General features: G+C 67.9%; 37 protein-coding genes and 2 pseudogenes (2 of these 39 running past the window's edge). 18 read left to right on the plus strand and 21 right to left on the minus strand.

Annotation, left to right across the window (positions count from 1 at the left end):
* The 7 genes in view from BM060_RS08830 to BM060_RS08860 are tightly spaced (at most 21 nt apart) and all read right to left on the minus strand, a layout consistent with a single transcriptional unit that may run on beyond the window.
* On the minus strand, positions 1–269 hold the start of the coding sequence (locus BM060_RS08830; protein WP_074979275.1) for an SDR family NAD(P)-dependent oxidoreductase. 472 nt of this gene lie to the left of the window's left edge; 269 of the gene's 741 nt are visible here — the first part of the coding sequence; it begins with the start codon at positions 267–269; its stop codon lies beyond the left edge, outside the window.
* A gap of 10 nt (positions 270–279) precedes the next feature.
* The gene (locus BM060_RS08835) at positions 280–777 is read right to left on the minus strand and encodes an aromatic-ring-hydroxylating dioxygenase subunit beta (protein WP_043272669.1); all 498 of its coding nucleotides are present in this window, start codon (positions 775–777) and stop codon (positions 280–282) included.
* Positions 774–2057 (minus strand): aromatic ring-hydroxylating oxygenase subunit alpha, encoded by a 1284-nt coding sequence (locus BM060_RS08840; protein ID WP_074979277.1) that lies wholly within the window; start codon positions 2055–2057, stop codon positions 774–776. The genes BM060_RS08835 and BM060_RS08840 overlap by 4 nt, the downstream gene beginning before the upstream one ends.
* Positions 2058–2067: 10 nt before the next feature.
* Positions 2068–3213 carry an amidase gene (locus BM060_RS08845; protein WP_074979279.1) on the minus strand — a complete coding sequence of 382 codons (1146 nt, stop codon included), beginning with the start codon at positions 3211–3213 and terminating at the stop codon, positions 2068–2070.
* Positions 3210–3716 carry a nuclear transport factor 2 family protein gene (locus BM060_RS08850; protein WP_074979281.1) on the minus strand — a complete coding sequence of 169 codons (507 nt, stop codon included), beginning with the start codon at positions 3714–3716 and terminating at the stop codon, positions 3210–3212. The genes BM060_RS08845 and BM060_RS08850 overlap by 4 nt, the downstream gene beginning before the upstream one ends.
* Before the next feature lie 3 nt (positions 3717–3719).
* Entirely contained in the window at positions 3720–4091 is a 372-nt protein-coding gene (locus BM060_RS08855) for a hypothetical protein (protein ID WP_043314878.1), read from the minus strand.
* A gap of 21 nt (positions 4092–4112) precedes the next feature.
* Positions 4113–5264 carry an acyl-CoA dehydrogenase family protein gene (locus BM060_RS08860; protein ID WP_074979284.1) on the minus strand — a complete coding sequence of 384 codons (1152 nt, stop codon included), beginning with the start codon at positions 5262–5264 and terminating at the stop codon, positions 4113–4115.
* A gap of 231 nt (positions 5265–5495) precedes the next feature.
* On the opposite strand from BM060_RS08860, the gene BM060_RS08865 reads away from it, so the two are divergent.
* The 8 genes from BM060_RS08865 (at position 5496) to BM060_RS08900 (ending at position 13968) form a co-directional block, all read left to right on the plus strand.
* Positions 5496–6986, plus strand: a complete 1491-nt coding sequence (locus BM060_RS08865) for a sensor histidine kinase (RefSeq protein ID WP_074979286.1) — start codon at positions 5496–5498, stop codon at positions 6984–6986.
* 187 nt (positions 6987–7173) lie between these two features.
* The gene (locus tag BM060_RS08870) at positions 7174–8322 is read left to right on the plus strand and encodes an amine dehydrogenase large subunit (RefSeq protein WP_074979288.1); all 1149 of its coding nucleotides are present in this window, start codon (positions 7174–7176) and stop codon (positions 8320–8322) included.
* 13 nt (positions 8323–8335) lie between these two features.
* Positions 8336–8875 (plus strand): MauE/DoxX family redox-associated membrane protein, encoded by a 540-nt coding sequence (locus tag BM060_RS08875; protein ID WP_074979290.1) that lies wholly within the window; start codon positions 8336–8338, stop codon positions 8873–8875.
* Between the two features lie 3 nt (positions 8876–8878).
* Positions 8879–9517, plus strand: a complete 639-nt coding sequence (gene mauD, locus BM060_RS08880; protein ID WP_074979292.1) for a methylamine dehydrogenase accessory protein MauD — start codon at positions 8879–8881, stop codon at positions 9515–9517.
* 20 nt (positions 9518–9537) lie between these two features.
* Positions 9538–10059, plus strand: a complete 522-nt coding sequence (locus tag BM060_RS08885) for a methylamine dehydrogenase light chain (protein ID WP_009622218.1) — start codon at positions 9538–9540, stop codon at positions 10057–10059.
* 5 nt (positions 10060–10064) lie between these two features.
* On the plus strand, positions 10065–10589 hold the full coding sequence (locus BM060_RS08890; RefSeq protein ID WP_074979294.1) for a cytochrome c family protein: 525 nt from the start codon (positions 10065–10067) through the stop codon (positions 10587–10589).
* A gap of 471 nt (positions 10590–11060) precedes the next feature.
* The gene (locus BM060_RS08895; protein WP_074979296.1) at positions 11061–12008 is read left to right on the plus strand and encodes a phospholipase D family protein; all 948 of its coding nucleotides are present in this window, start codon (positions 11061–11063) and stop codon (positions 12006–12008) included.
* A 430-nt stretch (positions 12009–12438) separates the two neighbouring features.
* Positions 12439–13968 carry a nucleobase:cation symporter-2 family protein gene (locus BM060_RS08900; protein ID WP_074979298.1) on the plus strand — a complete coding sequence of 510 codons (1530 nt, stop codon included), beginning with the start codon at positions 12439–12441 and terminating at the stop codon, positions 13966–13968.
* A 402-nt stretch (positions 13969–14370) separates the two neighbouring features.
* On the opposite strand, the gene ptrR is transcribed toward BM060_RS08900, so the two are convergent.
* Positions 14371–15243 carry a putrescine utilization regulator PtrR gene (gene ptrR, locus BM060_RS08905; protein WP_074979300.1) on the minus strand — a complete coding sequence of 291 codons (873 nt, stop codon included), beginning with the start codon at positions 15241–15243 and terminating at the stop codon, positions 14371–14373.
* 158 nt (positions 15244–15401) lie between these two features.
* Between ptrR and BM060_RS08910 the strand changes: the two genes are divergently transcribed.
* Both BM060_RS08910 and BM060_RS08915 read left to right on the plus strand, forming a co-directional pair.
* Positions 15402–16787 (plus strand): NAD-dependent succinate-semialdehyde dehydrogenase, encoded by a 1386-nt coding sequence (locus BM060_RS08910; RefSeq protein ID WP_074979303.1) that lies wholly within the window; start codon positions 15402–15404, stop codon positions 16785–16787.
* Positions 16788–16883: 96 nt separating this feature from the next.
* A complete protein-coding gene (locus BM060_RS08915; protein ID WP_074979305.1) occupies positions 16884–17588 on the plus strand; it encodes a glutathione binding-like protein in 705 nt (234 codons plus the stop codon).
* Positions 17589–17968: 380 nt separating this feature from the next.
* On the opposite strand, the gene BM060_RS33675 is transcribed toward BM060_RS08915, so the two are convergent.
* The 4 genes and pseudogenes from BM060_RS33675 to BM060_RS08930 all read right to left on the minus strand — a co-directional run bounded on the left by BM060_RS33675 (position 17969) and on the right by BM060_RS08930 (position 22884).
* On the minus strand, positions 17969–18724 hold the full coding sequence (locus BM060_RS33675) for a methyl-accepting chemotaxis protein (protein WP_439895976.1): 756 nt from the start codon (positions 18722–18724) through the stop codon (positions 17969–17971).
* A 102-nt stretch (positions 18725–18826) separates the two neighbouring features.
* A pseudogene (locus BM060_RS33680) lies at positions 18827–20107 on the minus strand (methyl-accepting chemotaxis protein); the annotation flags it as partial.
* Positions 20108–20142: 35 nt separating this feature from the next.
* On the minus strand, positions 20143–21198 hold the full coding sequence (locus BM060_RS08925) for an AraC family transcriptional regulator (protein WP_074979309.1): 1056 nt from the start codon (positions 21196–21198) through the stop codon (positions 20143–20145).
* 15 nt (positions 21199–21213) lie between these two features.
* Complete coding sequence (locus tag BM060_RS08930) at positions 21214–22884, minus strand: AMP-binding protein (RefSeq protein ID WP_074979311.1); 1671 nt, start codon at positions 22882–22884, stop codon at positions 21214–21216.
* 441 nt (positions 22885–23325) lie between these two features.
* Between BM060_RS08930 and pbpG the strand changes: the two genes are divergently transcribed.
* The 6 genes and pseudogenes from pbpG to BM060_RS08960 all read left to right on the plus strand — a co-directional run bounded on the left by pbpG (position 23326) and on the right by BM060_RS08960 (position 32083).
* Complete coding sequence (pbpG, locus tag BM060_RS08935) at positions 23326–24240, plus strand: D-alanyl-D-alanine endopeptidase (RefSeq protein ID WP_074979313.1); 915 nt, start codon at positions 23326–23328, stop codon at positions 24238–24240.
* A gap of 497 nt (positions 24241–24737) precedes the next feature.
* Positions 24738–26193 (plus strand): annotated as a pseudogene (locus BM060_RS08940) (sigma-54 interaction domain-containing protein); the annotation flags it as partial.
* Positions 26194–26459: 266 nt separating this feature from the next.
* The gene (locus BM060_RS08945; RefSeq protein WP_074979317.1) at positions 26460–27725 is read left to right on the plus strand and encodes an OprD family porin; all 1266 of its coding nucleotides are present in this window, start codon (positions 26460–26462) and stop codon (positions 27723–27725) included.
* A gap of 73 nt (positions 27726–27798) precedes the next feature.
* On the plus strand, positions 27799–29190 hold the full coding sequence (locus BM060_RS08950) for a GntP family permease (RefSeq protein WP_074979319.1): 1392 nt from the start codon (positions 27799–27801) through the stop codon (positions 29188–29190).
* Between the two features lie 55 nt (positions 29191–29245).
* Positions 29246–30016: a 3-hydroxybutyrate dehydrogenase gene (locus tag BM060_RS08955; protein ID WP_074979321.1), complete on the plus strand. Its 771-nt coding sequence runs from the start codon at positions 29246–29248 to the stop codon at positions 30014–30016.
* Between the two features lie 114 nt (positions 30017–30130).
* Positions 30131–32083 carry an acetoacetate--CoA ligase gene (locus BM060_RS08960; RefSeq protein WP_074979324.1) on the plus strand — a complete coding sequence of 651 codons (1953 nt, stop codon included), beginning with the start codon at positions 30131–30133 and terminating at the stop codon, positions 32081–32083.
* 276 nt (positions 32084–32359) lie between these two features.
* Here BM060_RS08960 and pcaD read toward each other — a convergent pair whose 3' ends face one another.
* The 6 genes from pcaD to BM060_RS08990 form a co-directional block, all read right to left on the minus strand.
* Positions 32360–33148, minus strand: a complete 789-nt coding sequence (gene pcaD / locus BM060_RS08965) for a 3-oxoadipate enol-lactonase (protein WP_074979326.1) — start codon at positions 33146–33148, stop codon at positions 32360–32362.
* Positions 33149–33305: 157 nt separating this feature from the next.
* The gene (pcaF, locus tag BM060_RS08970; RefSeq protein ID WP_074979328.1) at positions 33306–34511 is read right to left on the minus strand and encodes a 3-oxoadipyl-CoA thiolase; all 1206 of its coding nucleotides are present in this window, start codon (positions 34509–34511) and stop codon (positions 33306–33308) included.
* Entirely contained in the window at positions 34508–35290 is a 783-nt protein-coding gene (locus tag BM060_RS08975) for a CoA-transferase subunit beta (RefSeq protein WP_074979330.1), read from the minus strand. Before BM060_RS08975 ends, pcaF begins: the two co-directional genes overlap by 4 nt.
* Positions 35290–36138 (minus strand): CoA transferase subunit A, encoded by an 849-nt coding sequence (locus BM060_RS08980; protein WP_074979332.1) that lies wholly within the window; start codon positions 36136–36138, stop codon positions 35290–35292. Before BM060_RS08980 ends, BM060_RS08975 begins: the two co-directional genes overlap by 1 nt.
* A gap of 362 nt (positions 36139–36500) precedes the next feature.
* Positions 36501–36914, minus strand: a complete 414-nt coding sequence (locus BM060_RS08985) for a VOC family protein (RefSeq protein ID WP_074979334.1) — start codon at positions 36912–36914, stop codon at positions 36501–36503.
* A gap of 18 nt (positions 36915–36932) precedes the next feature.
* Positions 36933–37358 (minus strand): YciI family protein, encoded by a 426-nt coding sequence (locus tag BM060_RS08990; protein ID WP_074979336.1) that lies wholly within the window; start codon positions 37356–37358, stop codon positions 36933–36935.
* Positions 37359–37620: 262 nt separating this feature from the next.
* Here BM060_RS08990 and BM060_RS08995 point away from each other — a divergent pair, with 262 nt between their 5' ends.
* Complete coding sequence (locus tag BM060_RS08995) at positions 37621–38088, plus strand: YbaK/EbsC family protein (RefSeq protein ID WP_009622248.1); 468 nt, start codon at positions 37621–37623, stop codon at positions 38086–38088.
* Between the two features lie 523 nt (positions 38089–38611).
* Here the strand turns inward: BM060_RS08995 and BM060_RS09000 are convergent.
* From BM060_RS09000 to BM060_RS09010, 3 genes are read right to left on the minus strand one after another with little or no spacing between them, the layout of a single operon-like run.
* Positions 38612–39982 carry an HlyD family type I secretion periplasmic adaptor subunit gene (locus BM060_RS09000; protein WP_074979338.1) on the minus strand — a complete coding sequence of 457 codons (1371 nt, stop codon included), beginning with the start codon at positions 39980–39982 and terminating at the stop codon, positions 38612–38614.
* Positions 39972–42128, minus strand: coding sequence for a type I secretion system permease/ATPase (locus BM060_RS09005; RefSeq protein WP_074979340.1), 2157 nt, complete (start codon positions 42126–42128; stop codon positions 39972–39974). The genes BM060_RS09000 and BM060_RS09005 overlap by 11 nt, the downstream gene beginning before the upstream one ends.
* A gap of 35 nt (positions 42129–42163) precedes the next feature.
* A complete protein-coding gene (locus BM060_RS09010; RefSeq protein ID WP_043272926.1) occupies positions 42164–43513 on the minus strand; it encodes a TolC family outer membrane protein in 1350 nt (449 codons plus the stop codon).
* A gap of 349 nt (positions 43514–43862) precedes the next feature.
* Between BM060_RS09010 and BM060_RS32320 the strand changes: the two genes are divergently transcribed.
* On the plus strand, positions 43863–57671 hold the 5' portion of the coding sequence (locus BM060_RS32320; protein WP_135499931.1) for a retention module-containing protein. 192 nt of this gene lie beyond the right edge of the window; the window shows 13809 of its 14001 coding nt (coding positions 1–13809); its start codon is at positions 43863–43865; its stop codon lies off the right edge, out of view.

A 57671-nucleotide genomic window follows, 5' to 3' on the forward strand; every position in this document is an offset into this window, starting at 1 on the left:
GACACCCCGGCGTTGTTCACCAGGATGTCGCAGCCGCCCCACTTGGCCTGCAACAAGTCGCGGGCGCGTTCGAAGTCGGCCTTCTCGCGCACGTCCAGTTCCACCGCCAGCACGCTGGCGCCGCTGGGGTCGAGTTCATCGGCCAGGCGCTGGGCGTCGCCCAGGCGCACGTCGGCCAGGGCCACGCGGTAGCCGGCGCCGTGCAGGCGCCGGGCGATGCATTCGCCGAGGCCGCGCGAGGCCCCGGTGACGAGTGCGGTACGGGTCATGGCTGCATCCTCAGAGCAGGAAGCCGATGGCGCCCAGGGCGTCCTGGGCGTTGATCAGGCGCACCACCTTGCGCTCCAGGCGCGGGCCTTCGGCGGCGAAGCGGATGCGGTGCTCCAGGTCGGCGACGAAGGGCGTGTGCACGCCGCGCTTATAGGCGTAGAGGATCTGCGCCGAATGCACTTCGACGAGATCGCCGGCGGCCTCCACCAGGCGGAAGCGCGACACCGTGCGCACGGTCTTCGCCGAATCCACCGCCGAGGGCGAGAAACCGGCGCTCAGGCGCTCAATGCGCAGGGCGCGCATGCGCGCGTCGTCGAAGGCGTAGTTGAGGCTGGCAGCGAAGTCGTCGCCCTCGGCGTCGATGGGTACCACGTAGATGCCCTCCTCGCTCCACAATCCGCTCCACTGCGCGTAGTCCTTGCGGTCGAGCAGCTCGGCCTCGCGCCAGATGAATTCGATGGCCTTGGCCAGCGGGCCGGAGAAGCCGTTCAGGGTGTCGTTGCTCATTGGCTCATCATCCTCTTCCACATTTGGTAGGCCTCGCGCATGCCGCCTTCGTCGGTGGCGTGGGAAACCTTGTCGCCGTTCTCGGCCACGACTTCGCGGTTCAGCCCGCGGTTGACCAGGATCGGCGCGTCGGGGCCGGCGTAGGAGCCGCGCTGTACGCGGTCCCAGGCCTCGGCGTCGTCCGGGCTGCCGAAGCCGAACGGGCCCTGGAAGTGCTCGTGGATGCGCAGCCGCTCGCGGTTGGCGATCTCCGGGCCGCCGTCCATGCCTAAGGCGACGTGGCGGATTTCCGTCTCGGTGACCGACACCGGGCGCAGCACGCGGAAGAACGACATGGACATGGCCACGTTGGGGAACAGGTTGAGGTTGAAGCCGGCGCCGTGCAGCGAGCGGACGATGCGCCGTACCTGTGCAGGCTCCATGGTTTTCGACAGTTCCTCGGTGACGTGGGCGAAGCGTTCCTGCAGCTGCTCGGTGCCGTCGTCGTGGTCGAGGTCGACGTGCTCGGGGACCATCACCATCACGCTGTGGCCGTTGCCCAGGGCGTGGGTCACCGCCTGCGGGTCGGTCATGAACGAGAGCATCTCGCTGGTCTCGTCGTCCACCGAGGACATCCACGACTTGTGCACGATGGGGAAGTGGTAGCCGTCGGTGGTGTTCTCCAGCTGGATCTTCCAGTTGCCCTTGAAGGTGAACTTGTGTTCGCCCTGGACCTTGATCGGGAAGCCGGCGCCCTGCTTCATGAACAGGTCCATCCAGTGCTTCGCCCCGCCGAGGAAGTCCTCCAGCGGCTCGATGTCGGCGTCGTAGCTGGCGAAGATCATGCCGGCGTAGCTTTCCACCCGCAGGCTGGTCAGCGGCAGCTCGGCCTTGTCGAGGATGTCCTCGTAGCCGTCCGGGTACGGCAGCGCGCGCAGCTTGCCGTCCAGCCCGTAGGACCAGCTGTGGTACGGGCAGGTGAAGCCGGTGGCGTTGCCCTTGTGCTTTTCGCAGACGGTGGCGCCGCGGTGGCGGCAGCGGTTTTCCAGGACGTTGACCTGGCCCTTCTTGTCGCGCACCACGATGACCGGGCGGCGGCCGATCATCGTGGTCTTGAAGTCGCCGGGGTTGCGCACTTCGCTGTCGTGGGCGACCCACACCCAGGTGCGGTAGAAGATTTTCTCCAGCTCGGCCTCGAACAGCGCCGGGTCGTGGTACAGCGATACGTCGACGCGGTCGGATTGGACCAGTTGCTCGGGGCTGCCCGTCTTGGCGATCAGCCGGTATTCAGGGGCGCTCATGGGTGTCTCCTCATGCCATTTTCTTGTTCGTCGGCCGCTCGGCGGCCAATGCCTGTTCCAGCTGCGCGCCGAAGGCGCAGACGCGTTCGTCGTCGCCCTTGCGGCCGACGATCTGCAGGCCGACCTTGAGGCCGCCGTGCTCCAGCTCCACCGGCACGCTCAGCGCCGGGTGGCCGCTGAGGTTGAAGGGGCGGACCAGGGAGGTCAGCGCCGCCACGCTCTTGCCGCTGCGCGCATCGCTGAGCAGCGGCGGCAGGCTGGCCAGGGTCGGCAGCAGCAGGATTTCGTAATCGTCCAGGGCGGAGTCGATGGCGCGGGTGAAGCTCGCGCGCACGCCTTCGGCCTCGGCCAGCTGCGCGGCGCTGGTGCGCCCGGCGGCGAGCAGGCGCTGCTCGACGTCGGCGCCCAGCAGGCCCTTGCCGGTGAATTGCCCCAGCGCCGCCCAGTTCTCGTGGTTGATGACGACGAGGCCGGCCTCGAAGGCCGCCTCGAACTCGCCCAGGTAGAGGCTCGCCCGGCGCCAGCCGGCGCGGTCGGCGGCGGCGCCCAGGCAGGCCTGGATGTGCGGGTCGGCGGGCACTTCGAGGAAGGCCACGCGGGCGTTGGCGCCGGGCAGGTTCACGGCGCCGAAGCCGGGGCAGAGCACCTGCATGGCGGCGACGAGGTCGGCCATGTTCGCGGCGAACGGGCCGACGCAATCCAGGCTGCTATGTTCCGGATGTACGCCCACGCGGCTGACGCGGCCGAAGCTCGGCTTGAGCCCGGCCACGCCGCAGCAGGCCGCCGGCACCCGCACCGAGCCGCCGGTGTCGGTGCCCAGGGCGATATCGGCCAGGCCCGCGCCGACCGCCGCGGCCGAGCCGCTGGACGAGCCGCCGGGCACGCGCTCCGGCGCCTGCGGATTGCGCGGCGTGCCGCTCCAGTCGTTGATGCCGGTGACGCCGAAGGCCAGCTCGTGCAGGTTGGTCTTGCCGACGATGCGCCAGCCGGCGTCCAGCACCCGCTGCACCACTTCGGCGTGGTGTTGCGCGGGTGCGCTGTCGGCCAATGCGCGGCTGCCGCAACGCGTCGGATGGCCGGCGATGTCGATGGTATCCTTGACGGCGACGCGCTTGCCGGCGCCGCCCAGCTCGAATTCGCTGACGAAGATGCTCATGCCTCGCCCTCCGCGAGTGCGCCCAGCGGCATGGCCAGCAGCCGCCGGGTACGGAAATGGGTGATCTGCCAGGCCTCGCCGACGCGGCGGAAGTCCAGGTTCAGGCGGGTGCCGAACAGTTCGCTGCGGCCGTCGACATAGGTCGACAGCTGCTGCATCAGCCACTGGCCGCGTGCAGTGTCGCCGCCCTCCCCGACCTCGATCGACTCGCTGCCGAGGAAGTGCAGGTTGAGCGCGAAGTGCTCGGCCGGCGGCAGGTAGCCGGCGACGAACGCCGCCACCGCCACGCGCCCTTCATGGCGGCCGAAGCTCTGCTCGGCGCGGGCGCCCAGGCCTTCCCAGACGGCGTCTTCGGCGAACAGCCCGGCCAGCTCGGTTTGTAATGCGAGGCCGTCGCGCGGAACGTCGCAGAGGTCCATGTAGCGGGCCATCAGGCGACGCACCGCGGCCTCGCCTTCAAGGCGCGCCAGGCGTGCTTGCAACTGCTCCAGGGCCTGGCCCATGGCTCAGCTCCGCGCCGCTTCGGGGATGCTCAGCGGGCGGCCGACGCGGGCCTCGATCCGGGCGTACTTCCACAGGCTGTACGGGCCGACCTGCACGGTGCGGAACAGGTTGCAGGCGTCGACCACGGTCTGGTGGCAGTCGACGTCGGCCATGATGTAGACGGTCCAGGGCGCAGTGTTGGAGGCGCCGACCATCAGGCGGTCGTCGTCGAGCACGCCGAGCACGTTCATGCCGGGCAGCGCGCCCAGTTCGCCCAGCATCTGGCTGAAGCCCTTCCAGACACTGATGCCTTCGCCGGTGGGCAGGTCGAAGAAGTTCTGCGTGATGCCGATGCAGAACAGCACGCGCATGGGTTCGGCGGTGGGTCGGGTCATGGTTTGTTGTCCTTGTGTCGATCAGAGGTAGCCGGGGAACGGCGGCACATCGAGCAGCACGGAACCTGCGCCGTCGTACATGCCGTCGCTGAGGAAAGCGTGCTGGGTCACCACCATGGCGTCGCGCAGGTAGCGCTGCAGCGGGTGGCGCAGGTAGATGGCGGTGGTGCCGGCCAGGGCGTAGGCGCGCTGCACCACCTCGGCGCCGGCGCGGGACACGTGCACGGCGGACAGGCGCAGCAGGCTGACCTGCTCGGGCGTCACGGCGTTGCCGGCGAGGATCGATTCCCAGACCTGCCCGGTGGCGTCGTAGAAGAAGCCGCGCGCGGCGTGCAGCTGCGCCTCGGCCTTGCCCAGCTCGATGCGCACGTAGGCGCGGTCGGCCAGTCTGGGCGCGCCGGTCACGCCGCTGCCGGAGGCCATGCGGGCGATCTCGTCGAGGGCGGCGCGGGCCAGGCCGAGGTTGACCACCGCCAGCACCTGGGCGGCGTAGGCGATGGTCGGGTAGCGGTACAGCGGCTCGTCGATGCTGCTCTGGCCGCCGCGGATGAAGGTCCAGGCGTCGGGCACGAAGACCTTGTCCAGGCGCAGGTCGTGGCTGCCGGTGCCCTTCAGGCCGACCACTTCCCAGTTCTCGACGATCTCCACGTCGCGGGCCCGCAGCAGCGCGGTGCGCGGCTTGCCGCCCGGGCCGCCGAGGCCGATGCCGACGCCGAGCACGTCGGCGCCCTTGCAGCCGCTGGCGAACTTCCAGGTGCCGCTGACGCGCCAGCCGCCTTCCACCTGCTCGGCCGGCTGGATGGGGAACAGGCCGCCGGCGAACACCAGGTCCGGGCCGTCGGCGTACAGCTCGGCCAGGGTCTCGCGCGGCAGCGCGGTGAGGTAGGTGCTGGCGCTGCCGAAGCTGGCCACCCAGCCGGCGGAGCCGTCGGCCTCGGCGATGCGCTCGATCAGGCGCAGGAACTCGGCCGGCGGCAGCGCGTCGCCGCCGAAGCAGCGCGGGGTGGCGGAGCGGTAGATGCCGGCCTCGATGAAGCGCTCGATCATGTCGCGCGGCACGTGGGAGCGGGCATCGAACTCGTCGCGGCGCTGGCGGACCTCGTCGAGCACCTGCTCGAACAGGCTGGCACGGCTGGCGAGGGGCGAATCTGTGGCGGCGGCTGAACGCGGCATGGGCGTCTCCCTGTGTTCTTGTGGGCCGGCCGTCCGGTGGGAGCCGGCGGCCGTCGATGGGGCCCAGTGTAGGGAGCGTGCCGAGCGGGCCTCTATTGGGGCGTGCCGCCCGCGCGCTAAAGGAATCCCCTAGTGCCCGCCGGGTTGTTTCCTAGCGCCGACGCGCTAGGCTGCGCGCTATAAAAGCCGTGCCCCGCGTCCGGGAACGCGCATCGTCAAGAGTTGCCCGCCATGTTCCAGCCTGCCGAAACCGACTTCCACGCGCTCATCGAGGCCATGCCGCTGTGCATCTTGCTGCACGACGCGCAGACCAAGGAGATCCTCTGGGCCAACAGCGCCGCGCTGCAGGCCCTGGGCTTCAGCCTGGAGGAACTGGTGCCGCTGAAGGCCCCGGACATGACCAACCCGGCGCCCAAGTACCGCCGCTCCATCGGCCTGCGCTGGCTGGAGGGCGCGGCGCGCACCGGGCAACGCGCCATCGAGTGGTGCTACCGCTCCAAGCAGGGCGTGGACATCCTTTCCGAGGCGACCGCCACCCTGGTCCACCTGGCCGAGCGCGACGTGCTGATGGTGCAGTTCCGCGACATCTCCAAGGAAGACAAGGTCAAGCGCGAGCTGAAGCGCACCGAAAGCCGCCTCAAGGCCTTCATGCAGGACCTGGCCGAGGGCGTGGCGGTGCTCGGCCCCGATGGCGACATCCGCTTCATCAGCGATTCCGCCCTGGCCCTGCTGGGCGCCGCGGACCGCCGCCACCTGGGGCGCAACTTCCTCGATGCCTGCGACGAGAAGTCCCGCCAGCGCCTGCTCCAGCACCTCTCGCGCACGCCGCCGAGCCGTGAGCCCTACAGCGTCGGCTACCACCTGCGGCGTTGCGACGGCGACTGGCGCTGGCACCACGCCACCTGCCGCTACATCGAGATCGAGGACGACCTCAAGGGCCACCTGCTGCTGTTCCGCGACGTCAGCGAACAGGTGCGCGCCGAGGAGGCCCGGCGGCAGAGCGAGCAGAAGCTGGAATACCTGGCGCGCTACAACGCCATGGGCGAGATGGCCGTGGCCATCGCCCATGAGCTGAGCCAGCCGCTGGCGGCCACGCGCAACTTCATCGAGGGCTCGGTGATCCGCCTCGGCCAGCAGGGCGAGGTCGAGCCGAACGTGGCCTGGGGCCTGGACAGCGCGGTGCGGCAGATCGAGCACGCCTCTGAGATCATCAAGAGCGTGCGCGAGTACGTGGTGCGCCTGGAGCAGGCCGAGCAGTGCGTCGACCTCAACGAGCTGCTGGCCGACGCCCGCTATTTCATCGACCTCAAGGGCCAGCCGGCCGGCGTGCGCCTGGAGCTGGCGCCCTGCGCAGAGGCGCTGCCGGTGAGCTGCGAGAAGGTGCTGATCGGCCAGGTGATCCTAAACCTGGCCTTCAACGCCATCGAGGAGATGGCCGAGCTGCCCGCCGAGCGCCGCCGGCTGCGCATCCACACCCGCCGCGAGGGCGACAGCGCCCTGCTCTGCGTCGAGGACCTCGGCCGCGGCATCGACGCCGGCGCGCGTGAGCGGCTGTTCGACGGCTTCTTCAGTTCCAAGGTCAGCGGCAACGGCATTGGCCTTGCGCTGTGCCGCAACATCGTTTCACGCCACCGCGGCGACATCTGGGCGCAGAACGTCGAGCCCCACGGCGCCATGTTCTGCATCGCCCTGCCCTGCGTGAAGCCCGCCGACCAACGGTAGGGCGCACCGCGCGAACCCCGCCGATGCTTGCCCTGGCACGCCGGCACAAGCCCTGTCAGGGACAGACAAGGGCTTGGCACGCAGAACAAGGCAGCACCGGGCAACGCCGGGCAGACTAGGGCTGCAGTCTTCTGTCCACACCGGTCCGCGGTCCGACCATCCAATAAAATCGAGGGAGCCACCCCCCATGCGAATAACCAGGATCCTTGCTCGTACCACGCTGGCGCTAGGCGTCTCGCTGGCCGCCGTCGGCGGCGCATTCGCCGACCTGCCGCCGGAGACCGTCGGCCAGACGACCCTGCCGTTCCCGCCGGACCCGCACCGCGCCTACGTCGTCGACGTGGAGTTCGACAGCTTCGTGACCGGCCGCGTGACCGTGGTGGACCCGGCGCAGAAGAAGATGCTCGGCATGGTCAGCACCGGCTTCGCCGCGCCCTCGACCCTCAGCCACGACCAGCACACCCTGTACACCGCCGACCTGTACTACTCGCGCGGCACCCGCGGCACCCGCACCGACGTGCTGACCGCCTGGGACACCTCCACCCTGTCGCCGTCCTGGGAAGTGGTGATCCCCAGCAAGCGCTCCGAGTCCCTGACCCAGCGCTACGGCCTGGCGGTCAGCGGCGACGACCGCTTCGCCTACGTCTACAACTTCACCCCGTCCACCTCGGTGACCGTGGTCGACACCCAGGCCAAGGCGGTGACCGCCGAGATCGCCATCCCCGGCTGCGTGCTCAACTACCCGGTGGGCAAGCGCGCCTTCGCCTCGCTGTGCGGCGACGGCAGCGTGCAGCTGGTGACCCTCGGCGAAGACGGCAAGGAAACCGCCCGCAGCCGCACGCCGTTCTTCGACCCGAACAAGGAGAAGCTGGTGGAGCGCGCCATCAACAATGGCGAGACCTACTACTTCACCACCACCGAAGGCGTCATCCATGCCATCGATTTCGCAGGCCCGCAGCCCAAGGTGCTGCCGACCTGGTCGCTGGTGAACGACGCCGAACGCAAGGCCGGCTGGGCCCCCGGCGGCTGGCAGGAACTGGCCCTGGCGCCGAAGCTGAACCGCCTGTACGTGCTGATGCACGACCAGCACGAGCCGATGAAGTGGGAAGACCCGAGCACCGACATCTGGGTCTACGATCTGAAGACGCAGAAGAAGATCGGCACCCTCAGCGCCCCGGCCCCGGTCTGGAGCATGACCGCCACCAGCGACGACGCCCCGCTGCTGTACGGCGCCAACGTCGAGGGCGGCCTGGAGATCTTCGACCTGAAGGCCGGCAAGCACACCGGCACCGTGGAAAAGATCGCCAAGACCGCCACCCAGGTCCTGACCCACTGACAGAGGCACGACCATGCAAGCCGATCCCATCTATGTGATCGCCGGCGCCGTCTCGGTGTCGGTGATCCTGGCCAGCGCCGCCAGCCACAAGTGGCGCGCGCCGGGGCGCTTCGCGCGGCAGCTGGAGGATTACCAGCTGCTGCCGCAGGCCCTGCTCAAGCCGGCCGCCCGCGTGTTGCCGCTGGTGGAAGGCGCCGTCGCCTTCGCCCTGCTGGTGCCGGCCAGCCGTTCGCTGGCGGCCCTGGCCGCCGCCCTGCTGCTGGCGCTGTACGCCGCGGCCATCGGCGTCAACCTGTGGCGCGGCCGCCGCGACATCGACTGCGGCTGCGCCGGGCCCGACCAGGCCCAGCCGCTACGCCCGGTGCTGCTGGCGCGCAACGCCGTGCTCATCGCCCTGGCCCTGCTCGCCAGCCTGCAGCCGCAGGCCCGCGAGCTGGGCCTGTTCGACGGCTTCGTGACGCTGGCCGCCAGCGCCGTCGCCCTGCTCCTCTACGTCTCCGCCGACGGCCTGCTGGCCAACGGCCCCCGTCTGCTCAAACTCATTGGAAGGTGAACCATGGAAGCCATGATCGTTTCCAACATCCTGCTCTGGTGCCTGCTGCTGGCACTGGCATTCGTCGTCATGGGCCTGGTGCGCCAGATCGGCGTGCTGCACGGGCGCATCGCCCCGGCCGGCGCGCTGATGGTCGACAAGGGCGTCGCCGTGAATGAGCCGGCCCCGCAGGTCACCGCCGCCGACCGCCACGGCCGCCCGGTGAACTTCGGCTACGCCGGCGAGAAGGCCCAGCTGCTGTTCTTCCTCTCGCCCACCTGCCCGATCTGCAAGTCGCTGCTGCCGGCGATCAAGTCCATCGCCAAGGAACAGGCGCAGCGCCTGGACGTGGTCTTCGTCAGCGACGGCGAGCCGGCCGCGCAGCAGGCGCTGATCGCCGAGCACAAGCTCGAAGGCGCCACCTACGTGGTCGGCCCGGAAGTGGGCATGACCTACCAGATCGGCAAGCTGCCCTACGCGGCGCTGATCGACCAGAACGGCGTCCTGCGCGCCAAGGGCCTGGTCAACTCCCGCGAGCACCTGGACAGCCTGTTCGAGGCCGAGCACCTGGGCAGCGCCACCCTGCAGCAGTACCTGCAGGCCCAGCAGCCTCAGGTTCACAGCCACGAGCCCGGCCACGCGCACTCGCACAGCGCCCACTGAACAATAAAAAGGGATAACCGATGAAATTCCTCGACCAGCTCTTCGAGCGCTCCTCCCGTCGCATCGCCGACACCACCTCGCGGCGCAAGCTGCTCTCGCGCATGGGTTCGTTGCTGGTGGCCGGCGCCGCCCTGCCGGTGCTGCTGCCCATCGACCGCACCGGCAAGGCCCTGGCCGCCGACAAGCCGATGGCCGGCGACCCGGGCGACCCCAACAGCTGCGACTACTGGCGCTACTGCTCCATCGACGGCTTCCTCTGCTCCTGCTGCGGCGGCAGCGTGTCCAGCTGCCCGCCGGGCACCGAGGTGTCGCAGGTGGCCTGGGTCGGCACCTGCCACAACCCGGCCGACGGCAAGAACTACATCATTTCCTATAACGACTGCTGCGGTAAGCACAGCTGCAACCAGTGCGCCTGCACCCGCAACGACAGCGAGGAGCCGGCCTACCGTCCGTTCAACAACAACGACGTGAACTGGTGCCTGGCGGCCAAGTCGCACATCTACCACTGCACCGTCTCGGTCATCCGCGGCGTCGCGGTATAAGGCAGATGAAGCACTCGCTGCCGACCCTCGCGCTGCTGTGCCTGCTGGCCGCCTCGGCGGCCCAGGCCCGCAGCATCCCCGACCCGCACCAGAAACACGCGCCGGGCAACGAGGCGCCGCAGACGCCGATCGCCGAGGCCGGCTACAGCAACGCCACCAACTACCAACTGCAGTGCGCGGGCTGCCACCTGTCCAACGGCGCCGGCTCCAAGGCCAACGACGTGCCGAGGATGCTCGGCTTCGTCGGCAACTTCCTCAAGGTCGAGGGTGGCCGCCAGTTCCTGGTGCGGGTGCCGGGCATGTCGATGTCGGCGCTCAACGATGCGCAACTGGCGGACATGCTCAACTGGCTGCTGCGCAAGGACGGCATGGCCGGCAACAGCATGCCGGCCAGCTACCAGCCGTACAGCGCGGAGGAAGTAGCGGGGATTCGCCACGAAACCATGCTCAACCTGCCGGGAACCCGCGCCCAGCTGATCGCCGAGATGCGCAAGCAGGGCATCGCCATCGAGGATGGCATGGGCGACTGAAAGACTCCTTTGGTTCCGCTTCGGCCCGCCGTATGGCGGGCTTTTTTTGTCTGGCGGTTGGGTCGGCTTTTCGTAGGATCGAGCTTGCTCGCGAACAGAGTTCACTGGGAGTTGCGGGGCTGAGGTTGAGAGCGCCCTCTCCCTAACCCTCTCCCTGAAGGGAGAGGGGACCGTTCGGCGTGCTTGGGTATTTTGGAGTTAGCCGGCAACGCCGCAGGTTTCCAGCTGAAACCATTCCTCTTCTCGGCACGGACAAGCCCCCTCTCCCTTCAGGGAGAGGGCTGGGGAGAGGGTTCGGAGTCAACCGGAAACACCATAGCCGCCGGCGAGCACGGTTCGCGAGCAAGCTCGCTCCTACAAAAAAACCAAGCCCCCTGCTCTACCGCAAGCCTTTACGCACCAAGCGTGAAACCTCCCCAACGGCGTGCGACAATGCCTACATTTTGCGGAACCCATGCTGCTGGAGAACCTATGCAGATCCTCGATAATCAGAACGACCTCGCGGGCTACCTCGGCCAACAGCGCGACAAGAAGATCACGGTCGTCACCGCCTTCGCCGCCGGCACCGAACCCCTGGTGGAAAGCCTGCGCGCCAACGGCAACCGTCTGGACATAGTGGTCGGGACCATCAACTCCTTCACCTCGCCGGACTTCATCGAGTACTGCATCGGCGAGAGCGGCGACGACCTGGCGCTGTCCGTCGACTTCCGCTACCAGCAGAGCATCCACTGGAAGCTCTACCTGATCGAGCCGGACATCGTCATCCTCGGCAGCGCCAACTTCACCGAGATCGGCGTCAGCCTGACCCGCGACAATGCCGTGGTCATCCAGGACGCCGCGCTCTACCAGCAGCACCTGGCCCGCGTCGAACAACTCAAGGCCACCGAGGGCGTGCTGCCCAGCGCCGACAACGAGGCCTTCGACGAGGCCCTGGAAGACTACCGCTGGAACCACCGCCGCATGCAGGCGGGCCTGGCGCGCACCGCGCAGTACCTGGACGGCGAGAGCTGGCTGGGCGAGGAGTCCAACCAGAGCATTCCGCTGTTCATCTGGTACAGCGACCACTCCGAGGACTCCGAGACCACCGCCGAAGGCTTCCTGCGCGCCAGCAGCGGCGTGGACTGGGACGACGTGCGCGAGTTCTTCACCTACGAATGCGCCGAGGGCGCCCTGCCCTACGAGGAAGGCGACGTGGTGCTGACCGCGCGCTGCAACGGCTCGCACATCGGCTTCTACACCTTCGACCGCATCCTCTACCGCGACGGCACCTACTACATCTATTCCTACCGCAAGAAGCGCTACCCGGCGCCGTTCAACCTGGACGACACCAAGGAAGGCCTGAAGGACGTCATCCCGCGCTGGTACGAGGAAGGCCGCACCGAGATGAACCGGGCGGACATCCTGCGCTTCATGATCTGAAGCTCCTCCCCGCCCCTGCGAAAACGCCGCGAACGGTTCCCCGTCGCGGCGTTTTTCATTTGCGCGCCCGCATTCCGTGAAGCCGGGCGTAGGCGGCACCATATTGAGGCCGCGGCGCCCGACTTCCGTGCACTTCTTCCCTCTGGCCACCTCGCTCCATGGCCGCCGCGATGGTCGGGCCCTCGCGCCACGCGGGCCGTGCCGACCTACGGCACCCCTGCATCCAAAATTCCTGACGACATGGCCAGGTTCTTGCTTCGTTCCGGACGGCGTGCAGGCGGTCGCCTGCGCATTTCGCGGAAGATTATTTTCTCTTTCGAATCAGATAGTTCAGAGTGTCGAACAATATTTTGTATACAAGGTAGTAGCCAAACAGGAACAACCGTGTTTACAGTGCTCGGCACAACAAAAACAAGCGAGTCCTCCAGCCATGAATGACCGTTCAGCTGTAGCGTCTTCCAGCACCCGCCCGGAAGACGAGAACCTCGGTGTCGGCGCCAACCTGGCGTACGGCCTGCAACACGTTCTGACCATGTATGGCGGCATCGTCGCCGTGCCGCTGATCCTCGGCCAGGCCGCCGGCCTGTCGCCCGCCGAGATCGGCACCCTGATCGCCGCGTCGCTGTTCGCCGGCGGCCTGGCCACCCTGCTGCAGACCCTCGGCCTGCCCTTCTTCGGCAGCCAGCTGCCGCTGGTGCAGGGCGTGTCCTTCGCCGGGGTGGCGACCATGCTCGCCATCCTCACCACCGGCTACCAAGGCGGCGGCATCCCCGCGGTGCTGGGGGCGGTGATGGCGGCCTCGGCCATCGGCCTGCTGATCACCCCGGTGTTCTCGCGCATCACCAAGTTCTTCCCGCCGCTGGTCACCGGCGTGGTCATCACCACCATCGGCCTGACGCTGATGCCGGTGGCCGCGCGCTGGGCCATGGGCGGCAACCCCAAGGCGGCGGAATTCGGCAGCACGGCGAACATCGGCCTGGCCGCGGTGACCCTGGTCATCGTGCTATTGCTGAGCAAGCTGGGCAGCGCCGCCATCTCGCGCCTGTCGATCCTGCTGGCCATGGTGATCGGCACCGGCATCGCCTACGCCCTGGGCATGACCGACTTCTCCAAGGTCACCGAAGGCCCGATGCTGGCCATGCCGGAAATCTTCCACTTCGGCATGCCGACCTTCCACCTGGCGGCGATCATCTCCATGTGCATCGTGATCCTGGTGACCCTGGTGGAAACCTCGGCGGACATCCTCGCCGTGGGCGAGATCATCGGCACCAGGGTGGACTCCAAGCGCCTGGGCAACGGCCTGCGCGCCGACATGCTGTCGAGCATCCTGGCGCCGATCTTCGGCTCCTTCACCCAGAGCGCCTTCGCCCAGAACGTCGGCCTGGTGGCGGTGACCGGCGTGAAGAGCCGCTACGTGGTGGCCACCGGCGGGCTGATCCTGGTGACCCTCGGCCTGCTGCCGGTGGTCGGCCGGGTGGTGGCCGCAGTGCCCCCGGCGGTGCTCGGCGGCGCCGGCCTGGTGCTGTTCGGCACCGTGGCGGCCAGCGGCATCCGCACCCTGTCGAAGGTGGACTACCACAACAACATGAACCTGGTGATAGTCGCCACCGCCCTGGGCTTCGGCATGCTGCCGATCGCGGCGCCGAACTTCTACCACAACTTCCCCGGCTGGGTGGAAACCATCTTCCACTCCGGCATCAGCTCCTCGGCCATCATGGCCATTGCCCTGAACCTGCTGTTCAACCACTTCAAGACCGGCAACTCGGACCAGCAGTCGGTATTCGTCGCCGCCGAGGAACGCACCCTGCGCTACCGCGACATCGCCGCGCTGAACGAGGGCGACTACTTCCTCAACGGCAGGCTGCACGACAAGGACGGCAACGAGGTGCCGGTGATCGACGAGGAGAACGAGCATGCAGAGCACGCGCCGCCAAGGACGGTGAAGGCTGCGGCGCATTGATGATGGAAACGGCCCCGGGAGGGGTCGTTTTCATTTAGTAGGGGTCGCCATACCTGTAGGAGCGAGCTTGCTCGCGAACAGGATTTCCCGGCGGCTGCGGTGTTGGATGTAAGAGCGCCCTCTCCCCAACCCTCTCCCGCAAGCGGGAGAGGGGGCTGTTCGGAGCGAATGGAGAGTTAGGAGTCATCCTGATACTCCTAAACCCCACCCCGTCATTCCCGCGAACGCGGGAGCCCAGCGACGTAGGGCGTATAACCGTTCGCGGTTATACGCCGTTTGACCTCACCCCAAGCTCACGCCAAACCCCGCAACGAAGCCCCGCTGCAGAGCGCTCCGGACCCAACCACGTCGCCCGGGGCGGACCTTGGTGTATCGGCGTACAACCGCGAACGGTTGTACGCCCTACGCCGCCTCCCGCCTTTCCGGTTCCAGCAGGCCGATGAAGGCGCGCAATGCCGGGGTGTCGGTGCCGCGGCGCCAGAACAGCCAGGTGGTGGCTTCGGCATGGCTGGGGGCCAGGTGGTGGATGGTCACGTTGCGCCCGCCGGCCAGGCTGTCGAACATCGCCTTGGGGATGATCGCCACCCCGCCGCCGGCGGCTATGCAGGCCAGCATGCCGTGGTAGGACTCCATCTCCATGATCTTGCCCGGCACCACGCGCTGCTCGGCGAACCAGCCTTCCAGGCGCTTGCGGTAGGAGCAGGTGTCGCGGAAGGCGAACACCGTCTCCCCCGCCACGTCGCGGGCATCGCGCACCGGCGGGTGGCCCTGGGCGCTCATCAGCACCAGTTCCTCCTGGAACACCGGGCGGCCGTCCAGTTGCGGGTGGTTGGCCGGGCCGTCGGCGAAGGCGGCGATGAAGCGCCCGGAGAGCACGCCGTCGATCATCTCGCCCGAGGGGCCGGTGGACAGATCCAGCTGCACCTTGGGGAAGCGCTGGTGGTAGCGCGCCAGCAGTTCGGGGATGCGCACCGCCGCGGTGCTTTCCATCGAACCCAGGGAGAAGCTGCCGTGGGGCTCGGCGCCGCTGGCCACCTGGCGCGCCTCCTCCACCAGGTCGAGGATGCGCTCGGCGTAGTCGAGGAAGCTGCGCCCGGTGGGCGACAGGCGCAGGCGCGACTTCTCGCGGATGAACAGCTCGGCGCCCAGCTCGCTTTCCAGCTGCTTGATGCGCGTGGTCAGGTTCGACGGCACGCGGTGCAGGCGGCCCGCGGCGGCGGTGATGCTGCCGTCCTGGGCGACGGCGCGGAAGAACTCCAGCTGGGTCAGGTCCACGTTTCTCTCCTGGAGAATGATTCTTTCTGAATTATTCATTTGTCATGAATGAAGCGCCACCTTACTTTCTTCCCCATGCCGGCGCCAGTGACGCCGGCCGGACAACCGACGCCGCCGACCGACGGCGGCCAGCCCCACCTGCCGTGCAAGGACCTTCCATGAACCAGATCGCCGCCATCCCCGCTGCCATCTCGCGCAGCCCCGCCACCGGCCAGGAACTGGCCCGCTACCCCTTCGAGGACGCCGCCCAGCTGGAAAGCACCCTGGCCCGCAGCGACGCCGCCTTCCGCCAGTGGCGCGAAACCCCGGTGGCCGAGCGCGTCGCCGTGCTGCGCAGGATGGCCGAGGTGCTGCGCGCCAGCGTCGAGCCCATGGCCCGCATGGAAGCCCGGGAAATGGGCATGCCGGTCACCCAGGCGCGCGGCGAGATCAACAAATGCGCCAACCTCTGCGACTGGTACGCCGAGCACGGCCCGGCCATGCTGGAAGACGAGAAGACCAGCATCGAAGGCGCATACATCTCCTACCTGCCGCTGGGCCCGGTGCTGGCCGTGATGCCGTGGAACTTCCCCACCTGGCAGGTCATGCGCGGCGCGGTGAGCATCATCCTCGGCGGCAACACCTACGTGCTCAAGCACGCGCCGAACGTCATGGGCTGCGCCTACCAGTTGCGCGATGCCTGGCTGCAGGCCGGCCTGCCCGAGGGCGTGTTCGACGTGCTGAACGTGGAGCCACCGCTGGTCTCCAAGGCCATCGCCGATGAGCGCATCGCTTCCATCGCCGTGACCGGCAGCGTGGGCGCGGGCGCGGCCATCGCATCCCAGGCCGGCGCCGCGCTGAAGAAGTGCGTGCTGGAGCTGGGCGGTTCCGACGCCTTCATCGTGCTGGCCGACGCCGACCTGGACGCCGCCGTGAAGGCCGCCGTGGCCAGCCGCTTCGGCAACTGCGGCCAGGTGTGCATCGCCGCCAAGCGCATGATCGTCGAAGAATCCATCGCCCCGGCCTTCACCGAGAAGCTGCTGGCCGCGGTCAAGGCGCTGAAGATCGGCGATCCGCTGGCGGACGACACCTTCGTCGGCCCCATGGCCCGCTTCGACCTGCGCGACGAGCTGCACGGCCAGGTGCAACAGGCCATCGCCGACGGCGCCAGCCTGCTGCTGGGCGGCCACAAGCTGGAAGGCGAAGGCAACTACTACGCGCCGACCGTGCTGGCCGACGTGAAGCCGGGCAACACCGCCTTCGCCAAGGAAATCTTCGGCCCGGTGGCATCGGTCATAGTCGCGCGCGACGCCGAGCACGCCCTGGAACTGGCCAACGACAGCGAGTTCGGCCTGTCCGGCGCCATCTGGAGCGCCGACAAGGCCAAGGCCCAGCACATGGCGCGGCGCCTGGTCAGCGGCGGCGTGTTCATCAACGGCTTCTCCGCCTCCGATCCGCGCGTGCCGATCGGCGGCGTGAAGAAGAGCGGTTTCGGCCGCGAGCTGTCGCACTTCGGCCTGCGCGAGTTCCTCAACCCGCAGACCGTCTGGATCGACCGCAAGTAAAGCTATAGTCTTGGCTTTTAGCCCGCGCCGCTCTCCTGGGCGCGGGCGTTGCACGCCCCGGCACGGTGCCGGGGCGTCGCCATTTCAGGAGGTCCCATGATCGAGCTGTACTACTGGCCCACCCCCAACGGCCACAAGATCACCCTGTTCCTCGAAGAGGCGGGGCTCGACTACCGCATCCACCCCGTCGATATCAGCGCCGGCGACCAGTTCAAGCCGGAGTTCCTCGCCTTCTCGCCGAACAACCGCATGCCCGCCATCATCGACAGCGCCCCGGCGGACGGCGGCGAGCCGATCAGCGTGTTCGAGTCCGGCGCCATCCTCGTCTACCTCGCGGAGAAGACCGGGCAGTTCATGCCGGCCGACGTGCGCGGGCGCAAGACGGTGCTGGAATGGCTGTTCTGGCAGGTCGGCGGCCTGGGCCCGATGGCCGGGCAGAACCACCACTTCGTGCAATACGCGCCGGAAAAGCTGCCCTACGCCATGCAGCGCTACGTCAACGAGACCAACCGCCTGTACGGCGTGATGGACAAGCGCCTGGCGAAAGTGCCCTACCTCGCCGGCGAGCACTACAGCATCGCCGACATGGCCAGCTACCCCTGGGTGGTGCCGTGGCAGCGCCAGCAGCAGGACCTGGACGATTTCCCCCACCTCAAGCGCTGGTTCGAAGGCATAGCCGCCCGGCCGGCGACCGTGCGCGCCTACGAGAAGGGCCAGGCGTATTCGTCGCGGCCGTCGGTGACCGAGGAAGGCAAGAAGATCCTCTTCGGCCAGACCGCGGCCAGCGTGAGCAAGGGCTGATCGCGGACAGAGTCCGCTCCTACGGTTCCAGGAAACACGGACGTAGGAGCGGACTTCGTCCGCGATTGCCCCGGCAACGCCAGTGTTCCGGCCAGCAGCGGATAACCGCGAACGGTTATGCGCCCTATGTAGGAGCGAGCTTGCTCGCGAACCGCCAGTCTCTGGGTTCCCGCGTTCGCGGGAATGACGAGGGGGGTTAGGCGTTTCAGGATGACTCCGAACTCCCCACCCACTCCGAACAGCCCCCTCTCCCTTCAGGGCGGGGCGCGCAGCCGAGGGTTGGGGAGAGGGCGCTCTTGCATCCAACGCCGCAGCCGCCGGGGAATCCTGTTCGCGAGCAAGCTCGCTCCTACAGGTATGGGGAGCCCCCCACCTGCCGGTCACACCCGAAACTGCCCCATCAACCCCTGCTGGTGATTCGCCAGGTCGTTCAGCGACTGGCTGATCTGCGCCGACTCCTGGGCCTGGCCCGACAGCGACTCGGTCACGTCGCGGATACCCGCCACGTTGCGGTTGATCTCCTCGGCCACCGCGCTCTGTTCCTCGGCGGCGCTGGCGATCTGCAGGTTCATGTCGTTGATCACCCCCACCGCCTCGCCGATGCGCTGCAACGCCGCCACCGCCTGCTCCACCTGGCTGACGCTGCCCTGGGCCTGCTGGTGACTGCTGTGCATGGCGGTGACCACCTCGCGGGTGCCGTTCTGCAGGCCTTCGATCACCTGGCGGATTTCTTCCACCGAGTCCTGGGTGCGCTTGGCCAGGTTGCGCACTTCATCGGCCACCACCGCGAAGCCGCGCCCGGCCTCGCCGGCGCGGGCCGCCTCGATGGCGGCGTTGAGCGCCAGCAGGTTGGTCTGCTCGGCGATAGCGCGGATCACTTCCAGCACCGAGCCGATCTGCTCGCTGCTGGCGGCCAGGCCTTCGACCTGGGTCATGGCCTGGCTCATGTCGCGGGCCAGTTCGTCGATGGCGCGGGTGGTCTGGTCGATCACCGCCAGGCCGTCGCGGGTGGCGCCGTCGGCACCGCGGGCGGCGTCGGCGGCCAGCGCCGCACTGTTGGCCACGTCGTGGGCGGTGGCGCTCATTTCCTGGGAGGCGGTGGCCACCTGCTCGATCTCGCGGAACTGCTGCTGCATGCCGGCGCTGGTCTGGGTGGACAGCGCGGCGGACTGGTCGGCGGTGGCGCGGGCGTCCTGCACCGAGGCCTTCACGTCGCGGATGATCGGCTGCAGCTTGTCGAGGAAGCGGTTGAACCAGCCGGCCAGCTCGCCCAGTTCGTCCTGGCCCTGGTACTTCAGGCGCTGGGTCAGGTCGCCCTCGCCGCTGGCGATGTCGCGCAGCATGCCGGCCACGCCGAGGATCGGGCGCGTCACGCCGCGGGCGGTCAGCCACAGCAGGACCAGCACCACCAGCGCCAGGCCGACGCCGAAGGCGGTTTCCCAGAGCGCGCCGCTGAGGTTGCGCGCATCCAGCTCGCCCTGCAGCTTCAGCGACGGCTCCAGCAGCACCGCGCGCGGCACTTCCAGCAGCACGCCCCAGTTCTTCGAATCGGGGATGGCCTGCAGCGGCTCAACCACCTGCAGCTTGTCCTCGCCCATCAGCGCCTTGGGCGCGCCGGCGGCCTGCACGGCGAGCAGTTCGGCGGCGTTGGCCACCGACTTGGCCAGCGGCTGGCCGAGCTGGTTGGCGTCCTGGCTGTCGCCGGCCAGCAGCCCGGCCGGGCTGAGGATGCGGATGGCGCCCTGGCCGTCGTAGAGCGCGCGGTCGCCGTCCAGGGCCAGTTGCTGCAGGCGGCTCAGGCTGATGTCGGCGCCCACCACGGCCAGCAGCTTGCCGTTCTCCATCAGCGGGAACACCACGGTGGTCATCAGCACGCGCTGGCCGGAGGCATCGTCGAAGTACGGGTTGAGCACGCAGGGCCGCAGGTTCTGCTTCGGGCACTGGTACCAGGTGTTGAACGGGGTGCCGTCGAGCATCGCGGTGGTGTCGGCGATCATCGCCTCGGTCACCGCCAGGCTGCTGTCGCCGCTGGCCTTCTGCGCCCAGTAGGCGCCGAAGCGGCCCTTCTCGTTGCTGCCCAGGGCTTCCTGGCCGGCGAAGCGGGCGTCCTGGCCGTCGAGGGCCTCGGGCTCGAACACCACGTAGAGGCTGAGCAGCGTCGGGTTGGACTTCAGGCCATCGTGAACCAGCTTCACCAGGTCTTCGCGCAGCACCTGCGCATCGACGCCGTGCCGGGCGCTCTGGGCGCGCAGCTGGGCGACCTGGCGGCTGAACTGGTCGCCGAAGTGGTAGACGTCGGTGAAGAAGCGCTGGATGGTCTCCGCCTGCTGCTCGGCCCGCGCCTGCATGCGCGCCTGGGCCGCATCCTCGAGCATCTGTGCGTTGGCCGTCTTCACCAGTTGCAGGTTGTGGTTCATGCGCAGCAGCGAGCTGCCCACCAGCAAGGCCACGGTGCACAGCAGGCAGAGGCCGGCCAGCAGGGTGATCTTCCACTGGATCGAAAGGCGCGTCAGGAACATGGGCGGAGGTCCTTGGAACGTGGGAGTGCCCCAGGCTATCGGCCTGGCGGGGGATTTCTGGAGGCGTCGGGCCAGTCGTTTTCCTGCTGCATCAGCGCGCGGTACTGGCCGGGGGTGGAGCCGGTCCACTTGCGGAAGGCCTTGTAGAAGGCGCTGGTGTCGGCGAAGCCGAGTTCCTCGGCCAGTTCGGCGAAGTTGCCCTCGCCGGCGTCCAGGCGGGCGATGGCCAGGTCGCGGCGCAGCTGGTCCTTCAGCGCCTGGTACGACTGGCCCTCGGCGGCGAGCTTGCGGCGCAGCGTCGAGGACGCCATGTAGAAGTGGCTGCCCAGCGCCTCCAGGTCCGGCCAGCGCTCGCAGCGCTGGCTGCGCAGGTAGGCCTTGATGCGCGCCGCCAGGCTCTGCGGGTCGCGGTAGCGCACCAGGATGTTGGCCGGGGCGCCGACCAGGAAGCGCCGCAGCTCGCGCTCGTCGCGGCGCACCGGCAGGGCCAGGGCCTCGGCGTTGAACAGCAGGCGCGTCTGCCGGCGGGCGAAGCGCAGGTTGTCGCTGAACATCACCCGGTAGTCCTCGATGTAGTCCGGCTGCGGGCTGCGCAGGTCGATGGCGAGGATGGGGATGCGCCGGCCCACCAGCCAGCAGGCCAGGCCGTGGACCATCAGGTACAGGGTGAAGTAGCAGAAGGCCCGTTGCGCCGGCGCCGCGCCCTCGTCGAGCTGGATGGCGGCCACCCCGTCCTGGCTCACCAGGCGCGGCTGCAGGCCGTCGAAGACCAGGCCGAGGAAGGCCAGGGCGCGCTCCAGCGCGGCCTCCAGGGTCGCTTCGTGGATCGCCGTGCGGGCCATGAAGTTGAAGCTGCCGGACTTCATCCGCCGCGGGTTCATGGCGAAGAACTCGTCGTCCAGCGCCTTCGCCAGGCGCAGCCAGAGCCGCGAATAGGCCTGGATCGGCACCCGCGCGTAGGGCTTGCCGACGAGTTCGCCGGCGATGCCCGCCGCGGCCAGCAGCGCGGACGCGTCGAGGCCCTGGCGAACGGGTTCGGCCAGGGCCTCGTTGACCAGGCGGATGGAGATGGTGCCCTTCTCTACCGGCATGCCGCCTCGCGTCCGTCAGCCACGCAGTTCCTCGATGCTGATCTCGCGCATGCGGAACTTCTGGATCTTGCCGGTCACCGTCATCGGAAACTCGTCGCAGAAGCGGAAGTAGCGCGGCACCTTGAAGTGGGCGATGCGCGCCTTGCAGAAGGCCCGCAGTTCCTCCTCGTCGACGCCGTGGCCGGGGTGGAACTTGACCCAGGCCACCAGCTCCTCGCCGTACTTGTCGTCGGGGATGCCGATTACCTGGGCGTCGGCCACGGCGTGGTGGGTGTAGAGGAATTCCTCGATCTCGCGCGGGTAGATGTTCTCGCCGCCGCGGATGATCATGTCCTTGCTGCGCCCGACGATGCGCACGTTGCCCGCCTCGTCCATCAGCGCCAGGTCGCCGGTGAGCATCCAGCGCGCCGGGCTGATGGCCTCGGCCGTGGCCTGGGGGTTGTTCCAGTAGCCGAGCATCACGCTGTAGCCGCGGGTGCACAGCTCGCCGATGGTGCCGCGCGGGACGATGCGGCCGTCGCCGTCGATGATCTTGCTTTCCAGCTGCGGCTGGGTGCGGCCGACGGTGGTCACGCGGATTTCCAGCTCGTCGTCCGGGCCGGTCTGCAGCGACACCGGGCTGGTCTCGGTCATGCCATAGGCGATCTGCACCTCGGCCATGTGCATCTCGCTGATGACCCGCCGCATCACCTCGATCGGGCAGGTGGCGCCGGCCATGATCCCGGTGCGCAGGCTGGACAGGTCGAATTCGGCGCGACGCGGGTGGTCCAGCTCGGCGATGAACATGGTGGGCACGCCGTACAGCGCGGTGGCGCGTTCCTCGGCCACGGCGGCCAGGGTCGCCTCCGGCTCGAAGCTGGGCGCCGGGTAGATCATGGTGGCGCCGTGGGTCATGCAGCCGAGGTTGCCCATCACCATGCCGAAGCAGTGGTACAGCGGCACCGGGATCACCAGGCGGTCGTGCTCGGTGAGGCCGATGCTCTCGCCGACCATGTAGCCGTTGTTGAGGATGTTGTAGTGGCTGAGGGTGGCGCCCTTGGGGAAGCCGGTGGTGCCGGAGGTGTACTGGATGTTGATCGGCTCGTCGAACTGCAGCAGCGCCTGGCGCTGCGCCAGTTCCTCGGCGGATACCGAGGCGCCTATGCCTTCCAACTGGTCCCAGCGGAGGAACCCGGCCGGGACCTGGGCGGCCAGGCTGACCACCCCGCTCAGCTCCGGCAGGCGCGCGCTGTTCAGCTCGCCCGGGCGGCAGTCGCGCAGCTCCGGCAGCAGCTCGGCGAGCATGCCGTGGTAGTCGGAGGTCTTGAAGGCGTCGGCGCACACCAGCCAGCGGCAGCCGGACTGCTTCAGCGCGTACTCCAGCTCGTTGGCGCGGTAGGCCGGGTTGATGTTGACCAGCACGGCGCCGATCTTGGCGCTGGCGAACTGGGTGATGCACCACTGCGCGCAGTTCGGCGCCCAGATGCCCAGGCGGTCGCCCTGGCGCAGGCCCAGGGCGAGGAAGGCGCGGGCCGTGGCGTTCACCACCTCGGCCAGCTGGGCCCAGGTGTAGCGCAGGTTCTGGTGCCGCACCACCAGCGCTTCGCGGTCGGCGAAGCGGCCGGCGGTGTCGTCGAAGGCAGCGCCTATGGTCATGGCCAGCAGCGGCTTGTCCTGGCGGCCACGGGTATAGCTCGGGTGGTTCATGGCGTTCCCTTGTTGTGCTTGTTCTGGGACTGGGCTCACGGCCGGGCCCACAGGCATGGGCATGACCGGCCGGTCGGCGGCTCGCGGAGCATCTTTACGTTAACGTAAAGGTAAACGCAACCCCGCGATCCGCCTCGTTCTCTACAGCTTAGCCAGTCAAGCTTCATGCCACAGAAGTACAACACCTTGAGAATCAGACACTTGGAATAATCCGACAGCCGACACCCAGGCCCGGGATTCGCATTTCGCAACACTTGGCGAGACACTTTCTCATTCCCGCCGTTGCGCTTTCAAAGTGATACACGCACTTGTGCCTGCAAGCCCTTGAAATTCTTTCCTCCAGGCCACTGCCGGGCTGATGCACGGGCCCCGGTCATGGATTAGAATTCTGGGAAATTGCCTACATGGATGTAGACCCTTCCACTTGTGCGAATCACATCCATGAACACTCGTCGTTCGATCCTGGGCCTTTTCTTCACCTGTACCCTTGCCTTCGCCCTGCCCTCCCTCGCCGCCAGCAAGGCGGAAGTCACCCCCGGCCAGCTGGTCCTGGCCTCCGGCAGCGCCCTGGTGGTGGACCTGAACTCCGACAAGGTCGTGTATTCCAGCAACCCCGAGGTGGTCCGCCCGATCGCCTCGGTGACCAAGCTGATGACCGCCATGGTGGTGCTCGACGCCAAGCTGCCGCTGGACGAGCAGATCGACGTGGACATCTCCGAGACCGCCGAGATGAAGGGCGTGTTCTCCCGCGTGCACCTGGGCAGCCGCATCGACCGCCGGCAGATGCTGCTGCTGGCGCTGATGTCCTCGGAAAACCGCGCCGCCGCCAGCCTGGCCCACCACTACCCGGGCGGCAGCGTGGCCTTCGTCAAGGCGATGAACGCCAAGGCGAAGTCCCTGGGCATGCTGCACACCCACTACGTGGAGCCCACCGGCCTGTCGATCGACAACACCTCCACCGCCCATGACCTGATCCGCCTGGTCAAGGCCGCCTACCAGTACCCGCTGATCCGTGAACTGAGCACCACGCCGACCAAGGACGCGCGCTTCAGCCACCCGAACTACGCGCTGAGCTTCTTCAACACCAACCCGCTGGTGCGCGCCGGCAAGTGGGACATCCGCCTGACCAAGACCGGCTTCACCAACCAGGCCGGGCACTGCCTGGTGATGGTCACGGTGATGAACGGCCGCCCGGTGGCCCTGGCCCTGCTCGACGCCTTCGGCAAGCGCACCCATGTGGCCGACGCCGCGCGCATCCGCCGCTGGGTGGAAACCGGCAAGGCCTCGCCGGTGCCGGCGGTGGCGCTGCGTTACAAGCAGGCGAAGCAGACGCAGGGGATGCAGGCGGCGGAGTGATGGTGTTTCCCGGGGGGCTTGGGTGTTCGGGGGTGAGAGCGCCCTCTCCCTAACCCTCGGCTGCGCGCCCCGCCCTGAAGGGAGAGGGGATTGTTCGGTGTGCTTGGATGCTCATGAGTCAGTCGGCAATCACTGAAGAGTGCAGGCACGGACTGGCTTGGCGTAGGAGCGAGCTTGCTCGCGAACGGGGTTTCCCGGCACTTCGGTGTCAAGACTGAGAGCGCCCTCTCCCTAACCCTCTCCCTGAAGGGAGAGGGGACCGTTCGGAGTGTGTTGGTATTTCGGCGTTAGCCGGCTAGCACAGAGATTGCCGGCTGAAACTTGGCCTCCTCTCGGCACGGACTAGCCCCCTCTCCCTTCAGGGAGAGGGCTGGGGAGAGGGTTGCGGACTCCCCCGCCACACCAGAGCCCAACCCATACTCCGCCCTTCCCTACTGACCCACCCCCCACATCCCGGTACAGTGCCCGCTCAAAGCCCCCCAAGCACCAGGCCGCCCATGCACGACAACTCCCCCCTCACGGACTACCAGAGCGTCCGCCAACTGGCGATCCGTTCGCTGTTCGAGATCTTCGAGCAGTTCAGCGAGGGCACCGTGATCGTCGACCGCGACGCCAATATCGTCTGGATCAACCAGCGCTATGCCCAGCGCTTCGGCCTGGACGAGGCCGAGCAGGCCGTCGGCCGGCCGGTGGAGAGCGTGATCCCCGGCAGCCTGATGCGCGAGGTGGTGCGCAGCGGCCGGCCGATGCTGCTGGACATCCTCGACATGCCGCGCGACCCGCTGGTGGTGATGCGCATGCCGATCCGCGACGACGCCGGGCAGGTCATCGGCGCCATCGGCTTCGCCCTGTTCGACGAGCTGCGCTCGCTGTCGCCGCTGCTCAGCCGCTACCAGCGCATGCGCCAGGAGCTGGCCTCCACCCGCTCGCTGCTGCAGGCGCGCCAGGCCAAGTACAGCCTGGCGCACTTCATCGGCAACGGCAGCGCCAGCCTGGAGGTCAAGCGCCGCGCCCGCCGCGCCGCCACCAGCGAGGCGCCGGTGCTGCTGCTGGGCGAGACCGGCACCGGCAAGGAGCTGCTCGCCCACGCCATCCACAGCGCCTCGGCGCGGGCCGGCAAGGCCTTCGTCAGCATCAACGCCGCGGCCATTCCGGAAACCCTGCTGGAGGCGGAGTTCTTCGGCACCGCGCCGGGCGCCTTCACCGGCGCCGACCGCAAGGGCCGCCCGGGCAAGCTGCAGATCGCCCAGGGCGGCACCCTGTTCCTCGACGAGATCGGCGACATGCCCCTGCCGTTGCAGAGCAAGCTGCTGCGCGTGCTGCAGGAGAAGGAATTCGAGCCGGTGGGCTCCAACGAGGTGCTGCGCAGCGACGTGCGGCTGATCGCGGCCACCTCCATCGACCTGGACAAGGCCGTGCGCGAGGGCCGCTTCCGCGCCGACCTGTACTACCGCATCAACGTGGTGCCCATCGGGATCCCGCCGCTGCGCGCGCGCCTGGAGGACCTGCCGGCGCTGTGCGAGGCGATCCTCGACGACCTGCGCGAGGACAACCACGCCCTCTACGAACTGGACGCCGACGCCCTCGCCCTACTGCGCCGCCACGCCTGGCCGGGCAACGTGCGCGAGCTGCGCAACCTGCTGGAGCGCACCGTGCTGCTCAACGACCGGGCGCAACTGGACGCCCAGGCCCTGCACGCCGCCCTCGGCCCGCTGCAGGCGCCGCCGGCGCAAACGGAGGGCAACCGCGCCAGCCTGGCCGAGGGCCAGGACTTCTACGCCGCGCGCGAGGCCTTCGAACGCGAGCTGATCGGCAACGTGCTGGCCGAACAGGCCGGCAACGTCGAGGCGGCCGCACGGCGCCTGGGGCTGGGCCGCTCGACGCTGTACAAGAAGATGGCCGCCCTCGGCCTTTCGTCCTGAAACAGAGACTTTTCTACGTTTAGAGACAAACCGAATTCCAGGTGCCTTCAGGCACATGGCAATCGCCTTTGTCCACGAATGGAGACAAAGCCCGGCGCACGCTTTCCGCAAATCCAAATAAATCACTTTAAAATCAGCTAGTTAAATATCTGGCACGGTTCTCGCTATCCGGCCCGGGCGGCCATCCGCCGCACGCCGACATAACAACAACCAACGCCGTCCGCGCACGAACGTTACCCACGGGGCCCACGGCCCGCCCCGGTTCGCCGCCGCGCCGCGCCAGGAGTACTAGCAAACATGAGCAGAACCCCGCTCAACCATGCCGTCGCCCTCGCCACCCTGGGCTCCACCCTCGGCATCGCGCTCCCCGTCCAGGCCGATTTCCTCGCCGACAGCAAGGCCAGCCTCGAACTGCGCAACTTCTACTTCAACCGTGACTTCCGCCAGGACGCCGCGCCCCAGTCGAAACAGGAGGAATGGGCGCAGGGCTTCCTGCTGCGCTACGAATCCGGCTTCACCGAGGGCACCATCGGCGTGGGCGTCGACGCCATCGGCCTGCTGGGCGTGAAGCTCGACTCCAGCCCCGACCGCGCCGGCTCCGGCCTGCTGCCGCGCGACCGCGAGAAGGTCCACGGCGCCCAGGACGACTACAGCGAACTGGGCCTGACCGCCAAACTGCGCGCCTCCCACAGCGTGCTCAAGGTGGGCACCCTGCTGCCCAAGCTGCCCAGCGTGCTGGCCAACGACTCGCGCCTGCTGCCGCAGACCTTCCAGGGCGCGCACCTGAACTCCACCGAGTTCGCCGGCCTGACCTTCGACGCCGGCCGCCTGCGCCAGGTCAGCCAGCGCGATTCCGCCGACAGCGAGGACATGACGCTCACCACCGGCAACGCCCGCGGCATCGTCGCCAGCGCCGACAGCGACCGCTTCGACTTCGCCGGCCTGAGCTACAAATGGACGCCGCAGCTGACCACCGGCTACAACTACGCCAAGCTCGACGGCCTGTACGACCAGCACATCGTCAACCTGCTGCACGTGCTGCCCATCGCCGACGGCCAATCGCTGAAGACCGACCTGCGCTTCGCCCGCTCCAAGGACGACGGCCATAGCAACGTCGACAACCGCGCCTTCGGCGCCATGCTCACCTACAGCCTCGGCGGCCACGCCTTCGGCGCCGGCTACCAGGTCATGAACGGCGACACCGGTTTCGCCTACATCGGCGGCACCGACGCCTTCCTGGTCAACTTCGTGCAGATCGGCGACTTCGCCAACCGCGACGAAAAGTCCTGGCAGCTACGCTACGACTACGACTTCGCCGCCCTGGGCGTGCCCGGCCTGACCTTCATGACGCGCTACCTGTCCGGCGACGACATCGAGCTGGGCGCCGGCAAGCCGGAGGGCAAGGAGTGGGAGCGCAACACGGACATCGGCTACGTGGTGCAGAGCGGTCCGCTGAAGAACTTCGGCGTCAAATGGCGCAACGCCACCGTGCGTTCCAGCCACTTCGGCAACGACCTGGACGAGAACCGGCTGATCCTCAGCTACGTGCTGCCGCTCTGGTAACCGCCGGCGTTCCCGCCACCACCACAATAATCATGCGCGGCCGCCGTGCCGCGCAGTTCCAGGAGAACTGCCCATGAGCGTGGTCATCGCCCTCGCCGCCCTCGCCCTGCTGATGCTGGCCGCCTACCGCGGCTACAGCGTCATCCTCTTCGCCCCCATCGCGGCGCTGCTCGCCGTGCTCCTCACCGACCCGTCGGCGGTGGCGCCGGCCTTCACCGGCGTGTTCATGGAGAAGATGGTCGGCTTCGTCAAACTCTACTTCCCGGTGTTCCTGCTCGGCGCCGTGTTCGGCAAGCTCATCGAGCTGTCGGGCTTCTCGCGCTCCATAGTCGCGGCGGCCATCCGCCTGCTCGGCACCCGCCAGGCCATGCTGGTGATAGTGCTGGTGTGCGCCCTGCTCACCTATGGCGGCGTGTCGCTGTTCGTGGTGGTGTTCGCGGTGTACCCCTTCGCCGCCGAGATGTTCCGCCAGAGCGACATCCCCAAGCGGCTGATCCCGGCGACCATCGCCCTGGGCGCCTTCAGCTTCACCATGGACGCCCTGCCCGGCACCCCGCAGATCCAGAACATCATCCCCACCGCCTTCTTCGGCACCAACGGCTGGGCCGCGCCCTGGCTGGGGCTGATCGGCAGCCTGTTCGTGTTCTTCGCCGGCATGCTGTTCCTGCGCCGCCAGGCCGGGCGCGCCCGCGCCGCCGGCGAAGGCTATGGCCGCGAGCTGCGCAACGAGCCGGAAACCGCCGGCGACATCGCCCTGCCCCACCCGCTGCTGGCGCTGTCGCCGCTGGTGCTGGTGGGCGTGGCCAACCTGCTGTTCACCCACTGGATTCCGCAGCTCTACGGCAAGACCCACAGCCTGCAACTGGCCGGCATGGCCGCGCCGGTGGCCAGCGACGTGAGCAAGCTCACCGGCATCTGGGCGGTGCAGGCGGCGCTGCTGCTGGGCATCCTGCTGGTGCTGGTCAGCAGCTACCGGGCGATCCGCAGCCGCCTCGCCGAGGGCAGCAAGACCGCGGTGTCCGGCGCCCTGCTGGCGGCCATGAACACCGCCTCGGAATACGGTTTCGGCGCGGTCATCGCCTCGCTGCCGGGCTTCCTGGTGCTGGCCGATGCGCTCAAGAGCATCCCCAACCCGCTGGTCAACGAGGCCATCACCGTCACCACCCTGGCCGGCATCACCGGCTCGGCCTCCGGCGGCATGAGCATCGCCCTGGCGGCCATGTCCGAACAGTTCATCGCCGCCGCCCACGCCGCCAACATCCCCCTGGAGGTGCTGCACCGCGTCGCCGCCATGGCCAGCGGCGGGATGGACACGCTGCCGCACAACGGCGCGGTCATCACCCTGCTGGCGGTCACCGGGCTGACCCACCGCGAGGCCTACAAGGACATCTTCGCCATCACCCTGATCAAGACCCTGGCGGTCTTCGTGGTGATCGCTACCTTCTACGCAACCGGCATCGTTTGATGCCGCGTACCACCCGGTGGCCCGCTGAGGGCCGCCACAGGCAGGAGAAACGACCATGAACCTCAAAGGCAAGATCGCGCTGGTCACCGGCGCCACCAGCGGCATCGGCCTGGGCATCGCCCACAGCCTGGCCGCGGCCGGCGCCCAGGTGGTGATCAACGGCTTCGGCGATGTCGAGGGCGCCCTGACCGAGCTGGGCCGCCACGGCACGCGGATCGGCCACCACCCGGCGGACATGGCCGAGCCGGCGCAGATCGCCGAGATGATCGCCTACGTCGAGCGCGAGTTCGGCGCGCTGGACATCCTGGTCAACAACGCCGGCATCCAGCACGTGGACGCCGTGGAAGACTTCCCGGTGGAACGCTGGAACGCGATCATCGCCATCAACCTCTCCGCGGTGTTCCACAGCACCCGCCTGGCGCTGCCGGGCATGCGCCGGCGCAACTGGGGGCGCATCGTCAACGTCGCCTCCACCCACGGCCTGGTGGCCTCCGCCGGCAAGAGCGCCTACGTCGCCGCCAAGCACGGGGTGATCGGCCTGACCAAGAGCATCGCCCTGGAAACCGCCACCACGCCCATCACCTGCAACGCCATCTGCCCCGGCTGGGTGCTGACGCCGCTGGTGCAGAAGCAGATAGACGCGCGCATAGCCGAGGGCGCCAGCCCCGAGCAGGCGCGCCACGACCTGCTGGCGGAAAAGCAGCCGTCGCTGGAGTTCGTCACCCCCGGGCAACTGGGCGAGCTGGCGCTGTTCCTCTGCAGCGAGGCCGCCGCCCAGGTGCGCGGCGCCGCCTGGAACATGGACGGCGGCTGGGTCGCCCAGTGAGCGCCCGCCCCCGCCGCCAGCCGGCGGGGGCCATCGCAGGTTCATCGCTGGGCGGAAGGCGTCGCCATCCCGTGCCACACTGACAGGACAAGCAGTGGATGGACGGACGCCCCTATGAAACCCTTGTGGACCCCTTCCGCCGAACGCATCGCCGCCAGCCGGATGGACGCCTTCCGCCGCCAGGTCAACCAGCGCCATGGCCTGGAACTGGCCGACTACCCCGCCCTGCATGCCTGGAGCATCGACCGCCGCGAGGCCTTCTGGCAGGCCATCGCCGACAGCTTCGACGTGCGCTTCCACAACCCGCCGCGCACGGTGCTGGAGGAAGGCCCGCGGATGCCCGACGCGCGCTGGTTCCCCGGCGCCACCCTGAACTTCGCCGAGCACCTGCTGCGCCGCCGCGACGAAGCCACGGCGGTGGTGGCCATAGGCGAAGACGGCAGCCGCGAAAGCCTCAGCCACGCCGAGCTGGCCGCCCAGGTCGCCGGCCTGCAACGCAGCCTGCGCGCTGCCGGGGTGGGCGTGGGCGACCGCGTGGCGGCCTTCATGCCCAACACCTGGCAGACGCTGGTGGGCATGCTCGCCGCCACCAGCCTGGGCGCCACCTGGTCGAGCTGCTCGCCGGACTTCGGCACCCAGGGGGTGATCGACCGCTTCGGCCAGATCGAGCCCAAGGTGCTGATCGCCTGCGCCGGCTACCGCTACGCCGGCAAGGTGCTGGACCTGACCGGCAAGCTCAACGAGATACTGGAAAAGCTGCCGTCGCTGCAGCAACTGGTGGTGGTGCCCTATGCGCGGCCAGAGGCTCGCCCAACTGATTACAAGTCAGTTGCTCCAGTCACCCTGTGGAACGACTTCTACCAGGGCGGCGGCGAACCCGAATTCACCCCGGTATCCTTCACCCATCCGCTGTACATCCTCTACTCCAGCGGCACCACCGGCGTGCCCAAGTGCATCGTCCATTCCACCGGCGGCGTGCTGCTGCAGCACCTCAAGGAACACGCGCTGCACACCGACCTGCACTCCGGCGACGTGCTGTTCTACTACACCACCTGCGGCTGGATGATGTGGAACTGGCTGGTCTCGGGCCTGGCGGTGGGCGCCAGCCTGGTGCTCTACGACGGCTCGCCCTTCCACCCCGGCCCGGAGCGGCTGCTGGACCTGGTCGACGCCGAGGCCATCAAGGTCTTCGGCACCAGCGCCAAGTACATCGCCGCGCTGGAGAAGGCCGGCGTGAAGCCGGCGCAGAGCCATGGCCTGGACAGCCTGCAGACGCTGCTCTGCACCGGCTCGCCGCTGGCCCACGAGAGCTTCGACTACGTCTACCGCGACATCAAGGCCGACCTGTGCCTGTCGTCCATCTCCGGCGGCACCGACATCGTCTCCTGCTTCGCCCTGGGCAACCCCGCGGCGCCGGTATGGCGCGGCGAGCTGCAATGCAAGGGCCTGGGCATGGCGGTGGAGGTCTGGGACGACGACGGCAGGCGCCTGCGCAGCGGCAAGGGCGAGCTGGTCTGCACCCGGCACTTCCCGTCGATCCCGCTGGGCTTCTGGCGCGACCCGCAGGGCGAGCGTTTCCACGACGCCTACTTCGCCACCTTCCCCGGCGTCTGGGCCCACGGCGACTACGCCGAGGAAACCGCCCACGGCGGCCTGGTGATCCACGGCCGCTCCGACGCCGTGCTCAACCCCGGCGGAGTGCGCATCGGCACGGCGGAAATCTACCGCCAGGTGGAAAAGGTCGACGAGGTGCTCGAATCCATCGCCATCGGCCAGGACTGGCAAGGCGACGTGCGCGTGGTGCTGTTCGTGCGCCTGCGCGAAGGCGTGCGGCTGGACGAGCCGCTCCAGGAAAAGATCCGCCGGACCATCCGCACCAACACCACCGCGCGCCACGTGCCGGCGAAGATCGTCGCGGTGGCCGACATCCCCCGCACCCTCAGCGGCAAGATAGTCGAGCTGGCGGTACGCAACGTGGTGCACGGCAGGCCGGTGAAGAACACCGACGCCCTGGCCAACCCGCAGGCGCTGGAGTTGTATCGGGAGCTGGAGGCGCTACGCACGTAGGGCGTATAACCGTTCGCGGTTATACGCCGATACACCTGGGCCACAGCCCGCGCCCAGGTCAACCTCGGAGCCGCCTGGGACCAAGGCCAAACGGCGGATAACGTCGAACGGTTATCCGCCCTACGCCAAGCTCGACCGTTGCGTAGGGCGTATAACCGTTCGCGGTTATACGCCGATACACCTGGGCCACACCCCGCACCCAGGTCAACCTCGGAGCCGCCTGGGGCCAAAGCCAAACGGCGGATAACGTCGAACGTTATCCGCCCTGCGTCTGGTTCAAGCGCGGAGGAAGGCCAGCACCTTGTCGCTGAAGGCGTCGCCAGCCTGGACGTTGGACAGGTGCGCGGCGTGGAATTCCACCAGCTCGGCGCCCTGGATGCGTTCCTGCATGAAGCGGCCGTGCTCGGTGGTGGTCACCGGGTCGCCGCTGCCGCAGACGACCAGGGTCGGCGCGCGGATGGCGCCCAGCTGTTCGCGGAAGTCGGCGTCGCGCACCGCGGCGCAGTTGGCCGCGTAGCCTTCCGGCGAGGTCTGCGCCAGCATGGCTACTATGGGCTCGACCTTGCCCGGCTGGGCCTCGGCGAAGTCGGCGGTGAACCAGCGCGAGATGGAAGCGTCGCGCAGGTCGCGCATGGCCTGGGCGCCACCAGAAAGCACGGTGTCGATGCGCGGGTTCCAGACTTCCGGGGTGCCGATCTTGGCGGCGGTGTTGCACAGCACCAGGCGCTCGATGCGCTCGGGGGCGTTGATCGCCAGCCACTGGCCGATCAGGCCGCCCATGGACAGGCCGCAGAAGCTGGCCTTGGCGATGCTCAGCGCGTCCAGCAGGGCCAGCACGTCGCCACCGAGCTGTTCGATGCTGTAGGGGCCCTCGCTGACCAGCGAGGCGCCGTGGCCGCGGGTGTCGTAGCGCAGCACCTGGAAGTGCTGGGTGAAGGCCGGGATCTGCGCGTCCCACATGTGCAGGTCGGTGCCCAGGGAGTTGGACAGCACCAGCACCGGCGCGCCGGCCGGGCCTTCGAGGAGGTAGTTCAGTTCGCCGTCGGCGAGCTTGACGGTAGGCATCGGGGACTCCCGTTCGTTCATGGCGGCGCCCGCTGGAATGCGGGCGCCGGGATTATTGCAGTTTCAGTCGCTGGGTTCCCGCGTTCGCGGGAATGACGTCGGAAAACACGACTCTCGACCCATCATTCCCGAGAACGCGGGAAACCAATGGACAGCCTCAGACGCGCTCAACCGCCAGCGCCACACCCTGCCCCACGCCCACGCACATGGTGCACAGGCCGCGCTTGCCGCCGCTCTTCTCCAATTGGTGCACCGCAGTCAGGACCAGGCGGGCGCCGCTGGCGCCCAGCGGGTGGCCGAGGGCGATGGCGCCGCCGTTGGGGTTGACGCGGGCGTCGTCGTCGGCGATGCCCAGCTCGCGGGTGACCGCCAGGCCCTGGGCGGCGAAGGCCTCGTTCAGTTCGATGACGTCGAAGTCGCCCACCGCCAGGTTCAGGCGCTCCAGCAGCTTGCGCACCGCCGGCACCGGGCCGATGCCCATGACCCGCGGGGCGACGCCGGCGCTGGCCATGCCCAGCACCTTGGCGCGGGGTTTCAGGCCATGTTTCTTCACCGCCTCGGCGGAAGCCAGGATCAGCGCCACCGAACCGTCGTTGACGCCCGAGGCGTTGCCGGCGGTGACGGTCTTGTCCGGGCCGTTGACCGGCTTGAGCTTGGCCAGGGCTTCGGCGGTGGTGTCCGGGCGCGGGTGTTCGTCGGTGTCGACGACGGTCTCGCCCTTGCGGCCCTTGATCACCACCGGGACGATTTCCTCGGCGAAGTAGCCGGCGGCCTGGGCGCGCCCGGCCAGTTGCTGGCTGCGCAGGGCGAAGGCGTCCTGGTCGGCGCGGCTGACCTGGTAGTCGTCGGCGACGTTGTCGGCGGTCTGCGGCATGGCGTCGACGCCGTACTGGGCCTTCATCAGCGGGTTGATGAAGCGCCAGCCGATGGTGGTGTCCTCGATCTTCTGGCCGCGGCCGAAGGCGCTGTCCGCCTTGCCCATCACGTAGGGCGCGCGGGACATGGATTCCACGCCGCCGGCGATGGCCAGCTCGATCTCGCCGCTGGCGATGGCGCGGAAGGCGGTGCCCACCGCGTCCATGCCCGAGGCGCAGAGGCGGTTCAGGGTCACGCCGGGGATGCTCTCCGGCAGGCCGGCCAGCAGCAGCGCCATGCGCGCGACGTTGCGGTTGTCCTCGCCGGCCTGGTTGGCGCAGCCGAGGTAGACCTCGTCCAGCTGCGCCCAGTCGACCTGCGGGTTGCGCTCGACCAGGGCCTTGATCGGGGTGGCGGCCAGGTCGTCGGCGCGCACCGCCGAGAGCGCGCCGCCGAAGCGGCCGATGGGCGTGCGCACGGCGTCGCAGATGTAGACCTCGCGGCTCATTCCTCACCCCCTTGCTGGCCGTGGGCGGCCGCGGTGCGGGCTTCCAGGGCGCGCAGGGCTTCCAGCTCGACCTCGGTGGGCGCCACGGTCTCGACGACCTGCTCGGCGAAGCGGATGGCCCAGCCGGTGTTCTCGATCACCTGCTCGCGGCTCACGCCCGGGTGCAGCGCGGTGACGATGAATTCGTTGCTGCCGGCTTCCGGCTCCATGATGCACAGGTCGGTGATGATCGCCACCGGGCCCTTGCCGGGCAGGCCGAGCTGCTGGCGGTGGTCGCCGCCCTCGCCAAAGCCGACCGAGGTGATGAAGGCCAGCTTGTCGACGAAGGTGCGGTGCGACTGCTTGAGGATGATCAGCACTTCCTTGGCGGAACCGGCGATCTCCGGGGCGCCGCCGGCGCCGGGCAGGCGCACTTTCGGCTTGTTGTAGTCGCCGATGACGGTGGTGTTGATGTTGCCGAAGCGGTCGACCTGGGCGGCGCCGAGGAAGCCGACGTCGATACGCCCGCCCTGCAGCCAGTAGCGGAAGATCTCGCCGGTGGGCACCACGGTGTCGGCGGTTTCGGCCAGCTCGCCGTCGCCGATGGACAGCGGCAGCACGCTGGGCTTGGCGCCGATGGGGCCGGATTCGTAGATCAGGACCACGTCCGGCGAGGAGGTCAGGCGCGCCAGGTTGGCGGCCTTGGACGGCAGGCCGATGCCGACGAAGCAGACCGCGCCGTTCTTCAGGCGGCGGGCTGCGGCCACGGTCATCATTTCATTGGTGCTGTAGGCGCTCATCATTTACCCTCCGCGATTTTCTTCTGGAACTCGGCGAAATCCTGGGTGCCGCGGATGTAGGTGTCGATCCAGGCGGTGAAGGTCTCGCGGTCGCGGGCGATCGGGTCCCAGGCCTGGTAGAAGCGGTTGTCGCGCTCGTAGTAGCCGTGGGCGTAGGACGGGTGCGCGCCGCCGGGCACGTGGCAGACGGCGGACAGCGCCCAGGTCGGCAGCACGCAGGCGTTCATTGGCGCGTTGAGGTCGTCGACGATCTCTTCCACGGTGACGATGCAGCGCTTGGCGGCCAGGGCGGCTTCCTTCTGCACGCCGAGGATGCCCCACAGCAGCACGTTGCCCTTGCGGTCGGCCTTCTGCGCGTGGATCACGGTGACGTCCGGGCGTACCGAGGGCACGGCGGCCAGTTGCTCGCCGGTGAACGGGCAGTTGATGAACCTGATGTTCGGGTTGACCTTCGGCAGGTCGGAGCCGGCGTAGGCGCGCAGCACGGCGAACGGCAGGCCGGAGGCGCCGGCCACGTAGGAGTTGGCCAGGTCGGCGTGGCTGTGCTCGTCGATCTCCAGCGCTTGCGGCCAGCCCTTCTCCACCGCGTCGCGCAGGCGGTGCAGCGAACCCACGCCGGGGTTGCCGCCCCAGGAGAAGGTCAGCTTGCGGGCGCAGCCGGCGCCGATCAGTAGATCGTAGACCAGGTCGGGAGTCATGCGCACCAGGTGCAGGTCTTTCTTGCCCTGGCGGATGAGTTCGTGGGAAGCGGCGGTGGGGATCAGGTGGGTGAAGCCTTCGAGGGCGACGGTATCGCCGTCGTTCACGAAACGCTCGACCGCTTCGCGCAGGGTCAGGAGTTCAGCCATTGTCGGTCTCGTCTTGGGGTCCAGGGCATCCGTGGATGCCGATGGGCAAGACAGTAGCGCCGGGGCCGGGGGCCAAACAATGCGATTATCGACTATCGGTGCGGTTATCGAACAGTTCCAACCTACAGGCCCCTACCCGCCCAAACCACGAAAATAACCAGGGACCCGCAGGAGAAACTGTCTTGTAGGCCGCGCCGAGGCGCTCTTCGTAGGATGGGTTGAGCTTGCGAAACCCATGCGGTTGCGCTGATGGGTATCGCTTCGCTCAACACCATCCTACGAAAAGCCATGATCGTTCGTGCGCTAGCGGGCCATGCCCGCGATCGCGCATGGCGCGCTCCTACGGTGGAGGCATATGCCTATCAGCGGTCCTGCTCGCAGTTGACCATCCAGGGCACCCCGAAGCGGTCGGTGAACATGGCGAAGGCGGCGGCCCAGAAGGTCTGCTGCAGTTCCATGGTGACCTGGCCGCCTTCGCTCAGGGCCTCGTAGATGCGCCGGGCCTCGGCCTTGCTGTCCACCTGCAGGGAGACGGACACGCCCTTGGTGCCCTCGTAGGGCATCGGCGGGCAGTTGTCCGACCCCATCAGCACCTGGTCGCCCACCTCCAGGCGCACGTGCATCACGCGGTCGGCGGCGTCGGGTGGAATCTGCCCCATGTCCGGGGCGTCCTTGAAGCGCATGAGCATCGGCAGCTTGCCGCCTAGCACCTCGGCATAGCGGGTGAAGGCTTGCTCGCAGTTGCCGTCGAAGATCAGGTAGGCCTGGATTTTCATCTGGAGTCTCCTGCCGGCTCAGTCCTTGCCGGCGACGCGGGCGCGCAGGCGTTCTTCCTGCTCGCGCAGTTCCTCGGTGAATTCGGCGCCGAAGTCCTCGGCTTCGAAGACCTGGCGGATCTCGATCTCCGACGGGCCGTCGAAGGGGCTGGGGCAGCGCTTGATCCAGTCGATGCATTCCTGCAGCGAATCGCACTGCAGCAGCCAGAAGCCGGCGATCAGCTCGCGGGTCTCGGCGAAAGGACCGTCGACGACCGTGCGCGAGGCGCCGTCGAAACGCACCCGGGCGCCCTTCGAACTGGGCTGCAGGCCTTCGCCGGCGAGCATCACCCCAGCGGCGACCAGCTCCTCGTTGAACTTGCCCATGGCCGTCAGCAGCTCTTCCGAGGGCATGACGCCGGCCTCCGAATCCGCGGTGGCCTTGACTATCGCCATGAAGCGCATGGTGGTTCTCCTCTTCTCGTGAAGTCGAGTGGGCCCACTGCCCCGCTCTGCCTGCTAGTCGATGCGCGTGGGGCGCAATCGACAACAGCGCAGACCGTTCGTCGGCAGCGCCTGGGCGGCGATGGCGGCAAACAGGAAGAACGATAGACAGGCCCGGCGAGCAGACAAGCCGGCGCGACGAACGCACCGCCAGGCTGGACGCTCGCCGCCCGAGGCCCTAGATTGGCCGGTTCCCGAGAAACCCCGAGCAAGGAGCCCCAGCATGAGCCTGGAATCGGTCCGCGCCTTCTTCGCCGAGAAGGCCCCCGACATCGCCATCATCGAACTGGACACCAGCACCGCCACCGTCGCCCTGGCCGCCGAGGCCCACGGCGTGGAGCCAGGGCGCATCGCCAAGACGCTGTCGCTGCGGGTGGGCGAGCGCACCGTGCTGGTGGTCGCCCGCGGCGACGCCCGCCTGGACAACCGCAAGCTCAAGGAAGCCCTGGGCGGCAAGGCGAAGATGCTCGGCGCCGAGGAAGTGGTGGAACTCACCGGCCACCCGGTGGGCGGCGTCTGCCCCTTCGGCCTGGCCAGCCCGCTGCCGGTGTACTGCGACGTGTCGCTGCGCGCCTTCGACGAAGTGCTGCCGGCGGCCGGCGCCCTGCACAGCGCCGTGCGCATCGCCCCGGAGCGCCTGGCGAGCCTAGTCGAGGCCGATTGGGTGGATGTTTGCCAGGAGCCGGTTTGAGGTCATGTGGGGGTTGAGGGGCGGGAGCATCGAAGAGCACCCTCTCCCTAGCCCTCGGCTGCGCGCCCCGCCCTGAAGGGAGAGGGGACCGTTGGGCAGATGCTGATGTTCTGGAGTCAGCCGGCTGGCACCGTGACTGCCGGCTGACTCCAGGCCTCCTCTCGGCACGGACTAGCCCCCTCTCCCTTCAGGGAGAGGGTACGGAGTCCACCGAAAGCACCGCAGCCGCCGGGAAACACAGTTCGCGAGCAAGCTCGCTCCTACAAGTGCCTTGGCGCACCCACAAAACCTCCGCACGAGCCCCACACAGTCACTGGGTTCCCGCGTTCGCGGGAATGACGAGGGGAGTGAGGAGTTTCAGAATGACTCCGAATTCCCCACCCACCCCGGACAGCCCCCTCTCCCGCTTGCGGGAGAGGGTTGGGGAGAGGGTGCTCTTGAACCCGGCACCTATACCACCGGCAACCCCCATTCGCGAGCAAGCTCGCTCCTACGAAAATGCCAGCGTCGCCAGCGGTACGCCTCAACGCTCCCGCAAAGCCTCCGCCCGCGCCCGCAGGATGGGCTTGAGCAGGTAACTGAGGATGCTCTTCTTGCCGGTCATGATGTCCACGCTGGCGACCATCCCGGGGATGATCAGCAGCGGTTTCTCGTCGCTGCCCAGGTGGCTTTTGCGGGTGCGCAGCTTGATCAGGTAGAAGCTGTTGCCGTCCTCGTCGGTGACGGTGTCGGCGCCTATCTGCTCCAGTTCCGCCGGCAGGCCGCCGTAGATGGTGTAGTCGTAGGCGGTGAACTTGACCATGGCCTTCTGTCCGGGGTGCAGGAAGGCGATGTCCTGCGGGCGGATGCGCGCTTCCACCAGCAGGGTGTCGTCCAGCGGGACGATTTCCACCAGGTCGCTGCCCGGCTGGATCACCCCGCCGATGGTGTTCACCAGCAACTGCTTGACGATGCCGCGCACCGGCGAGGTGACCAGGGTGCGGTTGACCCTGTCCTCCAGGGCCTTGCCGGTGGCTTCGGCCTTGCTCAGGTCGGTGCGCGCCTCGTTGAGCTCCTTGAGCGCGTCGCTGCGGAAGCGCGCGCGGGTCTCGGCGACCTTGCGCTCGACTTCCTTGATCGCCGCCTCGGCGCGGGGGATGGCCAGGCTGGTGGCGTCCAGCTGGCCGCGGTTCTCCACCTCGGCGCGCTTGAGGCGCAGCAGCTCCACCTGGGACATGGCGCCCTGCCCCACCAGCGGCGCGGACATGGCGATCTCCTGGCGCAGCAGCTCCAGGCTGTTGCGGTACTGCGCCTGCTTGGAGGCGAACTCGCGCAACTCCTGCTGCTTCTGCACCAGTTGCTGCTCCAGGCCGGCGACCTCGTCCTTGAGCTGCTGCTGACGGCTGTGGAACAGCGCCTCCTCGCTGCCGGCCTGGCCCGGGACCTTGGCGCGGACGTCGTCGGGGATGCGCAGCTCGCGGTCCTCCACCTCGGCGGAAAGGCGCTCCACGCGCAGGAACATGGCCAGGCGGTCGGCCTCGGTCTCGCCGACGTTGGACTGGAAGCGCGTCGGGTCCAGGCGCATCAGCGATTCGCCGGCCTGCACCACCTGGCCTTCGTGGACGAAGATCTGCGAAACGATGCCGCCCTCCAGGTTCTGGATCTTCTGCACCTTGGACGAGGGAATCGCCTTGCCTTCGCCGCGGGTCACCTCGTCGATCTCGGCGAAGTGCGCCCACAGGCCGAGGAACAGGGCGAAGCCGACCAGCGCCCAGATGGTCAGGCGCACCACCCTCGGGGCGTCCTCCACCAGGGCCTTGCTGACTTCCGGCAGCGGCTGCCCGGAAAGGTCTTCGCTGCCGCGGAAATAGCCGCGGATGGACTGGCCGAAGAGGCCGAACGGATTAAGCGACACTGATCTGCCCCTTCTTCAATGCGTCCAGCACCACGTCCTTCGGCCCGTCGGCGATGATCCGCCCGCGGTCGACGATCACCAGGCGCTCCACCAGGCTGAGCATGGAGGCGCGGTGGGTGACCAGCAGCAGCGTCTTGTCGGCGATGAGCGGCTGCAGGCGCTGCTTCAGGAGTTCTTCGCCGGCGTTGTCCATGGAGCTGGTCGGCTCGTCGAGCAGCAGGATCGGCGGGTCCAGCAGCAGCGCGCGGGCCAGGGCGACGTTCTGCCGCTGGCCGCCGGAGAGGTTCAGGCCGCGCTCGCCCACCTGCAGTTCGTAGCCCTGCGGGTGCAGCCGGGCGAACTCGTGCACCCCGGCCAGTTCGGCGGCGCGCAGCGCCGTCTCGTCGTCGACGTAGCGCGCGCCGGCCACCAGGTTGTCGCGCAGGCTGCCGCTGAACAGGTTGATGTCCTGGGGCAGGTAGCCGATGTTGTGACGCAGGTCGCTGACGTCCAGCTGCCGCGTGTCGACGCCGTCCACCAGCAGGCTGCCGCTGTCGGCGCGGTGCAGGCCGACGATCAGCTTGGCCAGGGAGCTCTTGCCCGAGCCGCTGCGGCCGATGATGCCGACCTTCTCGCCGGGGCGGATCACCAGGTTGATGTCGTGCAGCGCCTCGACCTGCTGGTTCGGGTAGGCGAAGTTCAGCTGGCGCAGTTCGATGCCGCCGCGCAGTTGCTGGCGGCTCAGCGGGCGCTCGCTGCTGCTGCGCTCCTGCTCCAGGGCCATCATCTGGTCGGTGCTGTGCATGGTCAGGCGCGCCTGCTGGTAGCGCTGGATCAGCCCGGAAAGCTGGGTCAGCGGGCCGAGGGCGCGGCCGTTGAGCATGTAGCAGGCGATCAGGCCGCCCATGCTGAGGTCGCCGGCGATGATCAGGTAGACGCCGCCGATGATCATCACCACCCCGGCCAGGGCCTGGATCAGCAGCGTCAGGTTCATCGCCAGGCTGGACAGCAGCTTGACGCGCAATTCCAGGCGGCCGAGGGTGCCGATGGTCTGCTCCCACAGGTACTGGCGCTCGCTCTCGGCGTTGTTGACCTTGACCGCGTCGAGCCCGGCGAGGGTCTCGATCAGGCTCGACTGGCGCTCGGCGGCCAGGGCCATGGTGCGGTTCATGGTTTCCACCAGCGGCTTCTGCAGCAGCCAGCCGATGCCGGCGGCCAGCGGGAAAGCCAGCAGCGGGACGAACACCAGCGGCCCGCCGATGATGCCGATCACCAGCAGGATCAGCAGGGTGAACGGCAGGTCGATCAGGCTGGTCAGCGTCAGCGAGGCGAGGAAGTCGCGCAGCGTCTGGAACTCGTGGATGTTCTGGGCGAAGCTGCCGACCCGCGCCGGGCGCTGCTTCAGGTCCATGCCGACGATGCGCTCGAAGAGCGTCGCGCTGATGATCAGGTCGGTCTTCTTGCCGGCCAGGTCCAGGCACAGGCCACGCAAGGTCTTGAGCAGCAGGTCGAACAGGTAGGCGCCGCTGATGCCGACGGCCAGCACCCACAGGGTGGCGGCGGCCTGGTTGGGCACCACGCGGTCGTAGACGTTCATCACGAACAGCGGCGCGGCCAGGGCGATGAGGTTGATCAGCAGGCTGGCCGCCACCGCGTCGACGTACAGCCAGCGCGAGCGCAGCAGCGTGTCGCGGAACCAGCGCCGCGCGCGGGGGATCATCTCGCCGTGCTGCAGGTCATGCTGGTGCTGCGGCTGGGCGAAGAAGGCCTGGCCGGCGTAGTCCTCGGCCAGCAGCTCGCGGGCCACCCGCACTTCGCCGCCGTCGCTTTCGCTGAGCAGCAGGCGCGCCTCGCCGCCGGCCTCCCAGCCCAGCAGCACGGCGCAGCGGCCGTCGCGCAGCAGCAGCATGGCCGGCAGCGCGATGGCCGGGATCCGCTCCAGCGGCCGCCGCAGCAGGCGCCCCTGCAAGCCGGCGCGGGCCGCCGCGCGCGGCAGCAGCTCGGCGGACAGGCGCTGCCCGGGCAGCGGCAGGCCACTGGTGAGCATCGCCCGGCTGGCCGGCTTGCGGTGCAGCGCGCAGAGGCTCAGCAGGCTGTCCAGCAGCGGGTCGTCCAGCAGGACGCGCGGATCACGACTCAAGGGGACTTGGCTGGTTTCCTGATCCACGCGGGGCTACTCCGGGGGTTGGGCGCGCGGCCGGCTCAGTTGAGGCCGGGCAGTTGCACCTGGGGTTTGACGTCTTCGCTGGCCACGCTGGCCAGAGGCGCGACCACGCCCTGGCTCTTGAGCAGTTCGCCCAGGGTGGCCTTCACCCGGTACTGGGTGAACAGCTCGGTGTAGCGCAGGTCGACCAGGCGGCGCGAGGCGTTGAACAGTTCGTTCTCGCTGTCCAGCAGGTCCAGCAGGGTGCGTTCGCCGATGCTGAACTGCTTCTGGTAGGCCTCGCGCACGCGGCTGCTGTAGTCCACGTACTGGCGGGCGATGGGCAGCTGATCGCGGGCGTTGGCCAGGGCGTTCCAGGCCAGGCCGAGTTCCTCGTTGAGCTGGCGCAGGGCGTTGTTGCGCACGTCCAGGGCCTGGTTGGCCAGGTACGACTTGGACTGCAGCTCGGCCTTGTTGCTGCCGCCGGCGAACAGGTTGTAGCGCATGCGCAGCATGGCCTGCCAATCGTTGTTGTGGCCCGGGTCGCCGGAGAGGTTGTTGTCGGCATTGCGCGACAGCTCGGCGTCGAAGCGCGGGTAGAACGGCGCCTTGGCCGCTTCGTACTGCTTCTCGGCGGCGGCCACGTCGGACTCGGCCGAACGCAGGATCGGGCTGTTCTCCAGCAACTGCCGGCGCGCGTCCTGCAGGTCCTGCGGCAGCAGGCCCGGCAGGCCGGCCGGCTCACTCAGCTCCAGCGGCTCGGCGCCGACCACGCTCAGGTAGTTGGTGCGCGCATCGGCCAGGTTGGTCTGCTCGGTGAGCAGGTTGTTGCGCGCCTGGGCCAGGCGCGCCTCGGCCTGGTCCTGGTCGGCCAGGCGGCCGACGCCGCGGGCGCTGCGCAGGCTGATCTGGTCGTAGATGCGCTGGTGGCTCTTCAGGTTCTCCTCGGCCAGGCGAACCATCTCCTGGCGGCGCAGCACGTCGGTATAGACCTGTGCCACTTCCAGCCCGGTGCGCTCGGCGGTGCCCAGCAGCGCATAGGCGCGGGAGTTCACCGTGGCCTTCTGGCGGCCCACCTCGCTGGAGGTGGCGAAGCCGTCGAACACCATCTGCCGCAGGCTCAGCGCCGACTCGCCGCGGTTCATGGTCCGCCAGTGGTCGCCCTCGCCGCGGGTGGTGGGGTTGTCGGCGCCCTCGCGGCCATAGCCGGCAGTGAGGTCGACCGAAGGCAGGTAGCCGCCCTGGGCGGCGCGCAGCTGCTGGTCGGCGGCCAGGCGGCTGTTCACCCCGGCCTGGATTTCCGGGTGCACGTCCATGGCGCGCTGCATGGCTTCGTTCAGGGTGGTGGCATGGGCCGGGGCCGCGCAGTAGAGCGCAAGGGGCAACAGGGGCACGAAACGCAAACGCATGGTTTGAACATCCTTATCGCAGGGATATGGACAGCGATTCGTGTACCCAGGGGTGGCATCGAAGGACCGGCGAATGCGCTGCACGTGAGGAGGTCGCTGGTGCCCGGAATCCCGTGGAAAATTTTTTCGCGGGGCCCTTTGACATCACAGTGACATCGTTTTGCCAATTGTTTAGGATGCCTCGGAAATGGTCAATAGATTGGCATAAACCTAATCGCGAAAACTCATTAAGCCAATTAGTTGACGCCGGTTTTCCAGCTTCAGCAGACAAGGGAATGCCACCTGGCGCGCCGCCATCAGGGCCGCGACCCGGCCGGCACGCCAGCATCCGCCTCAGGGGAGAAGTGCAATGAGCAGCGTCGTCGCAGTGGTGAAAAGCGTCATCGGGCAAGTGCTGGCGGTATCCGCCGAGGGGCAGCGGCGGGTGCTGGTCGAGGGCGACCGCCTCTTCCTCGGCGACCTGGTGCAGACCGGCGATGCTGGCGCGGTGGCCCTGCAATTGCCCGACGGCCGTGTGCTCGACCTGGGCCGCGACAGCCAGCTGAGCGCCAGCGAACTGGCACCCCATGCGCCGGCCCAGCCCGCCGTCACGGCCAGCGCCGAGGAACTGCAGAAAGCCATCGCCGCCGGCGCCGACCCGACCCAGACCCTCGCCCCCACCGCGGCCGGCCCGGGCGCCAGCGCCGCTGGCAGCGGCCCGGCCGGCGGCGGCCACAGCTTCGTGCTGCTGGAGGAAACCGGCGGCCACGTCGACCCGAGCATCGGCTACACCACCAGCGGCCCGGGCGCTGTCGGCCAGGGCGACGGCGAACGTCAGCAGGAGCAGGCGCCGAACCTCGCGCCCAGCTTCGTCGACGACCAGGGCAACAGCCTCGCCGGCCTGCAGCTGAGCACCGCCGAGGACACCCTGCTGCAAGGCGCCTTCCAGGCCCGCGACCCGAACGGCGACAGCCTCACCTATTCCCTCGCCCGGGGCCCGGCCAACGGCAGCCTGATCGTCAATGCCGACGGCACCTGGCAGTACCTGCCCAACCCCGACTACAACGGCGCCGACAGCTTCGTGGTGACGGTCACCGACAACCGCGGCGCCTCCAGCAGCCTGACCGTCGACATCGGCGTGACGCCGGTCAACGACGCCCCGGTGGCCAGCGGCAGCTACGGCGCCACCCTGGTCGACACCGCGGCCAACGACAGCTTCGCCGACATCAAGGGCCAACTGCGGGCCAGCGACGTCGACGGCGACCAACTGACCTGGAGCGGCAGCGCCAAGGGCGCCTTCGGCCAGCTCACGGTCAATCCTGACGGCAGCTACGTCTACGTGGTCGACGCCGCCGCGGTGAACGCCCTGCCGGCCGGCCAGCATCCGCAGGACAGCTTCACCGTCACCGTCCGCGACCCGTCCGGGGCCAGCGATACCCGGGTGATCGACATCGACATCCAGGGCGCCAACGACACACCGCAGGCCAGCAACGCCCAGGCCCAGGCCACCGAGGACGGGCAGCTCACCGGCCAGATCGCCGCCAGCGACCCCGACACCGGCAGCAGCCTGACCTTCAGCGTCGACGGCAAGGCCCCCGCCGGCTTCACCCTGCAGCCCGACGGCAACTGGAGCTTCGACGGCAAGGACCCGGCCTATCAGCACCTGGGCGAAGGCCAGACCCAGGTGATCGTCGTCCCGGTGGTGGTGACCGACGACCAGGGCGCCAGCAGCTCCAGCACCCTGACCATTACCGTCACCGGCACCAATGACGCGCCGGTCGCCCAGGCGGGCAGCGCGACTACCGCCGAGAACGATGTGCTGAATGGCCAGGTGCCGGCTGCGAGCGATGTCGACGGCAGCATCGCCGGTTACCAGTTGGCCAGTGGGGTTGGCACAGGTAACGGCACGCTGACCTTCAACAGCGACGGTAGCTATAGCTTCGATCCGGGCCAGGATTTCGACGGTCTGCCGGCTGGCGTCAGCCGCGATGTCACCTTCACCTATCAGGCCAAGGATGACAGTGGCGCACTGAGCGCTCCGCAGACCATCACCATCACCGTGACCGGCGGCAACGATGCACCGGTGGCCCAGGCTGCCACTGCCGCCGTCAACGAAGACAGTCAGATCAACGGCCAACTGCAGGCCAGCGACGCCGACCAGGGCGCCCAGCTGCAATTCGGCTCCGACAGCCCCCTCCCCGCCGGCTTCACCCTGGGTCAGGATGGCAAGTGGAGCTTCGATGCCAGCGATGCCGCCTACCAGCACCTGGCTGCCGGTCAGACGCAGGTTATCAGCATTCCCTACCTGGTCACCGACGACCAGGGTGCAGTCGCCGGCAACACCCTGACCATCACGGTTACCGGCACCAATGACGTACCGGTGGCCCAAGCCGCCAGCGCCGCAGCCGACGAAGACCAGGTGAGCACCGGTCAACTGACGGCAACAGACGCCGATGACGGTGCGGTCCTGACCTTCGGCGTCGACGGCAACGCACCGGCCGGCTTCACCCTGAAAGCCGACGGCAGCTGGACGTTCGATGGCAAGGACCCGGCGTACCAGCATCTGGCCAATGGCGAAACCCAGGTCATCAGCATTCCGGTAGTCGTCACTGACGACCAGGGAGCCAATACCACCAGCACTCTGACTCTGACCATCACTGGTACCAACGACGCACCGGTGGCCCAGGCGGACAGCGCAACTACTGGCGAGAACGGCGTCCTGAATGGCCAGGTGCCGGCGGCCAGCGATGTCGACGGAAGCATCGTCGGCTACCAGCTGACCAACGATGTCGGCGCTGGTAACGGCATACTCACCTTCAACCCCGATGGCAGCTATCGCTTCGATCCGGGCCAGGACTTCGACAGCCTGCCGGCTGGTGTCAGTCGCGATGTCACCTTCACCTACCAGGCCAAGGATGACAGCGGCGCCCTGAGCGATCCGCAGACCATCACCATTACCGTCACGGGTAGCAATGACGTTCCGGTAGCCCAGGCCGCCAGTGCCGTCGTCAACGAAGACAGCCAGATCAATGGCCAACTGCAGGCCAGCGACGCCGACCAGGGCGCGCAGCTGCAGTTCGGCTCCGACAGCCCCCTGCCCGCCGGCTTCACGCTGGATCAGGACGGCAAGTGGACCTTCGACGCCAGCGATGCTGCCTATCAGCACCTTGCCGAAGGCCAGACGCAGGTCATCAACATTCCCTACCTGGTCACCGACGACCAGGGCGCAGTCGCCGGCAACACCCTGACCATCACCCTCACCGGCACCAATGATGCGCCGATAGCGCAGGCATCCAGCGCAGCGGCCGACGAAGATCAGGTGAGCACCGGCCAACTGACGGCCACCGACGCCGACGACGGTGCTGTCCTGACCTTCAGCATCGACGGCAACGCACCGGCCGGCTTCACCCTGAAGACCGATGGCAGTTGGACCTTCGACGGCAAGGACTCGGCCTACCAGCACCTGGCCGATGGCGAAACCCAGGTCATCAGCGTGCCGGTACTCGTCACCGACGAGCATGGCGCCACCAGCTCCAGCACCCTGAGCATCACGGTAACCGGCACCAATGATGCGCCCGTGGCCCAGGCGGGCAGCGCGACTACCGCCGAGAACGATGTGCTGAATGGCCAGGTGCCGGCTGCGAGCGATGTGGACGGCAGCATCGCCGGTTACCAACTGGCCAATGGTGTCGGTACTGGCAACGGCACGCTGACCTTCAACAGCGACGGTAGCTATAGCTTCGATCCGGGCCAGGATTTCGACAGTCTACCGGCTGGTGTGAGTCGTGACATCACCTTCACCTACCAGGCCAAGGATGACAGTGGCGCACTGAGCGCTCCGCAGACCATCACCATCACCGTGACCGGCAGCAACGATGCGCCGGTGGCCCAGGCCACCAATGCCGCCGTCAACGAAGACAGTCAGATCAACGGCCAACTGCAGGCCAGCGATGCCGACCAGGGCGCCCAACTGCAATTCGGCTCGGATAGCCCCCTGCCCGCCGGTTTCACCCTGGGCCAGGATGGCAAGTGGAGCTTCGATGCCAGCGATGCCGCCTACCAGCACCTGGCGGCCGGTCAGACGCAGGTCATCAGCATCCCGGTGGTCGTCACCGATGATCAGGGGGCTACCAGTGGGAGCACCCTGACCATCACCGTCACTGGCACCAATGACGTACCAGTGGCCCAGGCTGCGAGCGCTGCAGTCGATGAAGACCAGGTGAGCACCGGGCAACTGACGGCCAGCGACGCCGACGACGGCGCGGTCCTGACCTTCAGCGTCGACGGCAACGTACCGGCCGGCTTCACCTTGAAAACCGATGGCAGTTGGTCGTTCGACGGCAAGGACCCGGCGTACCAGCATCTGGCCGATGGCGAGACCCAAGTCATCAGCATTCCGGTGATCGTTACCGACGAGCATGGCGCCACCGACACCAGCACTCTGACGCTGACCATTACCGGCACCAACGACGCACCGGTGGCCCTGGCTGGCAGCGCGACTACCGCCGAGAACGATGTGCGGAATGGCCAGGTTCCGGCTGCGAGCGATGTCGACGGCACCATCGCCGGCTACCAGTTGGCCAGTGGTGTCGGCACTGGTAACGGCACGCTGACCTTCAACAGCGACGGCAGCTATCGCTTCGATCCGGGCCAGGACTTCGATAGCCTGCCGGCTGGTGTCAGCCGCGACATCACCTTCACCTACCAGGCCCAGGATGACAGCGGCGCACTGAGCGCCCCGCAGACCATCACCATCACAGTGACCGGCACCAACGACGCACCGGTCGCTCAGGCTGGCAGCGCGACGACCGAAGAGAACACCACCCTCAATGGCCAAGTCCCGGCCGCCAGCGATGTCGACGGCACCATTACCGGCTACCAGCTGGCCACCGATGTCGGCACCGGCAACGGCACGCTGACCTTCAACCCCAATGGCAGCTATACCTTCGATCCGGGTCAGGACTTCGACAGTCTGCCGGCTGGTGTCAGTCGTGACATCACCTTCACCTACCAGGCCCAGGACGACAGCGGCGCACTGAGCGATCCGCAGACCATCACTATCACCGTGACCGGCACCAACGATGCTCCGGTAGCTCAGGCGGCCACTGCAGCGGTCAACGAAGACAGCCAGATCAATGGCCAGTTGCAGGCCAGCGACGCCGACCAAGGGGCGCAGCTGCAGTTCGGTTCCGACAATCCTCTGCCCGCCGGCTTCACCCTGGGCCAGGATGGCAAGTGGAGCTTCGATGCCGGTGACGCTGCCTACCAGCACCTGGCTGCCGGCCAGACGCAGGTCATCAGCATCCCGGTGGTCGTCACCGATGACCAAGGCGCTACCAGTGGCAGCACCCTGACTATTACCGTCACTGGCACCAATGACGCGCCGGTCGCTCAGGCCGCCATTGCGGCTGTCAACGAGGACAGCCAGATCAATGGCCAGTTGCAGGCCACCGATGCAGACCAAGGCGCTCAACTGCAGTTCAGCTCGGACAGCCCCTTGCCCGCTGGCTTCACGCTGGATCAGGACGGCAAATGGACCTTCGACGCCAGCAATGCCGCCTACCAGCACCTGGCTGCCGGTCAGACGCAGATCATCAGCATTCCGGTAGTCGTTACCGATGACCAGGGCGCAACCGACACCAGCACTCTGACCATTACCGTCACCGGCACCAATGACATCCCCATCGCTCAGGCTGCCAGCGCAGCGGTGGACGAAGACCAGGTGAGCACCGGCCAGTTGGTGGCCACAGACGCCGATGACGGCGCGGTCCTGACCTTCAGCATCGACGGCAATGCACCGGCCGGTTTCACCCTGAAGACCGATGGCAGCTGGACCTTCGACGGCAAGGACTCGGCCTACCAGCATCTGGCGGATGGTGAGACGCAGGTCATCAGCATCCCGGTCATCGTCACCGATGAGCAGGGAGCTACCAGCTCCAGCACCCTGACCATCACGATCACCGGCACCAACGATGCACCAGTCGCTCAGGCTGGTAGCGCCACGACCGAAGAGAACACCGTTCTCAACGGCCAAGTCCCGGCCGCCAGCGACGTTGACGGCACCATCGCCGGCTACCAACTGACGACTGATGTCGGCACCGGTAACGGTACGCTGATCTTCAACCCCAATGGCGGCTATACCTTCGATCCGGGTCACGACTTCGACAGCCTACCGGCCGGTGTCAGCCGCGACGTCACCTTCACCTATCAGGCCAAAGATGACAGCGGCGCCCTGAGCGATCCGCAGACCATCACTATTACCGTCACGGGTAGCAATGACGCTCCGGTGGCCCAGGCTGGCAGCGCGACGACCGAAGAGAACACCACCCTCAATGGCCAAGTCCCGGCCGCCAGCGACGTCGACGGCACCATTACCGGCTACCAGCTGGCCACCGATGTCGGCACCGGCAACGGCACGCTGACCTTCAACTCCAATGGCGGCTATACCTTCGATCCGGGCCACGACTTCGATAGCCTGGCCGTCGGTGTCAGCCGCGACGTCACCTTCACCTACCAGGCCAAGGACGACAGCGGCGCACTGAGCGCTCCGCAGACCATCACCATCACGGTTACCGGCACCAACGACGCTCCGGTCGCTCAGGCTGGCAGCGCTGCGACTGAAGAGAACACCGTTCTCAATGGCCAAGTCCCGGCCGCCAGCGATGTCGACGGCACCATTGCCGGTTACCAGCTGACTACCGATGTCGGCACCGGCAACGGCACGCTGACCTTCAACTCCAATGGCGGCTATAGCTTCGATCCAGGCCACGACTTCGACAGCCTGCCGGCCGGTGTCAGCCGCGACGTCACCTTCACCTACCAGGCCAAGGATGACAGCGGCGCACTAAGCGCTCCGCAAACCATCACCATCACGGTTACCGGCACCAACGACGCACCGATTGCCCAGGCTGGCAGCGCTGCGACTGAAGAAAACACCATCCTCAATGGCCAAGTCCCGGCGGCCAGCGATGTCGATGGCACCATTGCCAGCTACCAGCTGACTACCGATGTCGGCACCGGCAACGGCACGCTGACCTTCAACTCCAATGGCGGCTATAGCTTCGATCCAGGCCACGACTTCGACAGCCTGCCGGCCGGTGTCAGCCGCGACGTCACCTTCACCTACCAGGCCAAGGACGACAGCGGCGCGCTGAGCGCCCCGCAGGCCATCACCATTACCGTCACCGGCACCAATGACGCGCCGGTAGCTCAGGCGGCCACTGCGGCGGTCAACGAGGACAGCCAGATCAACGGCCAGTTGCAGGCCACCGATGCCGACCAGGGCGCCCAACTGCAGTTCGGCTCGGACAGCCCGCTTCCCGCCGGCTTCACCCTGGATCAGGACGGCAAATGGACCTTCGACGCCAGCAATCCCGCCTACCAGCACCTGGCTGAGGGACAAACCCAGGTCATCAGCATTCCGGTGGTCGTCACCGATGACCAGGGCGCTACCAGTGGCAGCACCCTGACCATCACCGTTACCGGCACCAACGATGCCCCTGTCGTCCAAGCTGCCAGCGCCGCAGCCGACGAAGACCAGGTAAGCACCGGCCAACTGACGGCCACCGACGCCGATGACGGCGCGGTCCTGACCTTCAGCATCGACGGCAATGCGCCCGCAGGTTTCATCCTGCAATCCGATGGCAGCTGGACCTTCGATGGCAAGGACCCGGCCTACCAGCACCTGGCCAATGACGAAACCCAGGTCATCAGCATCCCGGTGATCGTCACCGACGATCAGGGCGCCACCAGCTCCAGCACCCTGACGCTGACCATTACCGGCACCAACGACGCACCGGTCGCTCAAGCCGGTAGCGCGACTACCGGTGAAAACACCGTACTCAACGGCCAGGTCCCGGCCGCGAGCGATGTCGACGGCACCATCGCCGGCTATCAACTGACAACCGATGTCGGCACCGGCAATGGCACGCTGACCTTCAACCCCAATGGCGGCTATAGCTTCGATCCGGGGCAGGACTTCGACAGTCTGCCGGCCGGCGTCAGCCGCGACGTCACCTTCACCTACCAGGCCAAGGATGACAGCGGCGCGCTGAGCGCTCCGCAGACCATCACCATCACAGTGACCGGCACCAACGACGCACCGGTCGCTCAGGCCGGCAGTGCGACTACTGGTGAAAACACCGTGCTCAACGGTCAGGTCCCGGTCGCCAGCGACGTCGACGGCACAATCACGGGCTACCAACTGGCCAGTGATGTCGGTACCGGCAACGGCACGCTGACCTTCCACGGAGATGGCAGCTATACCTTCGATCCGGGCCAGGACTTCGACAGCCTGCCGGCCGGTGTCAGCCGCGACGTCACCTTCACCTATCAGGCCAAGGATGACAGCGGTGCGCTGAGCGATCCGCAAACCATCACCATCACGGTTACCGGCACCAACGACGCCGCCATCATCACCGGCGCCCAGGTCAGCATCAACGAGACCAACGCCCCGATCAGCACCGGCGGCCAACTGACCGTCACCGACGTCGACAGCCCGGCCACCTTCATCGAGCAGACCAACGTCGCCGGCCAGTACGGCCACTTCAACCTGGCTGCCGACGGCACCTGGAGCTACACCGCCGATTCGGCCTACAACCAGCTGAGCGTCGGCCAATCGCTGACCGACACCTTCACCGTGACGAGCGCCGACGGCACCACCTCCAGCGTCAGCGTGACTATCGATGGCACCAACGACGCCGCCGTCATCACCGGCGCCCAGGCCAGCATCAACGAGACCAACGACCCGATCACCACCGGCGGCCAACTCACCATCACCGACGTCGACAGCCCGGCCACCTTCGTCGAGCAAACCAACGTCGCCGGCCAGTACGGCCACTTCACTCTGGCTGCCGACGGCACCTGGAGCTACACCGCCGACTCCGCCTACAACGAGCTCAAGCTGAACGAAACCCTGACCGACACCTTCACCGTGCAGAGCGCCGACGGCACGCAGTCCAGCGTCACCGTCAACATCGTCGGCAGTAACGACGCACCGGTGGCCCAGGCCGCCAGCGCCAGCGCCGTGGAGGGCGGCAGCCCGCAGCCGGGCGTCGTCGCCGGCGCCACCGATGGTTCGGCGCTGACGCTGACCATCACCACCACCCAGCCGGGCGAAGCCATCAGCTTCAACTGGACGTTCAGCACCCAGGACTACGCGCCCTTCAACGACTTCGCCTTCGTGCAGGTCAACGGCCAGGTCGTCACCCTGCTGAGCAGCGTCGCCGCGGTGGGCGACTACGGCACCTCGGGCCCACAGACCTTCAGCCACACCTTCGACCAGCCGGGCACCTACACCCTGGTGATCGGCGTGGCGGACAGCGGCGACAGCTCCGTCGACTCCACCCTGGTGCTGAGCAACCTGCCGCCGCAAGCCAGCGTCGTCGGCTCGGTCGGCCAGGCGGTACAAGGCGGCACGGGTTGGACCCTCACCAGCAACGGCGCGAACAACCAGGCCCTGGTCGACCAGCTCAAGCCGGTCAGCGAGATCACCGGCCAGCTGCAGGCCAGCGACGTCGACCATGGCGCCCAGCTGAGCTACTCCGTCGACGGCACCGCTCCGGCCGGCTTCACCCTGCGCAGCGACGGCAGCTGGGTCTTCGATGCCAAGGACCCGGCCTACGACAGCCTGGCCGCGAACCAGGTGAAGGTGCTGCAGATCGGCTTCACGGTGACCGATGAACACGGCGCCACCGGCAGCAGCACCCTGACCCTGACCATCACCGGCACCAACGATGCCCCGGTGGCCAACGCCGACCAGGCACAGACGCCGATCAACGTGGCGCTGCCGAGCATCGACGTGCTCGGCAACGACAGCGACGTCGACGGCGATACGCTCAGCGTCACCAAGGCCGTGCTCGCCGACCCCAGCCAGGGCAGCATCAGCATCAACCCCGACGGCACCCTGAACTTCGTGCCCGCCGAGAACGTCAGCGGCAGCGTGGTGATCCACTACGAGATCAGCGACAGCCATGGCGCCAGCGCCAGCAGCAGCCTGACCGTGCAGGTGGGCGGCAACACCCCGCCGCAGGGCGCCGATGGCAGCGCCAGCCTGGACGAGGACAGCAGCCACAGCTTCAGCGCCGCCGACTTCGCCTTCAACGACGCCGATGCCGGCCAGCACCTGCAGGCCGTGCGCATCGACAGCCTGCCGGGCGCCGGCAGCCTGACCTTCGACGGCGTCGCCGTCGTCCCGGGCCAGGTGATCGCCGCCGCCGACCTCGGCAAGCTGACATTCACCCCCGACGCCAACGACAGTGGCGCCCCCTACGCCAGCTTCGGCTTCAGCGTGCAGGACAGCGCCGGCGCCTTCGACAGCGCTTCGCACACATTCACCCTGGACGTCACCCCGGTGGACGATCCCTCGGTGCTGCTCCCGAACGTCGCGAGCATGGACGAGGACGACGGCAGCGTGACCGGCAACGTGCTGGACAACGACAGCGACGTGGACAACACGCTGAGCGTAAGCAGCTACAGCGTCGCCGGCTTCAGCGGCAACATCGCCGCCGGCACAGGCACCACCATCGTCGGCGTCGGCAGCATCGTGATCAAGGCGGACGGCAGCTACAGCTTCACCCCGGACGCCAACTACCACGGCGCCGTGCCGCAGATCACCTACACCACCAACACCGGCGCCAGCTCGACGCTGGACATCACCGTGAACTCGGTGAACGACCTGCCGGTGGCCGAGAACGCCAACAAGTCCACCCTGGAAGACACGCCGGTTTCCGGCCAGGTCGTCGCCAGCGACGTCGATGGCGATGCCCTTACCTACACCCTGAAGCCGAGTAGCGGACCGGCAAACGGCACCCTGGTATTGGATGCCGCAACGGGCCACTACACTTACACGCCGAATCCGAACTACAACGGCCCGGACAGCTTCACCGTGGTGATCGACGACGGCCACAACGGCACCGCCGAGTCCACCGTCACCCTCACCGTCACGGCAGTGAACGATGTCCCGGTGACCTCCGACGACAGCAAGACCACCGCCGAGGACACCTCGGTCTCCGGCCAGGTCGTGGCCAGCGATGTCGATGGCGATGCCCTCACCTACACCCTGAAGTCGGGCGACGAACCGAAGCACGGCACCCTGGTGCTGGACGCCGCAACCGGTCACTACACCTACACCCCGAACCCGAACTACAACGGCAGCGACAGCTTCACCGTAGTGATCGACGACGGCCACAACGGCACCGCCGAGTCCACCGTCACCCTCACCGTCACCCCGGTCAACGATGCCCCCGTGGCCGCCAACGACAGCAAGACCACCGGCGAAAACAGCGTGCTCAGCGACCAGGTGCCGGCTGCCAGCGACATCGACAGCCCGGTCAACCCCAATGGCTACGCCCTGGTCAGCGGCCCGGGTGCCGGTAACGGCCTCCTGACCTTCAACGCCAACGGCAGCTACGTATTCAACCCGGGCAACGACTTCGACAGCCTGGCCCCGGGCGAAAGCCGCCAGGTCAGCTTCACCTACACTGCCAAGGACAGTGAAGGCGCCACCAGCGCCCCGGCCACCGTGACCATCACCGTGACCGGCGCCAACGACGCGCCCACCGGCAGCGACGGCACCATCACCCTGGATGAAGACAGCAGCCGCAGCTTCAGCGCCGTCGACTTCGGCTTCAACGACGTCGACCACAACGACGCCCTCAGCGCGGTGCGCATCGACAGCCTGCCCGGCGCCGGCAGCCTGACCTTCGACGGCGTCGCCGTCACCCAGGGCCAGGTGATCGCCGCGGCCGACCTGGGCAAGCTGGCGTTCACCCCGGCGGCCAACGCCAACGGCAACAACTACGCCAGCTTCACCTTCTCGGTGAAGGACAGCAACGGCGCCTTCGACAGCACGCCGAACAAGCTCACCGTCAACGTCACCCCGGTCAACGACAACCCCGTGGCGGTCAACGACCACTACCTGGTCGGCGGCCTGCAGGGCAACTACTGGGGCTACCGCGAGGGCACCGACGGCAACAACCTGACCAGCCTGAGCATGATCAGCGCCTTCATTGCCAAGACCGCGCCCAGCGCCACCTTCACCGCCACCGCGCTGGACTACGGCAACGGCGTGAGCACCGACCTGGGCGGCGACAAGCAGCTGCAGAAGTTCCTCGGCAGCGACGCCGTCTCGCTGAGCACCGACCCGGCCAATACCTCCGACGCCATCGTCCAGCTCACCGGGCTGGTCAACCTCGCCGCCGGCAACTACACGTTCAGGGTGACGGCGGACGACGGCTTCAGCATCCGCATCGACGGCGTGGAAGTGTTCAAGTACGACGCCAACCAGAGCCCGACGGCCCGCGTCTCGGATAGCTTCAACATCGCCCAGGGCGGCAACCACCAGATCGAGATCCTCTACTGGGACCAGGGCGGCAACGCCCAGCTGAAAGTCGAGCTGGCCCCCGTCGGCGGCAGCTACAGCGTGCTCGGCGGCAGCAGCCTGAGCCACCCCCTGGCCGAACTGGTGACCAACGAAGACACCGCCCTGACCATCGCCGCCAATACCCTGCTGGGCAACGATAGCGACGTCGACGGCGACAGCCTGTCCATCCTCAGCGTGCAGGGCGCGGTCAACGGCACGGTGAAACTGGAGAACGGCAACGTCGTCTTCACCCCGGCCAAGGACGTCAACGGCACCGGCAGCTTCACCTACACCGTCAGCGACGGCCACGGCGGCACCTCCACCGCCACCGTGACCATCGGTATCAACGCGGTGAACGATGCGCCGGTGGCCAAGCCCGACAGCGCCTCGACCCAGGAAGACAAGCCCGTCACCCTCAACGTGCTGGCCAACGACAGCGACGTCGACGGCGACGCCCTGAGCGTCACCAGCGCCTCCGCCAGCAACGGCAGCGTGACGGTCAACGCCGACGGCACCCTGACCTACACGCCCAAGGCCAACTTCAGCGGCAGCGACAGCATCACCTACACCATCAGCGATGGCCACGGCGGCACCGCCAGCTCCACGGTGGCGGTCAGCGTCACGCCGGTGGCCGACGTGCCGCTGCTCAACAGCGGTAGCATCTTCGCGCTCAACCCCGGCGCCACCAGCATCAGCACCACCCAGGGAATCACCCAGGCCAACCTGGAAACCGAGACCGGCCTGAGTTCCGGGGCGCTGGACGGCATCAACCCGCCGAGCGGCGCCCTCACCCATAACGCTAACGTCAACGTCGTCGACGGCTCGCTGACCAGCTCGGACTACACGCTCAAGGCCGGCACCCAGGTCAACTTCGCCTGGAACTTCACCAACGGCGAAAACTCCAGCAGCGAGATCAGCAATGGCTTCAACGACATAGTCGCGCTGGTGGTCACCGGTCCCGACGGCACCCGCACACTGATCCAGGTGACCTCCTCCGAGCAGCGTGGCGCCAGCGTCAACGGCAGTGGCGTACAGAGCTACACCGCCAGCAGCAGCGGCAACTACCACTTCGACTGGCTGGTGCTCAACGGCGGCGACGCCGACAAGGACTCCAGCCTGAGCCTGGGCGCGCCGACCTTCACCCTGGGCGGCAAGACCTACGGTGCGCCGATCAACGTCGGCATCAACGCGGCCCTGAGCGATACCGACGGCTCGGAAAGCCTCTCAGTGAAGATCACCGGCGTGCCCAACGACGCCACCTTCACCAGCGGCACCCACAACGCCGACGGCAGCTGGAGCTTCACCCAGGCGCAGCTGCACGACCTGCAACTGCTGCCGGCCAGCGGCTACAACGGCACCCTGACACTGGGCGTCACCGCCATCGCCACCGAGTCCGACGGCAGCACGGCCAGCGCCACGCAAACGCTGAGCGTCACGGTGGCCTCGACCACCACCAACTCGTTCTCCGGCACCACCGGCAACGACCTGATGCACGGCTATGGCAGCACCGACACCCTCAACGGCGGCGACGGCCACGACATCCTCTACGGTGGCGCGGGCAACAGCATCCTCAATGGCGGCGATGGCAACGATACCCTGTACGGCGGCCTGGGCAACGACACCCTCGACGGAGGCAAAGGCAACGACCTGCTGATCGGCGGCAAGGGCAACGACACCCTGACCGGCGGCGATGGCGCCGACACCTTCATCTGGCGCGCAGGCGACACCGGCAACGACACCATCACCGACTTCAAGCCCGGCGACGGCGACCGCATCGACCTGGTGGACCTGCTGCCGGATGCCGCGCACAACGACATC

The sequence above is a fragment of the Pseudomonas citronellolis genome, assembly GCF_900112375.1.
Taxonomy (GTDB): Bacteria; Pseudomonadota; Gammaproteobacteria; order Pseudomonadales; family Pseudomonadaceae; genus Pseudomonas; species Pseudomonas citronellolis.

Bases quoted from the DNA above. Each gene is read 5' to 3' on its own strand.
- BM060_RS08835 (WP_043272669.1), bottom strand. From the start codon at position 777: ATGAGCAACGACACCCTGAACGGCTTCTCCGGCCCGCTGGCCAAGGCC.
- BM060_RS08840 (WP_074979277.1), bottom strand. From the start codon at position 2,057: ATGAGCGCCCCTGAATACCGGCTGATCGCCAAGACGGGCAGCCCCGAG.
- BM060_RS08845 (WP_074979279.1), bottom strand. From the start codon at position 3,213: ATGAGCATCTTCGTCAGCGAATTCGAGCTGGGCGGCGCCGGCAAGCGC.
- BM060_RS08850 (WP_074979281.1), bottom strand. From the start codon at position 3,716: ATGGGCCAGGCCCTGGAGCAGTTGCAAGCACGCCTGGCGCGCCTTGAA.
- BM060_RS08855 (WP_043314878.1), bottom strand. From the start codon at position 4,091: ATGACCCGACCCACCGCCGAACCCATGCGCGTGCTGTTCTGCATCGGC.
- BM060_RS08860 (WP_074979284.1), bottom strand. From the start codon at position 5,264: ATGCCGCGTTCAGCCGCCGCCACAGATTCGCCCCTCGCCAGCCGTGCC.
- BM060_RS08865 (WP_074979286.1), top strand. From the start codon at position 5,496: ATGTTCCAGCCTGCCGAAACCGACTTCCACGCGCTCATCGAGGCCATG.
- BM060_RS08870 (WP_074979288.1), top strand. From the start codon at position 7,174: ATGCGAATAACCAGGATCCTTGCTCGTACCACGCTGGCGCTAGGCGTC.
- BM060_RS08875 (WP_074979290.1), top strand. From the start codon at position 8,336: ATGCAAGCCGATCCCATCTATGTGATCGCCGGCGCCGTCTCGGTGTCG.
- mauD (WP_074979292.1), top strand. From the start codon at position 8,879: ATGGAAGCCATGATCGTTTCCAACATCCTGCTCTGGTGCCTGCTGCTG.
- BM060_RS08885 (WP_009622218.1), top strand. From the start codon at position 9,538: ATGAAATTCCTCGACCAGCTCTTCGAGCGCTCCTCCCGTCGCATCGCC.
- BM060_RS08890 (WP_074979294.1), top strand. From the start codon at position 10,065: ATGAAGCACTCGCTGCCGACCCTCGCGCTGCTGTGCCTGCTGGCCGCC.
- BM060_RS08895 (WP_074979296.1), top strand. From the start codon at position 11,061: ATGCAGATCCTCGATAATCAGAACGACCTCGCGGGCTACCTCGGCCAA.
- BM060_RS08900 (WP_074979298.1), top strand. From the start codon at position 12,439: ATGAATGACCGTTCAGCTGTAGCGTCTTCCAGCACCCGCCCGGAAGAC.
- BM060_RS08910 (WP_074979303.1), top strand. From the start codon at position 15,402: ATGAACCAGATCGCCGCCATCCCCGCTGCCATCTCGCGCAGCCCCGCC.
- BM060_RS08915 (WP_074979305.1), top strand. From the start codon at position 16,884: ATGATCGAGCTGTACTACTGGCCCACCCCCAACGGCCACAAGATCACC.
- BM060_RS33675 (WP_439895976.1), bottom strand. From the start codon at position 18,724: ATGCAGCAGCAGTTCCGCGAGATCGAGCAGGTGGCCACCGCCTCCCAG.
- BM060_RS08925 (WP_074979309.1), bottom strand. From the start codon at position 21,198: ATGCCGGTAGAGAAGGGCACCATCTCCATCCGCCTGGTCAACGAGGCC.
- BM060_RS08930 (WP_074979311.1), bottom strand. From the start codon at position 22,884: ATGAACCACCCGAGCTATACCCGTGGCCGCCAGGACAAGCCGCTGCTG.
- pbpG (WP_074979313.1), top strand. From the start codon at position 23,326: ATGAACACTCGTCGTTCGATCCTGGGCCTTTTCTTCACCTGTACCCTT.
- BM060_RS08945 (WP_074979317.1), top strand. From the start codon at position 26,460: ATGAGCAGAACCCCGCTCAACCATGCCGTCGCCCTCGCCACCCTGGGC.
- BM060_RS08950 (WP_074979319.1), top strand. From the start codon at position 27,799: ATGAGCGTGGTCATCGCCCTCGCCGCCCTCGCCCTGCTGATGCTGGCC.
- BM060_RS08955 (WP_074979321.1), top strand. From the start codon at position 29,246: ATGAACCTCAAAGGCAAGATCGCGCTGGTCACCGGCGCCACCAGCGGC.
- BM060_RS08960 (WP_074979324.1), top strand. From the start codon at position 30,131: ATGAAACCCTTGTGGACCCCTTCCGCCGAACGCATCGCCGCCAGCCGG.
- pcaD (WP_074979326.1), bottom strand. From the start codon at position 33,148: ATGCCTACCGTCAAGCTCGCCGACGGCGAACTGAACTACCTCCTCGAA.
- pcaF (WP_074979328.1), bottom strand. From the start codon at position 34,511: ATGAGCCGCGAGGTCTACATCTGCGACGCCGTGCGCACGCCCATCGGC.
- BM060_RS08975 (WP_074979330.1), bottom strand. From the start codon at position 35,290: ATGAGCGCCTACAGCACCAATGAAATGATGACCGTGGCCGCAGCCCGC.
- BM060_RS08980 (WP_074979332.1), bottom strand. From the start codon at position 36,138: ATGGCTGAACTCCTGACCCTGCGCGAAGCGGTCGAGCGTTTCGTGAAC.
- BM060_RS08985 (WP_074979334.1), bottom strand. From the start codon at position 36,914: ATGAAAATCCAGGCCTACCTGATCTTCGACGGCAACTGCGAGCAAGCC.
- BM060_RS08990 (WP_074979336.1), bottom strand. From the start codon at position 37,358: ATGCGCTTCATGGCGATAGTCAAGGCCACCGCGGATTCGGAGGCCGGC.
- BM060_RS08995 (WP_009622248.1), top strand. From the start codon at position 37,621: ATGAGCCTGGAATCGGTCCGCGCCTTCTTCGCCGAGAAGGCCCCCGAC.
- BM060_RS09010 (WP_043272926.1), bottom strand. From the start codon at position 43,513: ATGCGTTTGCGTTTCGTGCCCCTGTTGCCCCTTGCGCTCTACTGCGCG.